This is a genomic window from Porphyromonas sp. COT-108 OH2963, from assembly GCF_000768895.1.
Lineage (GTDB): Bacteria > Bacteroidota > Bacteroidia > Bacteroidales > Porphyromonadaceae > Porphyromonas_A > Porphyromonas_A canoris.
On record NZ_JRAP01000007.1, the window covers coordinates 173,015 to 225,693 of the forward strand.

The 52,679-nt window shown below is 44.7% G+C and carries 43 protein-coding genes (1 of these 43 cut by a window edge); 31 read left to right on the forward strand and 12 right to left on the reverse strand.

The window, feature by feature from the left end:
- The 4 genes in view from dxs to HQ39_RS03565 are tightly spaced (at most 35 nt apart) and all read left to right on the forward strand, a layout consistent with a single transcriptional unit that may run on beyond the window.
- On the forward strand, positions 1–1,775 hold the 3' portion of the coding sequence (dxs, locus tag HQ39_RS03550) for a 1-deoxy-D-xylulose-5-phosphate synthase (protein WP_036863777.1). It extends 148 nt beyond the left edge of the window; 1,775 of the gene's 1,923 nt are visible here — the last part of the coding sequence; its start codon lies beyond the left edge, outside the window; the stop codon is at positions 1,773–1,775.
- A gap of 16 nt (positions 1,776–1,791) precedes the next feature.
- On the forward strand, positions 1,792–3,132 hold the full coding sequence (gene trkA / locus HQ39_RS03555) for a Trk system potassium transporter TrkA (protein ID WP_036863780.1): 1,341 nt from the start codon (positions 1,792–1,794) through the stop codon (positions 3,130–3,132).
- 10 nt (positions 3,133–3,142) lie between these two features.
- Positions 3,143–4,624 (forward strand): TrkH family potassium uptake protein, encoded by a 1,482-nt coding sequence (locus HQ39_RS03560; RefSeq protein WP_036788789.1) that lies wholly within the window; start codon positions 3,143–3,145, stop codon positions 4,622–4,624.
- 35 nt (positions 4,625–4,659) lie between these two features.
- Complete coding sequence (locus HQ39_RS03565) at positions 4,660–5,985, forward strand: UDP-glucose dehydrogenase family protein (RefSeq protein ID WP_036863782.1); 1,326 nt, start codon at positions 4,660–4,662, stop codon at positions 5,983–5,985.
- A gap of 789 nt (positions 5,986–6,774) precedes the next feature.
- Here HQ39_RS03565 and HQ39_RS03575 read toward each other — a convergent pair.
- From HQ39_RS03575 to HQ39_RS03585, 3 genes are read right to left on the reverse strand one after another with little or no spacing between them, the layout of a single operon-like run.
- Positions 6,775–8,448, reverse strand: coding sequence for a formate--tetrahydrofolate ligase (locus tag HQ39_RS03575; RefSeq protein ID WP_036791948.1), 1,674 nt, complete (start codon positions 8,446–8,448; stop codon positions 6,775–6,777).
- Positions 8,449–8,460: 12 nt separating this feature from the next.
- Positions 8,461–9,177 (reverse strand): outer membrane beta-barrel protein, encoded by a 717-nt coding sequence (locus HQ39_RS03580; RefSeq protein ID WP_052079410.1) that lies wholly within the window; start codon positions 9,175–9,177, stop codon positions 8,461–8,463.
- A gap of 5 nt (positions 9,178–9,182) precedes the next feature.
- Positions 9,183–10,907 (reverse strand): LysM peptidoglycan-binding domain-containing protein, encoded by a 1,725-nt coding sequence (locus HQ39_RS03585; protein WP_036863788.1) that lies wholly within the window; start codon positions 10,905–10,907, stop codon positions 9,183–9,185.
- A 173-nt stretch (positions 10,908–11,080) separates the two neighbouring features.
- Between HQ39_RS03585 and HQ39_RS09175 the strand changes: the two genes are divergently transcribed.
- The 23 genes from HQ39_RS09175 to HQ39_RS03700 all read left to right on the forward strand — a co-directional run bounded on the left by HQ39_RS09175 (position 11,081) and on the right by HQ39_RS03700 (position 34,218).
- Complete coding sequence (locus HQ39_RS09175) at positions 11,081–11,665, forward strand: CD225/dispanin family protein (protein ID WP_052079411.1); 585 nt, start codon at positions 11,081–11,083, stop codon at positions 11,663–11,665.
- Between the two features lie 15 nt (positions 11,666–11,680).
- Positions 11,681–12,061 carry a DUF2752 domain-containing protein gene (locus HQ39_RS03595; RefSeq protein ID WP_036846010.1) on the forward strand — a complete coding sequence of 127 codons (381 nt, stop codon included), beginning with the start codon at positions 11,681–11,683 and terminating at the stop codon, positions 12,059–12,061.
- 1,056 nt (positions 12,062–13,117) lie between these two features.
- On the forward strand, positions 13,118–14,572 hold the full coding sequence (locus HQ39_RS03600; RefSeq protein WP_081965371.1) for a TolC family protein: 1,455 nt from the start codon (positions 13,118–13,120) through the stop codon (positions 14,570–14,572).
- A gap of 30 nt (positions 14,573–14,602) precedes the next feature.
- Positions 14,603–15,613, forward strand: a complete 1,011-nt coding sequence (locus HQ39_RS03605) for an efflux RND transporter periplasmic adaptor subunit (protein ID WP_036863794.1) — start codon at positions 14,603–14,605, stop codon at positions 15,611–15,613.
- 24 nt (positions 15,614–15,637) lie between these two features.
- Positions 15,638–18,778 (forward strand): efflux RND transporter permease subunit, encoded by a 3,141-nt coding sequence (locus HQ39_RS03610; RefSeq protein ID WP_036863797.1) that lies wholly within the window; start codon positions 15,638–15,640, stop codon positions 18,776–18,778.
- Positions 18,775–19,068, forward strand: coding sequence for a PG0541 family transporter-associated protein (locus HQ39_RS03615; RefSeq protein ID WP_036791929.1), 294 nt, complete (start codon positions 18,775–18,777; stop codon positions 19,066–19,068). Before HQ39_RS03610 ends, HQ39_RS03615 begins: the two co-directional genes overlap by 4 nt.
- A 9-nt stretch (positions 19,069–19,077) precedes the next feature.
- Entirely contained in the window at positions 19,078–19,392 is a 315-nt protein-coding gene (locus tag HQ39_RS03620) for a DUF4286 family protein (protein WP_036845993.1), read from the forward strand.
- A complete protein-coding gene (gene ruvC / locus HQ39_RS03625; protein ID WP_036863798.1) occupies positions 19,385–19,960 on the forward strand; it encodes a crossover junction endodeoxyribonuclease RuvC in 576 nt (191 codons plus the stop codon). Before HQ39_RS03620 ends, ruvC begins: the two co-directional genes overlap by 8 nt.
- A gap of 13 nt (positions 19,961–19,973) precedes the next feature.
- On the forward strand, positions 19,974–21,401 hold the full coding sequence (gene hemG, locus HQ39_RS03630; RefSeq protein WP_036863800.1) for a protoporphyrinogen oxidase: 1,428 nt from the start codon (positions 19,974–19,976) through the stop codon (positions 21,399–21,401).
- Entirely contained in the window at positions 21,394–21,771 is a 378-nt protein-coding gene (locus tag HQ39_RS03635) for a putative signal transducing protein (RefSeq protein WP_036863803.1), read from the forward strand. The genes hemG and HQ39_RS03635 overlap by 8 nt, the downstream gene beginning before the upstream one ends.
- A 24-nt stretch (positions 21,772–21,795) precedes the next feature.
- The gene (locus HQ39_RS03640) at positions 21,796–21,984 is read left to right on the forward strand and encodes a hypothetical protein (protein WP_036791914.1); all 189 of its coding nucleotides are present in this window, start codon (positions 21,796–21,798) and stop codon (positions 21,982–21,984) included.
- An 865-nt stretch (positions 21,985–22,849) separates the two neighbouring features.
- Complete coding sequence (locus HQ39_RS03645) at positions 22,850–23,848, forward strand: AAA family ATPase (RefSeq protein ID WP_036863905.1); 999 nt, start codon at positions 22,850–22,852, stop codon at positions 23,846–23,848.
- A gap of 55 nt (positions 23,849–23,903) precedes the next feature.
- A complete protein-coding gene (locus HQ39_RS03650) occupies positions 23,904–24,770 on the forward strand; it encodes a DUF58 domain-containing protein (protein ID WP_036863907.1) in 867 nt (288 codons plus the stop codon).
- A gap of 68 nt (positions 24,771–24,838) precedes the next feature.
- Entirely contained in the window at positions 24,839–25,846 is a 1,008-nt protein-coding gene (locus HQ39_RS03655) for a hypothetical protein (RefSeq protein ID WP_036863808.1), read from the forward strand.
- A complete protein-coding gene (locus HQ39_RS03660) occupies positions 25,843–26,826 on the forward strand; it encodes a vWA domain-containing protein (RefSeq protein ID WP_036791906.1) in 984 nt (327 codons plus the stop codon). Before HQ39_RS03655 ends, HQ39_RS03660 begins: the two co-directional genes overlap by 4 nt.
- Positions 26,827–26,840: 14 nt before the next feature.
- The gene (locus HQ39_RS03665; RefSeq protein WP_036863811.1) at positions 26,841–27,884 is read left to right on the forward strand and encodes a vWA domain-containing protein; all 1,044 of its coding nucleotides are present in this window, start codon (positions 26,841–26,843) and stop codon (positions 27,882–27,884) included.
- Positions 27,881–28,603: a tetratricopeptide repeat protein gene (locus HQ39_RS03670; protein ID WP_036863814.1), complete on the forward strand. Its 723-nt coding sequence runs from the start codon at positions 27,881–27,883 to the stop codon at positions 28,601–28,603. The genes HQ39_RS03665 and HQ39_RS03670 overlap by 4 nt, the downstream gene beginning before the upstream one ends.
- Positions 28,604–28,614: 11 nt before the next feature.
- Complete coding sequence (locus HQ39_RS03675; protein ID WP_081965372.1) at positions 28,615–30,462, forward strand: BatD family protein; 1,848 nt, start codon at positions 28,615–28,617, stop codon at positions 30,460–30,462.
- Complete coding sequence (locus tag HQ39_RS03680; protein WP_052079413.1) at positions 30,459–31,268, forward strand: tetratricopeptide repeat protein; 810 nt, start codon at positions 30,459–30,461, stop codon at positions 31,266–31,268. Before HQ39_RS03675 ends, HQ39_RS03680 begins: the two co-directional genes overlap by 4 nt.
- 13 nt (positions 31,269–31,281) lie before the next feature.
- Positions 31,282–31,977, forward strand: coding sequence for a phosphatase PAP2 family protein (locus tag HQ39_RS03685; protein ID WP_036863818.1), 696 nt, complete (start codon positions 31,282–31,284; stop codon positions 31,975–31,977).
- Positions 31,978–31,986: 9 nt separating this feature from the next.
- Positions 31,987–32,781 (forward strand): thymidylate synthase, encoded by a 795-nt coding sequence (locus HQ39_RS03690; RefSeq protein WP_036863820.1) that lies wholly within the window; start codon positions 31,987–31,989, stop codon positions 32,779–32,781.
- Positions 32,778–33,293, forward strand: a complete 516-nt coding sequence (locus HQ39_RS03695; protein ID WP_036863822.1) for a dihydrofolate reductase — start codon at positions 32,778–32,780, stop codon at positions 33,291–33,293. The genes HQ39_RS03690 and HQ39_RS03695 overlap by 4 nt, the downstream gene beginning before the upstream one ends.
- Positions 33,294–33,318: 25 nt before the next feature.
- Positions 33,319–34,218: a hypothetical protein gene (locus HQ39_RS03700; protein ID WP_036863824.1), complete on the forward strand. Its 900-nt coding sequence runs from the start codon at positions 33,319–33,321 to the stop codon at positions 34,216–34,218.
- Positions 34,219–34,790: 572 nt separating this feature from the next.
- On the opposite strand, the gene HQ39_RS03705 is transcribed toward HQ39_RS03700, so the two are convergent.
- From HQ39_RS03705 to HQ39_RS03720, 4 genes are all read right to left on the reverse strand, one after another.
- Positions 34,791–35,309, reverse strand: a complete 519-nt coding sequence (locus HQ39_RS03705; RefSeq protein WP_036791880.1) for a gamma carbonic anhydrase family protein — start codon at positions 35,307–35,309, stop codon at positions 34,791–34,793.
- A 17-nt stretch (positions 35,310–35,326) separates the two neighbouring features.
- Positions 35,327–37,126, reverse strand: a complete 1,800-nt coding sequence (locus tag HQ39_RS03710) for an aminopeptidase P family protein (RefSeq protein ID WP_036863826.1) — start codon at positions 37,124–37,126, stop codon at positions 35,327–35,329.
- 26 nt (positions 37,127–37,152) lie between these two features.
- Positions 37,153–38,700 (reverse strand): DUF4301 family protein, encoded by a 1,548-nt coding sequence (locus tag HQ39_RS03715; protein ID WP_036845931.1) that lies wholly within the window; start codon positions 38,698–38,700, stop codon positions 37,153–37,155.
- A 222-nt stretch (positions 38,701–38,922) separates the two neighbouring features.
- Entirely contained in the window at positions 38,923–40,302 is a 1,380-nt protein-coding gene (locus HQ39_RS03720; RefSeq protein WP_036791873.1) for a tyrosine phenol-lyase, read from the reverse strand.
- Between the two features lie 108 nt (positions 40,303–40,410).
- Between HQ39_RS03720 and megL the strand changes: the two genes are divergently transcribed.
- The 3 genes from megL to HQ39_RS03740 all read left to right on the forward strand — a co-directional run bounded on the left by megL (position 40,411) and on the right by HQ39_RS03740 (position 44,238).
- Positions 40,411–41,607 carry a methionine gamma-lyase gene (gene megL / locus HQ39_RS03725; protein WP_036791870.1) on the forward strand — a complete coding sequence of 399 codons (1,197 nt, stop codon included), beginning with the start codon at positions 40,411–40,413 and terminating at the stop codon, positions 41,605–41,607.
- Between the two features lie 1,275 nt (positions 41,608–42,882).
- Complete coding sequence (locus tag HQ39_RS03735) at positions 42,883–43,581, forward strand: hemerythrin domain-containing protein (protein ID WP_052079414.1); 699 nt, start codon at positions 42,883–42,885, stop codon at positions 43,579–43,581.
- Positions 43,582–43,617: 36 nt separating this feature from the next.
- Positions 43,618–44,238: a response regulator transcription factor gene (locus tag HQ39_RS03740; RefSeq protein ID WP_036863828.1), complete on the forward strand. Its 621-nt coding sequence runs from the start codon at positions 43,618–43,620 to the stop codon at positions 44,236–44,238.
- A gap of 372 nt (positions 44,239–44,610) precedes the next feature.
- Here the strand turns inward: HQ39_RS03740 and HQ39_RS03750 are convergent, their stop codons facing one another.
- Genes HQ39_RS03750 through HQ39_RS03770 form a run of 5 tightly spaced genes read right to left on the reverse strand, consistent with a single transcriptional unit; the run spans position 44,611 to position 51,333 of the window.
- Entirely contained in the window at positions 44,611–46,209 is a 1,599-nt protein-coding gene (locus tag HQ39_RS03750; protein WP_036863830.1) for a ComEC/Rec2 family competence protein, read from the reverse strand.
- 15 nt (positions 46,210–46,224) lie between these two features.
- Positions 46,225–46,881 (reverse strand): ribulose-phosphate 3-epimerase, encoded by a 657-nt coding sequence (gene rpe, locus HQ39_RS03755; protein ID WP_036863832.1) that lies wholly within the window; start codon positions 46,879–46,881, stop codon positions 46,225–46,227.
- A gap of 51 nt (positions 46,882–46,932) precedes the next feature.
- The gene (locus HQ39_RS03760; RefSeq protein WP_036863833.1) at positions 46,933–49,185 is read right to left on the reverse strand and encodes a RelA/SpoT family protein; all 2,253 of its coding nucleotides are present in this window, start codon (positions 49,183–49,185) and stop codon (positions 46,933–46,935) included.
- A gap of 51 nt (positions 49,186–49,236) precedes the next feature.
- On the reverse strand, positions 49,237–50,589 hold the full coding sequence (locus HQ39_RS03765; RefSeq protein WP_036863835.1) for an MATE family efflux transporter: 1,353 nt from the start codon (positions 50,587–50,589) through the stop codon (positions 49,237–49,239).
- 54 nt (positions 50,590–50,643) lie between these two features.
- Positions 50,644–51,333, reverse strand: a complete 690-nt coding sequence (locus HQ39_RS03770) for a peptidylprolyl isomerase (RefSeq protein ID WP_036863911.1) — start codon at positions 51,331–51,333, stop codon at positions 50,644–50,646.
- Positions 51,334–51,577: 244 nt separating this feature from the next.
- Here HQ39_RS03770 and HQ39_RS03775 point away from each other — a divergent pair, with 244 nt between their 5' ends.
- Entirely contained in the window at positions 51,578–52,141 is a 564-nt protein-coding gene (locus tag HQ39_RS03775; protein ID WP_036791849.1) for a methyltransferase family protein, read from the forward strand.
- Positions 52,142–52,679 lie beyond the last annotated feature (538 nt).

A 52,679-nucleotide genomic window follows, 5' to 3' on the forward strand; every position in this document is an offset into this window, starting at 1 on the left:
TTGGAGTGGTAGAGCTAACAGTAGCTCTACATTATGTTTATGACACACCTGAAGACAAACTTATTTGGGATGTTGGGCATCAGGCGTATCCTCATAAAGTTTTGACCGGAAGGAAAGACCGCTTCGAAACATTGCGTAAATGGAACGGATTAAGTGGCTTTCCATCTAGAGCAGAGAGTTCTTATGACGCTTTTATTGCAGGACATGCATCTAATTCTATATCCGCAGCGTTGGGGTTTTCCGTTGCGAACAGGCTTTGTGGTAGAAAAGAGAAAGTGGTAGCAATCATTGGTGATGGTTCTATGACCGGAGGGCTTGCCTTTGAAGGAATCAATAATGCATCAAACTCTCCCAATGATCTTCTTATTATTCTGAATGATAATAATATGTCCATAGATCCCAGTACGGGAGGACTAAACAAAGCTTTGGTAGATCTCATCACTAACAAGACCTACAATAAGCTAAGATATACGGCGTACAAAGGGCTATCAAGTATGAACTTGATGGACAAACAGAAAAAGAAAAAGGTCGTAAGATTTCACAACAGTATAAAATCTCTGTTTTCTGAGCACAGAAATCTTTTTAATGGGTTTGATGTGAGATACTTCGGTCCGGTAGATGGACATGATGTGATTTATCTGGTAAAGGTTCTTAGAGACATAAAGGAGTTTTCCGGTCCAAAGCTTTTACATCTTATCACAACGAAAGGAAAAGGTTACAAGCCTGCGGAAGAAAGTCAGGTTGTATGGCATGCCCCGGGTAAGTTTAATAGTAAAAACGGAGAGCGCCTATCCTCATCAAGTGATCATCCTCAACCACCTAGGTATCAAGATGTTTTTGGAGAAACTCTTGTAGAATTAGCTGAAATGGACGAGCGAGTTGTAGGAGTAACTCCTGCAATGGCAACTGGATGCTCTATGACTTTGTTGCAAAAAAGATTTCCGGAAAGGACCTTCGATGTAGGTATAGCAGAAGGACATGCCGTAACTTTTTCTGCGGGTCTTTCTCTATCCGGACTTATTCCGTTCTGCAATATCTACTCTACTTTTTCTCAACGCGCTTATGATAATATTATTCATGATGTAGCCATGCAAAAAGCCCCTGTAATATTCTGCTTCGATCGTGCAGGATTGGTAGGTGAAGATGGTTGTACTCATCATGGACTTTACGATATTGCTTCGCTTCGTACCATTCCGGGACTTGTTCTCTGTTCTCCCAGAAATGAAATGCAACTCCGGAATATGATGTACACAGCATACAAGCATCCGGAGTTCTGCCCCATTGTAATCCGATACCCAAGGGGAAGCGGACATACGATTGAGTGGAAAACACCATTGGAAGAAATGGAGATAGGAAAAGGAGAGAAGTTGAAAGAAGGTAAGGGCATTGCAGTATTGACCTATGGACCTATCGTATGCAATGCAATAGAAGCAATTGACGAAATGCAAAAAAACGGAGAACCAACTCCGGCATTGTACGACATGAAATTTGTAAAACCTCTGGATGATACAATTCTTCGAGAGATACTTTCTGAAGGATACAAAGCTGTGATTACAATTGAAGATGGATCACGAAAAGGAGGAATAGGAAGTGCGATCTTAGAGTGGTTTTCAGAACATTCGGAACAAAATCAAAATATACCCAAGGTATATATATTAGGTATTGATGATGAGTTTATCCCTCATGGTAGCGTTCCGGAGCAGTATGCTTATAGCCAAATAGACACACAGAGTATTCTAAAAAAGATAAAAGCGGTCTACGCCTCTCTTCTATAAAGTTATTTTCCTACGTATGAAGATATTTATTACCGGAGCCGGAGAAGTAGGATCACACCTTGCAACTCTACTATCGAAAGAAGATCATGACATCACAATCATGGACTCTGATGCTTCTCGTTTGGAGTTTGCATACGACAATAGTTTGGAAGTACTACCGATACAAGGGAGTCCGACGTCCTTGGCAGATCTCAGAAATGCCGGCATTGCAGGAAGTGATCTCTTCATAAGTGTCACCCCCGAAGAGAGTACAAATATCACAGCAGCCATACTTGCCCATAACCTTGGGGCAAAGAAGACCATGGCTCGGATCAATAACCAGGAGTATCTCGAAGATCCCAATGCCGCTTTCTTCAAAAACCTCGGTGTCGATTACATGGTCTATCCGGAATTGCTTGCAGCCCAAGAGATAGTAGATGGAGTACGTTTACCTTGGACAAGACAATATTGGAGTCTTTCGGAGGGAAGAGTTCAGTTGCTTGCAGTAAAAATGATGCCCGGAGCTCCACTATCGGGTATGTATCTTTCGGAACTCGCGAGTACAGAAAAGTACTTCCACGTTGTCGCCATAAAAAGAAAGCAGGAGACTATTATTCCCAGGGGTAACTCCAAAATAGAAGATGGAGATATTATATTCGTAACCTGCGAAAAGGATAATCTCGATAAAGTAAGGATCTTCTGTGGAAAAGAAAGATCAGAAGTAAGAAAGATCATAATGATGGGAGGCAGTAGAATAGCCATCAAAGCTGTGGAGCTGCTACCATCCAACATCAAAGCAAAAATCATAGACACGGACTATGAAAAGTGTAAGCAGATGGCAAAACGCGTTCCATCCAATACCATGATTATCCATGGAGACGGAAGAGATCCTCAACTTTTGCAAGCGGAGGGTATAGAGGATGCCCAATGTTTTGCTGCACTTACCGGTAATTCCGAAACCAATCTTCTGGCAACATTGGCTGCTAAACGGATGGGAGTGTATCGTTCTATTGCCCGGATAGAGAACATCGACTACCTCTCTATTGCAGAACAGATGGAGATAGGGATCCTTATAAATAAGAAGCTAATTGCTGTAGGAAGTATATACAGACATCTCCTCAATGTGGATGTAAATAACGTAAAGTGTCTGGCTATTGCCAATGCCGATGTTGTGGAACTGGTAGCAAAACCGGGGTCCAAGATAACTTCCAAACAGATCAAAGATTTGAAGCTCCCCAACGAAATAAGTCTTGGAGCTCTCATTAGAGATGGGAAAATGCAGCTTGTGGAAGGATCTACCGTAATACAACCCAATGATGTAGTCCTTGCATTCTGTCTTGGGCACTCCTTAATAAAGTTGAGACACTTCTTCTCCTAACAAAGAATCTATGCATCTGTTCGATAACATCAGACGGAAAGTGAACTACCGCTTCGTTGCCCGAATGTTGGGATTTCTCTGTTTATTAGAAATTCCCTTTCTAATCCTCTCTCTATCGGTAGGACTCTTTTACGACAAGTCTATCGTATGGAGTTTTCTCTCAGCCATTGTTGCGATGGCTGCAGTGGGAGGAACTCTTCTTGTTGCAGGCAGGGAGGCAAAACACTACAAGTCCGGGAGAAAAGAAGCGATGCTGACCGTTTCCCTTGCATGGGTTACCCTGTCTCTTTTGGGTATGCTTCCATATATTATCAGTGGGTACATTCCCAATCCGGCGGATGCTTTCTTTGAGACGATGTCCGGATTCACCACGACAGGAGCGACCATATTGGACAATATAGAAGCTCTACCAAAAGGGCTGTTACTTTGGCGCAGCATCACTCAATGGCAGGGAGGTATAGGTATTGTTGTCTTTGCTTTGGCTCTTTTACCTGTCTTCGGAGGATCAGGCTCTTTGGTCTACAACTGCGAGGCAAGCGGAGTTCTCCACGAGAAGTTCATGCCGAGAGCCGGCATCATGGCAAAGAAAGTTACCAACATTTACCTCATCCTGACCTTTGCGTGCGTTCTTCTCTTTTGGATTGGACCGATGGACCTGTTTGACGCTGTCTGCCATGCTCTCACTTGTGTGTGCTCCGGAGGATTTTCCACTCGGACGGACTCTCTGTCGTACTACAACTCCGCCTATACGGATGTCGTGGCGATGTTATTCATGTTTCTTGCCGCGACAAACTTCTCTCTCATCTATTTTGCCTTTACAGGGAAGCCCAAGAAGCTCATACAGGACACGGAGTTCAGATGGTTTCTCTCCATTGTGGTTATTGTAGGGTTTGCCTCTTCGGTCTGGATCTATATGAAAGGAATCATTGACGCTCCTCTGGAAGCTCTCAGGCACGGATTCTTTCAAGTCATCAGCCTCATTTCCACTACGGGCTACTACACGGTAGATTATGACGGCTGGCTCTCGTTCTTTGCTCTGCTCGCGCTCTGTATCATGTTTGTTGCGGGCTGTACCGGCTCCACGAGTGGGGGGCTCAAGGTCGGTCGCTTTCTCATTCTTGTCAAGAACCTACTCAACGAGATACGCAAGCGGACTCATCCCAATGCGGTACTGCCGGTAAGAGCGGACAATATCGTGATTCCGACAAGATTTGTGGGTCAGGTCGGCACATTTTTCTTCGCTTACTCGATGCTGATCTTGCTCTGTATTTTATTTCTCACCGTTGAAGGGATAAAGCTCGACAGTGCTGTCTCCGTAGCCGTTGCGTGTATCTCCAACAGCGGTCCGGCGTTAGAGTCTTTCGGACCTACGGAGAGCTACGCTGCTTTAGGGTCAGTCTCCAAGATCGTGATGTCTTTGATGATGATGATCGGTCGCTTGGAGATTTTCACTGTTTTGGCAGTCTTTCACGGTGGTTTTTGGAAGGACTGAAGTTTTATTCTCATCACATCAGACAACACACATATATGGGATTCAACATAGCTATCGTAGGAACCGGATACGTCGGGCTGGTGACAGCCGCCTGCTTTGCCGAAATGGGAGTCCACGTACACTGCGTGGATATTGACGAAGAGAAGATCTCCAACCTCAAGCAGGGTATCATCCCCATCTACGAGCCGGGGCTGGATGTAATGGTTCAGCGCAACATCGAAGACAAGAGGCTCTTCTTCCACACCTCGTTGGCGTCCTGCATCGAAGAGGTCGATGTCATATTCACGGCTGTGGGCACACCTTCGGGTTCCGACGGCAATGCGGATCTCTCTGCCGTGTATGCGGTGGCGAAGGAGATCGGGCAGCATCTATGCAGATATGCTCTCATCGTGGGGAAGAGCACGGTACCGGTCGGTACGGCAAAGAGGGTGAAAGAGATCATACAGGCGGAGCTGGATCTGCGCCGGGCGGATATTCCTTTCGACGTCGCCTCGAACCCGGAATTTCTCAAAGAGGGCAGCGCGATAAAAGACTTCACAAGCCCGGACAGAGTGATCGTCGGAGTGGATTCGGAGCGAGCCAAAGAGATCATGACACAGCTGTACAGACCCTTTCTGCTGAACAACTTCCGCGTCATTTTCATGGACATCGCCTCCGCGGAGCTTACCAAGTATGCCTCCAACGCAATGCTGGCGACCCGAATCAGCTTCATGAACGAGATGGCAAACTTGTGCGAACTCTTGGGCGCGGACATCGAAGCCGTCCGCCGAGGCATGGGTGCAGACAAGCGCATCGGCACGGCATTTCTATACCCCGGCTGCGGATACGGCGGCAGCTGTTTTCCAAAAGACGTCCGAGCCATCAGGCAGACCGCGCTGGAGCACGGGATGGATCTTACCATACTTAAAGCCGTGGACGATGTGAACAACAGGCAGAAAGAAGTAATCGTGGAGAAGCTGCTCCGCCACTATGGCGACACCCTTCGGGACAAGACCGTTGCGGTCTGGGGGCTATCTTTCAAGCCCGAAACGGACGATATGCGGGAAGCCACTTCCGTCGTCGTCATTGCCCGACTTCTCGCTCTCGGCGTGCGTATCCGTGTGTACGATCCGGTCGCCATTCCCGAAGCCCGAAAGCACTTCGGCAGCCGCGTAGAGTATGCCGAAAGTCTCTACTCCGCCTCCGAAAAAGCGGATGCGATACTACTCCTGACCGAGTGGAAACAGTTCAGAATGCCTCTGTGGCAGCGCATCATTTCGTCCATGAAACCGAATCCCGTTCTAATAGATGGCAGAAACATCTACAACAAAACGGAGCTCGAACAAGCCGGACTCATCTACTACGGCATAGGCAAATCTTAGCAGCCGTGCGCCCTGTGGCGATGCGCCATGCCGAGAGGCAGGGCGCGCCATTGCCATCCGCCCATGCTTCCTCCCCTCGAAAGCCGGTACCACTCCCCTCCCCAAGAGAGACACCCCGTCACCGGAAAGCCATCATGTACTGATAAGAAAGAGATTTTTTGCAGACAGCCTCAGAGACAACGTCTCGGAAGTGAGGTTTGGGGAGCGTTTTCGGGAACGAAACCGGGTCCGAATCTCGAAAGCAAAACAGCAAAAAAAGTACCCTGCAAGGGTCTCAAAACCCGCCACAATTTCCATCTCCGTATCTTGCTCATATAGAGGGAGATAAACCTTCTTCCGTAAAGGTCTGAATTTTTGTACGTACGAAAATTTTTTTTTGTACGTACGAAAATATTTTTTTGTACGTACGAAAATATTTTTTTGTACGTACGGAATTTTTTTTTCGTGCGCACACAAATTTTTTTTCGTGCGCACGGAAATTTTTTTTCATGCGCACACAAATTTTTTTTCGTGCGCACAGAATTTTTTTTTCGTGCGCACACAAATTTTTTTTCGTGCGCACGTAAATTTTTTTTCGTGCGCACAGAAATTTTTTTTCATGCGCACAGAAATTTTTTTTCGTGCGCACAGAAATTTTTTTTCGTGCGCACAGAATTTTTTTTACGTGCGCACGGGAAATTTTTTCCTATACTACACTCTGTAGTTTCGGATCGTACAAAACGCAACAAGCCCGGTATCGAAACCTCCGAAAAGGAGCGATACCGGGCTTGTTTATGAGATGGGGCGTTATCAGCTGAGTCCTTCGATCTGTCCTTTGACGATGTCTATCTGATTGGCCGACGGAGCCTTGGGAAGTCCCGGCATACGCATCACATCACCCATGAGCACGACGATCATCTCTGCTCCCGCGTTGAGCACTACGTCCGTTACCTTGAGGTCGAATCCGGACGGTGCGCCGTAGAGCTTGGCGTTGTCGGTGAACGAGTACTGTGTCTTGGCGATGCAGACCGGGAAATGAGCGTACCCAAGCTCCTCTATGCGCTTGATCATCTTGGTGGCTCTGCCGGAGAACTCTACCATGTTGGCCCTGTAAATCTCGTGGCTGATCTTTTCGACTTTTGTGCGAATGGAGTCTTCCAAATCGTACACATACTTCAAAGGCTTGGACGGAGTCTCCTCCACCATTCTCACAACCTCTTTGGCAAGTGCCACGGCTCCCTCTCCACCTTTGGCAAATGCCTCGTTGATGGCAAAAGAGACACCTTTCTTCTCGCAATAGTCCGCAACGGCTTGGATCTCGTCATCGGTATCCGTCGGGAACCTGTTGATGCAGACACAAACGCTTTGACCAAACTTCAAAAGGTTCTCGACGTGGCGGTCCAGGTTGCAGAATCCTTCCTGAAGAGCGGAGACGTTCTCGGTCTTGAGGTCTGTTTGCGGCACTCCGGCGTGGAGCTTGATCGCTTGGACGGTGGCAACAAGCACGGTCAACGCCGGCTCAAGCTCTCCCACGCGACACTTGATGTCGAAAAACTTTTCACCACCGAGATCCGCTCCGAACCCCGCCTCCGTAACAACATAATCACCATACTGAAGAGCCGTCTTTGTAGCCACAAGAGAGTTGCAGCCATGAGCAATGTTCGCAAAAGGTCCGCCGTGAATGAGGGCAGGGGTCTGCTCGATGGTCTGAACAATGTTCGGGTTAAAAGCATCCTTCAACAGCACCGTTATCGCTCCTGCAATGCCCAGATCCTTTACGGTGAAGGGTGTGCCGTCGTTCAAGTAACCGAGCACGATGTTCTCTATCCTTCTGCGAAGGTCTCTGAGGTCTTTCGCCAAGCAGAGAATAGCCATCACCTCAGAAGCCGGAGTGATGTCGAACCCTGTCTCGGCAGGTATGCCGTTGTTGATGCCGCCAAGACCGGTTACCACCGTTCTCAAGCTGCGGTCGTTCACGTCCAAAACCCTCTTCCAAACCACCTGCTTGAGAGCCTTTTCTGTATTTCTGTTCTGATAGATATAGTTGTCCAAAAGAGCAGAAATCATATTGTTGGCCGAAGTGATCGCATGAAAGTCTCCGGTGAAATGGAGGTTTATCTTTTCCATCGGGAGCACTTGCGCGTACCCACCACCGGCAGCACCACCTTTCATACCGAAACATGGTCCCAACGAAGGCTCGCGAAGTGCAACGAATGCGTTCTTGCCTATCTTATTAAGCCCTTGAGCCAAGCCGATGGATACCGTTGTCTTACCGATACCGGTCTTTGTCGGAGTGATCGCAGAGACAAGGATGAGTTTTCCTTTAGGCTTATCATCGACACTCTTATCCAGAGCGTCCAGATTGATCTTACCCATGTTCCTGCCATAAGATTCTACGGCATACTCCGAGAATCCTGCCCTTTTCGCAACCTCGATTATGGGTGAAAGGGTTGCCTCGCGAGCTATTTGAATGTCTGTTTTCATTTAGTGCTAATATTAAAATTTGAATAAGTAGTATAGTTTCAGCGAATAAGTCTGTTCGGAAGACTTCCCGAAGTAATCCTTCCTTTTATTTCCATATATCTCTCCAAGAGCATAAACGTAGGTCGCTCTAAGACCAAGCACCCACTTTTTGGACTGATACTCCAACCCGGGACCTCCCCCTATTCCCCATGCAAACTTGTTCTCCACCGGCATGCTGTGCTGCTGGGTTACCACAGAATAAGATCCACCTTCCTTGTAGGTGGATTCACTGCTTTCGGAGAGCAGCCATCCGAAATTGGGTCCGGCATCCAGTGTCAGCTTTACCGGGCTGTTAAAGGCATCTATAATAAGATGTGTCATAAAGGGGATATTGATCCAGCGGAGAGTACGGGAGTATTTAAGATTAGGATAATCATCGTTCTGCTCTGTCCATCCTCTGTCCGAGTAAGAAGCCTCAAGCCATATACCTGCTTCGATAGATGTCCATGGAAGCTGCCCCATATCTGCTCGCAGCACAATCCCGGCGTCGTAACCGAAACGTATCTTCTGCTTAACTTCGGGCTGAAAGATCATATACTGTCCATTGGCACCGGCAATCAACCCGGCCATGAACTGCGTCTTGCCACGACTATATCCGAGCATCTGCTTGATCTCAGTGATACTCTGACCTCTGACCGGAAGCATCCAAAGAGAACAGAGTGAGAGGAATAGAAAAAATCTCTTCAGCATATCTTTTACTCTACGGAGAGCTGTCCCTCCCTGTATGTTACGAATAAGACTCCATTGTTAATATGTGCCACACTCTCTTCAGAAGTAGAAAAGCCCAAGTTGCTCTGCACTCCGCGAAGCTGCGGATAAGTAATATATCCGGAATGATCTATCTCTCCGTCACTCTTTCCATAGGCCATAAAGTAACGGGTAATATCATATCCCAAAAGTCCGTATCTCGGATAGACATTCGCCATATTGCGTCCGAACCATGTAAAGTATTCGCGAGAAAGGTGTCTGTATTCGGGGGAGTTCTGATCTACATAAAACATTGAGTAGTAAGAGACAGGCACTCTACGGAACAGCGGCTTCAGCGATGTCTCATACATTTGCCAGTCTGGATAGCCGAATACTTCGATAGAAATCTCTTCATTCTGAACCTTGGCAACAGTTTCCAACAGCTCTTGGAGCACCACCTTGGTAGCAGCAGTAGGTACCACAACTATCTTTCCGCCTTTAGAGAGAGCTATCTCCGTCAGCTTTTCAGGAGATAAAGTCTCTTCCGTGTTCAGGTAAAAGTGTCGAACCTGATTGCGAGTCATCTCTCCGGTCAAAGCATTCAGAAAAGCATCTTTTCTCTCATCGCTTCTGCTCTTGCTGCTGTTGAAGATCAAAACGGGAAGATTGCCGTACTTCTCTACAAACTTTTCCGCAACCAGCCTATGCGTGCTCTCGTGAGGAGGGTTTATTTGAAATAATGAACGATTTTCTTTCGCGCCACTCTCTACCTTTGATGCAAAAGGCAGCACATACTTTGCTCCCTTCTCTTTTGAGAATGCAGACAGTTGGGCGATAGAAGCATCCGAAACTCCGCCAATAACGACATCCACTCGTTTAGTCTCACGAAGGGTGGTAAGAGAACTTTCCATTTCGCTATCGGAACAGTCCACCACATGAAGTTCTACATTTCTCCCTCTATCCTTTTCGTGCTTAAGAGCCAAAAGCAATCCTTCATAAAACTCCACATAACGGCGAGAAGTATCCTCTTTGAAAGGGAGAGCCAAAACCATGCTCGTTACTCCGAAAAGAGTGGGAACAGAGGGAGATATTGTCCTTTCCTCTCCGGAAGTCGGATAAGATGGCAGATGAGGCATACTATCATCGGGAATCAAGATCACCTGACCGGCAATAAGTCCCTTCTTCAAAGTTGGATTGTATCTGTATAGTTCATCTTCCGTCCATCCCGTGATAGAGAGAAGATTATATATTGTCTGCCCCGATTGGACTGTATAGTTCTTCAACTTCCTTGTCTGTACAGGGATTGCCGGAGAGCTATCCGTATCCGAAAAGTTCCGAGAGACGGGAGGAATTTTGAGTACCATGCCTACATGAATGCTTGCATCATCTTTCAGGTTCGGATTGGCTCGCATCAGATCCTCCATCGTAACGCCATAGCTCTTGGCAATGAGTAGGAGGGTCTCACCTTTCTCCACGCTGTGATAGGTGTCTTTTCTTACCGGAGCAACCTTCTTGCCACTCTGAGCCTCCGGTATCAAGAGGGTCTGTCCGGTTACGATCTTCTCTCTTGCTCCCGGATTGAGAGCATAGAGCTGCTCGGTGGAGATGTTGTACTGTTTTGCTATCCTGTAAGCATTTTCCCCGGCCTGCACTATATGTTTACGCGTCTGCTGAGCATAGAGACCGCATACACATACTACTGCCAATGTAAGAACAAATAAAAGTCGTTTCATATTTTCACTTTATCCGTTTAGTCTTAGACGATAAAGAGCCGAATACTCCCCGTAAACTGCTTTCCATAGTCTTAGGGTACAAAGATATAAACTTCGTACACACTATGGTATCAACGAGGAGGAAATAATTGTTATATTTGCTCACATAAACCATCTAAGCTTCTATCATTATTATGTATTACATCGTCGTCAATGAAAAGAAAGTAGGTCCGGTATCTCTGGAAGGGCTCAAAGATTTTTACTTGAGAAATGACACATTGGTCTGGAAAGAAGGACTCGAAAAGTGGACCACGGCAGAGACTCTGCCGGAGTTGGCTCCCTATATCTCCTCATACGGAAAGCCTGCTGCGATGAGAGCAACAGCCACTCCTTCCGAACCAAAACCTTTTTCTGCCATGGGAGTGGAAAAAACTCCGGAAATGCCTTCTTCCAAAGAGAGCAACGCTCCTAAGACGGGTACCGACACCAATCCGCTGTTCGACATAATGCCTCGAACATGGTTGTTGGAGAGCTTCTTCATCACATTTTTCTGCTGTAATATCTTAGGAATAATCGCTCTCACCAAGGCGCTGAGAGTGGAAAGCAACTTCCTTGCAGGCAGACAAACAGAGGCCTTGAGATACTCAAAAGAGGCAAAGAAATGGATACTTGTGGCTCTGTTTACAGGTATAGGACTTTACGCAATCTTTATCCTGCTCTACTTCCTTATATTTGCAGCCATCATCGCAGAAGGAGCCTTTGGAGGAATCAATATTTGATAGAGAGAGCGACAGATGAATAGGAAAAAGATATTCTTGTACCTCTCTCTCATTATCATCAGTATTGTCCTCGTGGGAGTTTATCTCTTCATAGATCCCGAAAGCTCAAGGTTCTTTCCCAAATGCCCTTTTCTTTGGGCATCGGGGTATTCTTGTCCCGGATGCGGTAGTCAAAGAGTGGTGCATGATCTGCTTAACGGAGATATAGTAGGAGCTTTCCGGCACAATGCACTCTTGACACTCTCCATTCCGTTGCTGTTGCTACTGCTTATTGCAGAGATACAACACAAAAGATGGCCCAGGCTCTATGGTATGTTGAATAGCAGTAAGTTCATCTTTGCTCTCATTCTCATAGTGATCCTTTGGTGGATAGGACGAAATATTTTTAATATCTGACAACGACATCTATATGAAGCTTCTTAGGAAGCGACACATTTACAAAAAAGGGGGAAGAGAACTATCAGATTCTCTCCCCCTTTTTCCGTCCATTGGGGAGTGCACTTTTATATAAAAACAGAAGCACCAACCCTCTGCTTTTTTCATTACCGATAAAAATCTTCTTTTCATCAAGAGAGTCCAATAAAGCGATAAACAACTATCAGTCAAAACAATATAAAAATCTCGAATTTGCGAACTTTTTTCCTCTTGGTCGGATTTAGGGGCTATTTTCGCGTTAATTGAAGTGAATTTTAACACCCCTATCTGCAAATAAATCCTAATGCAATTTTGAGCCAAAAAGTAGCAGAAAAGAGGAAGAAATAACTAAAACACTAATAACCATACAAGTAAGCAAAAATTCTAAACACGTTAATTGAATCCGGTAAACGTATTAAATGAAATCAGTAAACGTGTTCATTGAAAAATTAAACACGTTAAGCCGAAACAATATGNAAACACGTTAATTGAATCCGGTAAACGTATTAAATGAAATCAGTAAACGTGTTCATTGAAAAATTAAACACGTTAAGCCGAAACAATATGCTCGTTTAGCGTTTTGAGTGAACCCGTATCAAAAATCGTGTTAATAAACCGGAGCTAATTTAACAACTTGGTCATGCTCTGAAAACGACCTCACCGATCAAAATAGAGAGCAAGAAAAAAGCGAGCATTTTTCGGGATGGAATATATAAAAACAGAGCTGAGAAACTACCTCTTAATTCTCCCCAAATATCTCATAAAAACATTTTATTTTTCCGTGTCCTTTTCAAAAAAAATAAATTGACGGAATGCAAACCCTCCTATCCTTTTTTAGTCTCAAATCCGGATATAGGAAAAAACTCAATATTTACCACCAAACACTATTCTTCATATACCATCGTAACAATATTTAGAGTACCTTTGCAGGTAATGAGGATCTCTTCAGATGAGGACACTATGCGTCTTAGTCCACAGACCCCAAGGAAGTAAAGACAGAGAGTAAGCGGCTGTATTTTTAGCTTACATCAACATTACATGAAAAATATAACGACAATGGCAACCGGAAACCTTAAAAAGAAGTGGATCTTAATCCTACTCTTTTCCGCGATGTGTCTTGCTAAGACATCGGCACAGGAGACAAAATCTGCCTCCGATACAGAAAACGTCACAAGCCCTAAAGTAGCGCTGACGTTGGAGAAGGCCCTTGAGATTGCATTTGAGAAAGGACCTATGGTAAAGATCTCCGAGATGGAGATAGTCAAGAGCAAGTATGACAGCAAATCTGTTTGGGCAACACTCCTTCCCAGAATAGATGCCTCCGGAGACTATGGTTACACCATTAAGAAACAGGTGATGTATTTGGGCGGTAAAGGCAGCATGCCCTCTTTTCCCGGCATGCCGGATCTTTCCAAAGGGATAGAAGTGGGAAGGACACACAACATCAACGGCGGTGTTACGATAGGTATGCCTCTGATAGCGCCTCAACTCTGGAACAGCCTGAAGCTGAACAAGCAAATGGTGGAAAGCGCACTGCTGGAGTCCGAGCTATCGAAAGTATCTCTTACCAACAATGTAACGAAGGCTTTTTACGCTCTCATGCTTGCAGAAGAGAGTTTTAAGGTGATGGAACTGAGTTGGAACTACGCAAAGTCCACCTACGAAGACGCTTCAAAAAAGTATGAAGCCGGCATCATCCCGCTCTACGATAAGATACGAGCGGAGGTTCAGATGGGAAACATCGAGCCAAATCTCGTTAAATCCAGAAACGCTGTATCCTCTGCAAGGTATATGCTCAACATCCTCATGGGTGTGGATATAGAGACTCCCACAACCATCTCTCCGCTTGAAGAGGGATTTTTGGAACGTGAAATGGCAATGGAAGCAGAGGAGATGAAGAAAGGTGTACTCTCCATGATCTCCAACAATATAGATCTTAAGAAAACAGACCAACAGATAAAGATGCTAAAAACACAGGAAAGCCTGGTAAAGTCTGCATATCTACCCTCTCTTTCTCTTGGGGGATATTACAGGGTAAGTGCTATGGACGATACCTTTGTTCTCAAAGATTACCAATGGACTCCATCTTCTGCCGTTTCGCTTTCTCTTAAAATACCGATCTTCAGCGGTGGAGAGCGGTTGATGAAACTCAAAAAAGCAAAACTGACAACGGATCAGGCGATGCTTAGAAGAGAGCTTCAGAAAAACAATCTGCTTTCTGAAGCGATCACCCTAAACCAAAAGCTCGAAGGTGTATTCTCCAATATGCAGAGTGCTCGCAATACTGTAACGATGGCAGAAAAGGGGTATCAGATAGCCAAAAAGAGATACGAGACCGGAGCATCCACTTTGGTAGAGCTGAACGATGCCGAACTTGCTCTGCTGCAAGCTCGTCTGAACTATCAGCAGATCATATACGAATTCTTCTCCCTAAGTGCAGACAAAAAGAAGATGAACGGATACTACTTCCAAACAAGAGATATTGAACAGTAATAATTTAAGCAACGATATACGATAATCGCTATGAAAAAGACAGTTATGTACGGGCTTATGCTCTTTAACATACTATTCCTTGCCTCTTGTGAAGGTAAGAAAGCAGAAGACTCGAACCAGGATCAAAATGGCATAAAAAAGGTAACAGTCGGAGAGGTAGTACCTGATACGGTTCGCGTTACAGAGGCATTCACCGCCAATCTTGAAGCGTATGTTACCAATAAGATAGCTCCTCAAATTCCGAACAGAATATCCAAAATCCTTGTGGAAGTGGGACAAAATGTGTCTCAAGGACAGCTATTGGTAACTCTTGATGAGGCTAACATGACCCAACAGAGGCTTCAACTCGAAAACATGGAGGCAGACTTCAAGCGTATAGATGAGCTTTATGCTGTCGGAGGTATCTCCAAAGCGCAGTGGGAAGCCAAGAAAACAGCTCTCTCCGTTACACGTACGGCATTCAAAAATCTCTCTCAAAATACAATGCTTACAAGTCCCGTTGCCGGTGTTGTTACACAAAGGAACTATGACAATGGAGACATGTTTGCACAGATACCTATTTTGGTCATCGAACAGATCTCTCCGCTCAAGATGCGAATCAATGTGAGCGAGAAACATTTCTCGGAAATACGAAAAGGCATCAAGGTCTCTTTGGAAACAGATGTCTATCCGGAAGAAGAGTTTGGAGGGGTCGTTGCTCTTACATATCCTACGATAGACCCGAAGAGTAGAACATTCGAGACAGAAATCGAAATCAAAAATGCCAACCGGAAACTTCGTCCGGGGATGTACGCCAAAGCGACATTGGACTTCGGTACCAAGCCTGTGCTTTTAGTTTCGGACAAGGCGGTAAATACGCTTGCCGGTACCAACAAAAAGTATGTGTTTATTATAGAAAACGGCACAGCTATTCAGAGAAATGTCCGGCTGGGAAATCTGTATGGCAACCAATATGAAGTATTGGAAGGCTTACAGCATGGAGACAAAGTGGTAACCGCAGGTGCCACTAATCTTAAAGATGGTGATAAAGTAGAGTATTAACTCCTCCCCTAAAAATATAGTTTTATGAGTTTATACAGTAGTGCGGTAAAGAGACCTGTAACTACGGCTCTTATCTTTGTAGCTATAGCTATCTTGGGACTCTTTTCCCTTACAAATCTCTCCATAGACCTCTATCCCAAGATAGAGATCAAGAATGTGATGGTAGTAGCATCCTATCCGGGTGCAGGAGGAGAAGATATAGAAAACAACGTAGCCCGACCTCTCGAAAACTCCCTTAACAGTATCTCGCAACTCAAACACATCAAGTCTTCTTCAAAAGACAATTTTGTGGTGATTACAATGGAGTTTGAAGAAGATGCCGATCTGGATGCCGCTTCCAATGATATACGGGATAAGCTCGATGCGGTAAAGGGCATTCTACCAAAAGAGGTATCCAGTCCGCTGATATTTAAGTTCAGTTCGGATGATATTCCCGTTATGCTCATCTCTGTACAGGCAAAACAGAGTGCTGTAGGTCTCAATAAGATCATAGAAGATAAGGTAACGAACAGACTTGCAAGAGTGAATGGCATAGGTTCTGTCAACTTTGCCGGGGCAAGTCCACGAGAAATACAGGTTTACTGCGACCCATACAAGCTGGAAGCCTATAATATCCCAATCTCGACAATAGCCCAAGCGATTGCCGCAGCGAACAAGAATGTTCCTATCGGAAGCATAGACATTGGTAGCAAAACCAACTCCATACGTGTACAGGGAGAGCTATCCTCTTCCGATGATCTCAGGAATATTGTCATTGGTAACTTCCAAGGGAAAAATGTTTATCTCTATGACGTTGCCAGAGTCGATGATAGCATCAAAGAGAAGTATCAGCAATCCTATGCTAATGGAATAAGCGGAGGTATCGTGATGCTCTATAAACAGAGTGGCGCGAACTCGGTATCCGTATCCAACAAAATCAAAGAGGAGCTCCCCGATATACAAGCTTCTCTTCCGAGTGATGTGAATCTCCAGGTTGTAATGGATACTTCGACCAATATTACGAATACGATCAACAGTTTGATGGAGACTATCATCATCACGTTCCTTGTGGTTATATTGGTTGTACTATTCTTCCTTGGACGTTGGAGAGCCACGTTCATTATTATTCTTACTATTCCTATTTCTCTTGTTGCAAGCTTTATATATCTGTATGCGACGGGCAATACGCTGAATATTGTTTCGATGAGTGCCCTCTCCATAGCCATTGGTATGGTTGTGGATGATGCCATAGTGGTTTTGGAGAATATTACCACTCACATCGAAAAAGGAAGTTTCCCAAAACAGGCATCCATATTTGCGACAAATGAGGTAGCGATATCCGTTGTTGCTTCTACACTGACCATGTTGGCTGTGTTCCTGCCCCTTACTCTTGTACAAGGTATGACGGGGATCATGTTTCGTCAGTTAGGATTTATTGTCAGTATCGTTCTTATCGTCTCCACAGTAGCTGCACTCACCCTGACACCCATGATGAGTTCAAACCTCTTGAGGCGTACACCGAGAGACAGTAAAGCATATACCAAGATATTCAGTATCATCAACAGATTCTTGGATAAGGTTTCTGACATATATGCAAAAACGATTGGATACACCGTTCGTCATCGTACATTGACCATTGTAGTATCGTTCCTTGTATTTCTTGGATCTGTCATGATGATTCCTTTACTAAAAACAGAGTTTTTCCCGGAAGCAGACCAAGGACTTGTTACAGCTACTATTCAGTTTGCTCCTGCTACCAATCCTGAGACGGTAAAAGAGTTTACATCAAAATATACCAACTCTCTAAGGGAAAGATTTAAGGATGATATAAAAATCATCAACTACAATGTCGGTGCACCTGAAGACGATAATGCAAGATCCGCTATGTTCTCTGCCGGAGGAAGCGGAGCCAATTTATGGTTTACAATGACCCCGTATGAGAGCAGAAAGTTATCCAGTTTGGAACTCACGGAGATCATACGTAAAGAACTCTCTCAGTTCCCTGAGATTGTAGAGTCGCAGGTAACCAATGGTATGGGTAACAGCTTCGGAGGAAACGGTGTAGACCTTGAAGTATATGGTTATGACTTCTTGAACACATCTTATTTGGCTAAAACCTTTGCCGAAAAGATGAGAGCTACCGGTGTTGCAAGCCAGGTTACCATATCAAGAAAAGCAGATGTGCCGGAATACAGACTGATTTTCGATGATGAAAAGTTGGCGATGTACGGACTCACCAAAACTACTGCCGCCACTCAGGTTAGAAGTGCAGTGAATGGTATTGTTGCTTCGTACTTCAGGCAAGATGGCGATGAGTACGATATACGAGTGAGATACTCTCCCGAATTTAGAAAGGAACTTAGGTCCATCATGGAGATTATGATCATGACTCCAATGGGTACAGGTATCCGGGTACAAGATTTGGGACGAGTGGAAGAAGTGTCCATGCCGCCATCCATTGAGAGAAAAGACCGGGAGAGATACGTCAGCGTAAGCTGTATGCCTGCCAAAGGATATGCACTGAGCGATCTTGTGGAGACATCGAACCGTATCATGAAAGAGATTGGGGACGTTGAAGGCACCTCATGGAAACTCGCGGGAGCTTTTGAAAATCAGCAAAAGTCTTTCCAGGATCTCTTCTTACTCATGGCGCTCATCATTATTCTGGTTTACATCGTAATGGCTGCACAGTTTGAAAGTCTCATGGATCCGTTTGTCATTATGTTCTCTGTACCATTCGGGTTTACGGGGGTAATATTAGGTCTATATCTTACCAATACGCCTCTCGGAATCATGGCACTCATCGGAGCAATCATGCTCATCGGTATCGTTGTAAAGAATGGTATCGTTCTCATAGACTATACCCGTCTTTGCCGGGAAAGGGGTATGGGTCTCATCCGAAGCGTTATTACAGCCGGAGAGTCTCGTCTTCGTCCGGTACTTATGACTACGGCAACCACAGTGTTGGGTATGATTCCATTAGCGATAGGTATAGGCGAAGGCTCCGAAATGTGGCAGTCCATGGGTATGACAGTGGCTACCGGATTGGCTTTCTCTACTTTGGTTACACTTGTCCTTATTCCTACGATTTACACCATAGTGGGTGGCTATAAGATCAAACGCCAACGCAGAAAAGAGCTTAAGGGTAGAAAAGAATCTCGAATCATAAAAACAGGACAAGCATGAAAGCCGTATTCATATCTTTCAATCAAGCCTACTTTGAATTCATAAAGGATATTTTGGACAAGCTTCATCTGAAAGGATTTACCTATTGGGAGGAAGTCAGAGGGGAGGGATCCCGTACAGGAGAGCCTCATATGGGAACTCATGCGTGGCCGACTCTCAATGGAGCACTGCTTGTCATGGTTAGCGAAACCAAAGTATCTCCTCTGCTCGATGCTCTGCACGCATTAGACAAGAGAGCGGAGCAGCAGGGACTGAGAGCTTTTGTGTGGAATATAGAACAGACCATCTAAGCAGTTCGAATGGATAAATACATTTACAACATCACTTTTCACGTCAGCAAGGCTGTGAGCAAAGAGGTCTTGGAATACATCAAGACTTCTCTCATCCCCATCTGGAACGGCTACTCTCATTGGGACACTCCTCGTCTCATGAGGGTACACACCCCACAAGAAGATGTAGAAGCCTTTGCCCTTCAATACGAAGTAAAGAGTATAGACAGGCTGAGCGAGTTCAATGAACATACGGATAAAGCTCTGCTTCTCCTTTTGGATGCCTATCCTCAAAAAGTGATGCCTTTTTCTGTTTTGATGCAAGAGGAGGTCTGGGATGCCTGAAACGAACAAAGAAAAGATCATCATAGGGATAGATCCCGGAACGGTTGTAATGGGCTACGGCATTCTTTCCGTAAAAAGGAGGAAAGCATCCGTTGTCGCACTTGGAGTACTGATGCTGAGCAAATACGAAAACCAGTATGTGCGTCTCCAAAAGATCTATGAAGGCGTCCTATCGCTCATAGATCGTTACCGCCCCGATGAGCTTTCCATTGAAGCGCCATTCTACGGACAGAATGTTCAGAGTATGTTAAAGTTGGGCAGAGCACAGGGTGTTGCCATTGCTGCATGTATGTCGAAGTCCATTCCGGTGCATGAATACGCTCCTTTACAGATAAAAAGAGCGATCACCGGGAATGGTTCTGCATCCAAAGAGCAGGTAGCAAAGCTCCTCCAGAGCATGCTAAACATTTCGGACGAACAGATGTTGCCCCAGCTCGATGCAACGGACGGACTGGCGGCTGCATACTGCCATTTTCTGAAACTCTCCAATCCACTCACGGTCACTAAAGGCAATTCCGACTGGAAAAGCTACATCAAAAACAATCCCGACAAAGTAAGAGGAGTATAAGAAACAGAAACAAATGACATCACAATACGACGTTATAATTATAGGCGCCGGCATCACAGGACTATCCGCAGGGAATAGTTTGGTAAATGCCGGCGTTTCCTTTACCATACTGGAAAAGGAAGAACGAGTGGGGGGACAGATAGAAACCCTCTCTCAAAACGGATTTACCTTCGAGACGGGCCCCAATACAGGAGCAATAGCCACACCCGAAGTGGCAGAGCTATTTGAAGATCTTATCGGAGAAGTAGATTTAGAGGTCGCCCATACCGGTGTTGCCAACAACCGTTGGATATGGAAAAAAGACAGGTTCCACCCCCTCCCTTCAGGACCTGTATCCGGTTTGCTCACTCCCCTCTTCTCGTTCAAAGATAAGCTTAGAATCTTAGGAGAACCTTTCCGAGCCGCAGGAAACAACCCCGATGAGACGCTTGCCTCCTTGGCAGAAAGAAGGCTGGGAAAATCGTTTGTACAGTATGCCGTAGAGCCATTTGTGGGTGGCGTATATGCGGGAGATGCCAAGACCCTCATCGTGAGGCACGCATTTCCCAAGTTATATAGGCTCGATGCCGAGCACGGAGGGTTCATCCGAGGCTCTATCAAGAAGATGCGCACGCCCAAAAGTGAAAGAGAGAAGAAAGCCACAAGAGAAGTATTTTCTGCCTTAGGCGGATTTCAGAACCTCATATCCGCACTGGAGAGCAAGCTCAACAGAAACGGAGAGATACAGACGGGAGTGGACATTCTGAATATAGCATTCGACAACACGCAAAAGATATGGAGCGTGGAGATTCGGGAGAGAGCATCGGGCATGGAGAAAACGCTCCGGTCAAAATCCATCCTCTCCACCGTACCGGCATATACCCTCCCCTCTCTCATGCCTTGGCTTTCGGATCCTCTCAAGAATGCCTTGCAAAATCTGGTCTATGCTCCTGTGATAGAGGTCTCTGTCGGGTTCGACCATTTTCCCGGACATATCAACACAAAAGCATTTGGCGGACTCATCCCTCCCGTTGAAAACAGAAAGATTTTGGGCATACTCTTTCCCTCATCCACCTTTACAGGACGCACACCGCATCCGGATAGTGCTCTTTTTACTATCTTTATGGGTGGAGTGCGCTTCGGAGAGCAGCTTCTGTCCCAGAGCAACGAGGAGATCACAGAGACTGCACTCGGTGAGCTTTACTGTATGCTTGGCATACCATCTTCGCTAAAGCCTTCTCTCCTCTATGTGTCGAAGCATCCCAAAGCCATTCCACAGTACACGCTGCACATGAATAACCTTCTCCCTTTGGTGAAGGAAGCAGAAGAAAACTTTCCGGGACTACTGTTGGCAGGAGGACTCCGAGATGGTATAGGTTTAGCAAACAGAATTACGCAAGGAAGAAGTATTGGAGACCGCTTAGGCGCGCAATACTCTAAAACAAAACAGACTCATGAGTAAAGATAAATCTAAAGTGGTGGCTATTGCCGATGTAGATACCGAACAGCAAGCCGTCCTGATGCAACAGCAGCTCGAAATGGCAGGCATCCGCTGTATGCTGAGCAACCTTCTGAGCACCACCATACTTGGCAAAAATCAGGGCAATGCCGTTATATCCGTCATGGTTCTGGAAGAAGATGTGGAGCAAGCAAGAGAAGTGCTCATCGAGAGTGGTTATGGACACGAGCTCTATCCCGTCGGAGGGGTTACTCTTGAGCATCTCTCTCCCGAACAGAAGAGAAGCAGAGTAAAGAATGCCCTGTTTTACATCCTCATTGCTCTCATCGGGGTGGTGTTGTATTGGATCTATGTCCTTACAGAAAAGCCTTAAGCCGAACAGCCGCTTGCACCAAAGATGAGACCCAAACGGAAGAAACTCAAACCTCTACACATAGCCGTAGCCATTGCACTATGGGTTGCGATGGTAGGCTATATCCTTATGTATACGAAGAAGATAGATGGTCCTATCGTATTGACGATATTGATGAGCGGAGCATTTATCGGGGTGGCTATCTACAACAACTCGAAGAAAAAATCCCCCTAAAGAGACCGCTTTCCAACCGATAATATAAAGCTAAAAAAGGTCAATCACCTCTGTTCATATTCCGATATGGGCAGAGGTGATTTTCAATACAAAATCAGAGGATTTTTTCTATAAATGGAGCGGCTTCGGTCGGGATGTTTTATATAAAAATGGAGCTGTGAATTTTCCCCTTTCAGGTGGCTCTTGCGCTTCTCTATTTTTGATGATCGGATCAATTATACACCTTAATCACATAGTTTTCAATCTATTAGTGAAAATCTCAAATTCGGAAAAAATTTTTTCTTCGTCCATTTGATGGGCTGTTTTCGAGTTAATTGGTGTAAAATTTAACGGCCATCTCTGTGAATAAATCCTAATGCGATTTTCTGCTCAAAAACGGCAAAAAAGAGAAGAAAACAGATAAAACACTAATTATCAACACTATAAGTAAAAATTCTAAACACGTTAATCGAATCCGGTAAACGTATTAAGTGAAATCGGTAAACGTGTTCATTGAAAAATTAAACACGTTAAGCCGAAAGAATATGCTGGTTTAGCGTTTTCGCTTAATAGCTATCGGAATTTCTGTTAATAAAACAGCCCGAATTTAACAATTCGGTCGTGCTCCGGAAACGACCCCTCCGATCAAAATAGAGAGCGAGAAAAAAGTGAGCATTTTTCGGGATGGAATATATAAAAATACCCTTTTCAAAAGGTTTTACAATAAGACCTATTTTTAAGCTTTCATAATGATTTAATGTTCTATTCCCGAGCAGAAATCATACCGAAAATGTGAATGATTATCACTATATTTGTGCGTTAAAGCCCTCAGATATTCAGAATGGGCTATCACGTAACAGAGAATATAAGAACAGACAATATTGCAATGGAAACAAATACGGTAGACGTACGTGCTCTGACAGAGCTTATAGAGAGAGAATCTTCATTTATCCAAGCCCTAAATAACGGGATGGGCAGAGTGATTGTAGGGCAACGCCACTTGAGAGAAAGCCTCCTGATAGGTCTGCTTGCAGATGGACACATTCTGCTGGAAGGTGTTCCCGGTCTGGCTAAAACGTTAGCCATAAAGACCCTCGCTTCTCTAATGAATGCAGATTACAGCCGTATTCAGTTCACTCCCGACCTTCTTCCTGCCGATGTTATCGGTACTCAGATATACAGCCAACGCAATGAGCAGTTCAGCGTAAAAAAGGGTCCGATATTCGCAAACCTTGTCCTTGCGGACGAGATCAACCGTGCTCCGGCAAAAGTTCAGAGTGCACTTCTGGAAGCGATGCAGGAAAAGCAGGTTACGATAGGCGAAGAGACATTCAAGCTACCCTCTCCATTCCTCGTGATGGCAACGCAAAACCCTATAGACCAAGAGGGTACTTATACTCTTCCGGAAGCGCAGAGCGACCGCTTTATGCTTAAAGTTACCGTAGGCTATCCGGACAAAGAGGAAGAAAAAGAGATTATCAAAAGCCAGATGTTGGCGGAACAAGAGAGCATCTCGCCGGTAGTATCCATTTCGGATATTGCTCATGCAAGAGATATTGTACACCAAGTCTATATGGACGAAAAGATTCGTCAGTACATCGTAGATATTGTACACGCCACCCGCTTCCCTGCTCAAGCAGGCATCAACACCCTTTCCAACATGATGGCCAACGGAGCTTCTCCTCGTGCCAGCATCAATATGGCGTTGGCTTCCCGTGCTTATGCCTTCATCAAGAGGAGAGGATTTGTCATTCCGGAAGATGTACGCGCAGTGTGTCATGATGTTCTTCGCCACCGTATAGCGCTCTCTTACGAAGCGGAAGCAAACAACCTCAAGACAGAAGAGGTGATCAACGAAATATTGGACAAAGTTCAAGTCCCTTAACCTCGCCGTTCTATCGGTTAGATTCCCATAGAAAACCAGAGATATGTCCGAACATATTCAATTGGAAGATCTCTTACGCCGTATCCATCGCATAGAGATAAAGACAAAAAGACTATCTAGCAACATCTTTGCGGGAGAGTATCATACCGCCTTCAAAGGACGCGGTATGGTCTTTAGCGAAGTACGAGAATACAGAGAAGGAGACGAGATAAGGGATATAGACTGGAACGTTACAGCCAGATACTCCAGACCGTTCGTCAAAGTGTTTGAAGAGGAGAGAGAGCTGACTCTGATGCTGATGGTGGATGTCTCCAACAGCGGACTCTTCGGAACCCATGGCAGAACAAAACGGGAGCTGATAGCCGAAGTGGCAGCAACATTGGCGTTCTCCTCCATACAAAACAATGATAAAGTGGGCGTGCTGTTCTTTTCGGACAGGATAGAGAAGTTTATCCCTCCCGGAAAAGGACGGAAACATGTCCTCCATATACTTAGTGAGATACTGACACTAAAGCCGGAAGGCAAAGGGACAAACATAGAGCACGCACTCTCTTACATCCGAAACATGATGAAGAAGCAGTGTTCCGTCTTTTTGCTGTCTGACCTCATAGATGAAAATCCTTACGAAACAGCCCTCTCTCTTATAGCAAGAAAGCATGACTTGCGAGTGATCAGGGTATATGACCGACACGAGGCGAATCTGCCCGATGTGGGTTTGGTTCGGGTGGAAGATGCGGAGACCGGAAAGATGAGAACGATAGACACATCCAACCGAAAGACCCGCGAAAGCTTTGCACGCAGATGGAAAGAGCAGACCATCGGTATAGAGACGATGCTCAACAAGTATGACATCGGACATGTAACCATGCTCACGGATGCAGACTATGTTCCGGGACTGCTACAACTGTTTGCAAAAAGATAACATAAAGCGATACGATGAACGTTTGCAAGACAAAAGATACTTTTAGACCCTGTACAAAACCGCTACTTATGCTTCTTGTACTGCTTCTCTTCTCTGTAAAAGCAGTAGCCCAAGAGCCTCTCCGTGGTACGGATAGCCGTGTGAGAGTGGTTACAAGTATAGATCCTGCCTCCATTTTGGTTGGAGAGCAGAGTGTGCTGACCATCAAAGTATATACACCCAAGGGTGCCAAAGTCAATATCAATCTGCCCGAAAATGCGCTTTTGAATGGTGTCGAGGTGCTCTCTGCCCCTGTTCTGAAAGACTCCTCAATGATCAGCGACGATATTGCAGAACGCATTTACACTGTTCCCGTTACGGCTTTCGACTCTGCCACTTACGAGGTAAAGCCTGTGGATGTGTTGGTGGACAACCAAGTCTATTCGCAAGAAGAGGCTCCCCTGCTTCAGGCTACAAACATTCCGGTAGATGTCAGCAAGCCGGATCAGTTCTTTGGCATAAAAGAGAATTGGAAAGTTCCTTTCGTGTGGAAAGACTATCTCTGGATTCTCTATCTGCTTGCAAGCTCTCTTCTATTCATTGCCGCAGTGGTTCTTCTGGTAATATACATTGCTCGAAAAAGAAAGACGGCAGTAGCTCTTCCTCCTGATATCCCCGTTACAGACCCTTATACAGAAGCGAAATCCACACTGGAAGAGCTGAGAAAAGCGGAGCTGTGGAGACAAGGTAGCGTAAAAGAGCACTACACGATACTCTCCGACACCATCAGACGCTACCTTGAAAGGACATTGGGACTATCCACAATGGATAAGACTTCTGCGGAGATCGTAGAGCAGATGTCCCTTCGCAAAGAGGTAAAGCACGAACATGTGGGAGAGCTTAGAGCATTGCTTTCCGAAGCAGATCTCGTGAAGTTTGCAAAGTATAAACCGAGCGAGTCCGAAAATATAGGATCTGTCAATGCCTCCAATAAGTTTATAGACGATCTACATGAGGAGCATAAGGCTTATATTGAAGAGCTAGCTCGTGCAGAGAAAGAAGATATGTCCAAAACAGAAAACAGATCTGAATCATGACCTTTGCACATCCTCTATACTTCATACTCCTGTTGGCTGTCCCGGCTCTCGTGGCTCTCTATATCTACAGAGAGCGTGTAAGACCCGCGACATTTACCCTCTCTTCTTTGCGTAATCTGAAGAAGATAAAGCCTGGACTAAGGGTATCTCTCCGCCATCTGCCGATGATCTGCCTGATGTTGGCTTATACCTCTGGTGTGATAGCACTGGCAAGACCCCGATTGTTCAACTCCAGCACGACCAGTAGTACCGAAGGGATCCATATCATGATGGCTATGGACATCTCTACAAGTATGTTGGCGGAAGACTTGCAACCCAACAGGTTTGAAGCGGCAAAAGAAGTCGCCGCACACTTTATCAATAACAGACCCAATGATAATATCGGTCTGGTGGCTTTTGCAGCCGAAAGTTATGTGCAGTGTCCCATGACTACGGATCATGCCACCCTGCTGAACCTGCTCAATGCTCTTGAAATGGGTATCATTGATGACGGTACTGCGATAGGAGATGGACTGGCAACGGCAGTGGGAAGGCTGAAAGACTTGGATGTGGAATCCAAAGTGGTGATCATGCTAACGGATGGAGCCAACAACAGGGGGGCTTTATCGCCAAGGACTGCAACGGAAATGGCAGAAGCTCTTGGGGTAAGAGTCTATACGATAGGCGTGGGCAGCAAAGGCACTGCTCCCTATCCGGTTCAGACAATGTTCGGTCTCCAATACCAAAATATTGAGGTAGATATAGATGAACCGGCACTTCGACACATTGCAGAAAACACCGGAGGAAAATACTTTAGAGCCACCGACAACGAGGAGCTTAAGGGTATATATGATGAGATAGACAAGCTGGAAAAAGTCAAAATCAAGGTCGACACCATAAAAGTACAGCGAGAGCTGTTTATGCCTTTCGTATTGGGTGCTTTGTTCTTCCTCGTATTTGCTCTACTGGGACGTATAACCATCTTTAGAGTAGTACCATAAACCATTTTAGAGATATGAGATTTTTACATCCCGAAATATTGTGGCTGCTTGTTCCGATAATAGTATTGGGACTCTTCTCTCTCTATCGCATCGTTACTCTGAGAAAGAATATCAAACGGTTTGGAGAGTATGAGTTGGTTCGTCGACTAATGCCGGATCTTTCTCTCAGAAGGCGAATGAACAAAGACTTTATGCTTCTTTCGGTGGCAACGCTCCTTGTTCTTGCAGCTGCTCGTCCTCAAATGGGAACCAAAGAAGAGACTATAGAAAAACGAGGCATAGAGGTAATGATCTGTTTGGACCTCTCCAACTCCATGCTCTCACAAGATGTTGCTCCGTCAAGACTCTCTATTGCAAAAAATATTGTTTCCAGATTAACGGATAAGTTGACTGAAGACAAGCTCGGACTAATCTTCTTTACCTCTTCGGCTTATGTTCAGCTTCCTATTACAAATGATATAGTCTCCGGGAAGATGTTTTTGCAACACGCTTCTCCGGAAATTATGCCAGATCAGGGAACAGACATAGCCAATGCTCTGAGACTCGCTTCTCGCAGTTTTTCTACATCCGAAGATGAAAAGATCGGACGCACGGTAATAGTAATCTCCGATGTAGAAGACCATTCTCAAAAAGCGGTGGATATGGCAAAAGAGCTGGCTCAGAAAGGAATTGCAGTCAATATCATTGGAGTGGGATCCGATAATGGTGGTCCGATTTCAATTCCGGGAGAAGGATATGTACAGGACGCAGAAGGGCAGATGGTAATAAGCAAGGTTAATGACGAACTGGGAAAAGAATTGGCATCAGCAGGAAACGGACTTTATGTTCGTGCAACAAATGTATCCGGAGCGGTATCTGTCTTGACAAAAGCTTTGGAAAAGATGCAAAAGGCAGACTTTAAACAGATAATCTACTCTACTTATGATGAAAAGTTTGCTTGGTTTCTTCTTCCGGCTCTTCTTCTTCTAATCGTGGAATCTATCTATCTCAACCGTAAGAATAGATGGATAAAAAGAGTGAATCTCTTCGATTCTGCAAAAAATGAGACTAAGAAATGAGAAAGATAATACTATACATATTTGCATCCACAGTACTGGTATTCGGCTTTTCCAACACAACTTTTGCTCAAAGAAAAGTGAGACAAGAGGTTAGAAAAGGGAATAAAGCCTTCCAAAAAGAGAGCTATAACGATGCGGAGATAGCTTATCGAAAAGCTCTCTCTATAGCTCCTACCGACTCCACTGCCATGTACAATCTGGCTGCTACCCTACTCCAAACAGAAAGAGGAGAGGAAGCTTTCGATCTGTATAAAAGGTTAACGGAAGTGGTAAAAAGAGGCAACAGTTCTGCCGATGTACACCACAATATAGGTGTAATGCTCATGGCGCAGAAAAAGTATGCAGAAGCAATAGAGCTTTACAAGGAAAGTCTAAGGGCAAGACCGACAGACAATGACACACGATACAATCTCATCCTAGCACAAAAGCTCTTGCAACAAGAGAATAAGGGCGGAGGAGAAAATCAGGATAAGAATCAGGAACAACAGGATAAGAAGGAGCAAAATCAGAATAAGGAGAAACCCAATGAGGATCAGCAGGAGAACGACAAGAAAGATCGCGCTCAAGAAAAACCCTCAGAGGCTCAGGAGAAGATGTCTAAAGATAATGCCGAAAAAATCCTGAAAGCTTTCCTTGAAGATGAGAAGAAAACTCAAGAGAAGGTAAACAAAGCTCAAAGTCAGCACGCAAACAGAAAGCGAGCAGATAAAAACTGGTAAGCATTTGACTCATGAACAGATATTATACCCGAATGCTACAATGGGGTCTTACCATTGTTCTTTTATTGACAACGACCATAGCTGTATCACAGAATGGAACTTCCGGTAAAAGCCTAAAGCTTTCCGTTGATGTCGAGTCCGCACCACGTGTTGGAGAGCCATTCAAAGTCTCTTTTACGATTGATGCAAAAGCAAGAGGAATAAAGTTGGGAAGCTTAGATCCTTCCTTGAAAATCATATTAGGTCCATCCATTGCATCGGGAGAGAGACAGGTTATATCCAATGGCAAAAGAGAGTCGTCCTCTTTCTCTTCGTTCTCATACATGATTATGGCAGAAAAAGAAGGGACATTTAAGATCCCGGCAGCCTCTGTCAAGGTCGGTTCTGCTACTTATAACTCGGCGGTTCAAACATTCAAAGTCTTTCCGGCAGATACTAAAAAAGGCTCGGAAACAACAGCTGCAGACGGATCGACAAAGCATATAGACTTGAATAAGGGAGTGTTTTTCAAGCTTATCTTATCCAAGACAACCATGTATGAACAAGAGGGTTTCCTTGCCTCTTTCAAGATATATTCCCTGTATGATTTCAGCTTTAACGATGTAAAGTTTCCGGAATTCGATGGTTTTCTTTCCCAATCTATCGAAAGTCCCGGACAGATTCAGCTCACGCCCGAACAGTGTAATGGACGACTTTATCTCACCGGTATCATAAAACAGTTCTTCCTAACTCCTCAAAGATCAGGGGAACTTATTATTCCGGTTGGGAAATTCGACTTGACCGTATCCGTTCCCGTCCAAAGAGCTCAAGATGATATGGATGCAATATTCGGGAATTATCTGGGATCTTATCAGAATATCGAGAAAACTTTTAGCTCTCAAGCAACACGAATAAAGGTCAAACCTCTTCCGATACCCGTTCCGGAAGGATTCAATGGAGCCATAGGACAGTTCAGCATGGACGCGTCCGCTCCTCTGTCTGTAATTAAATCGGGAGAAAGTTATAAGATTGTCGTAAAAGTTTCTGGGAAAGGCAACCTGAAGTTGATGGATATACCCAAACCTGTATTCCCTACAGACTTTGAAGTGTACGACCCTCAAGAAAATCAGGATATCACGATCTCCGAATCGGGTGCTTCGGGACAGAGAGAAGTCTCATACTTTGCCGTTCCTCGCTCTCAAGGCGATTATACCATACCGGCAATACGTTTGGTTTACTTCGATCCGGCTCAAGGTCAGTACAAGACAATCTCCTCCAAGCCTTTCAAGCTTCATGTCGATAAAGGGGATGGTACTCAGGTAGCATCTGTATCCAATTTCACACAGAACGAAGATGCTTCAGTACTCAGCACAGATATCCATTATATCAAGAAGTTACCTTCCAAAGCCCACGTATTACCCTCGCGAAACAGGGCGGGTTACATCCTCTCCTATATAGCCATATCCCTATTGACGATAGCGATATTCTTTATCCTCCGATCGAAGAACAACGAAAAGACAGACAATGTAGCTTATCGCAGTAAAAGAGCAGGCAGTGTAGCGAGAAAATGGCTAAAGCAAGCGGAAGAAAGTCTAAAGAGAGGAGATTCCGACGAATATTATGAGACACTGCTTAGAGGTATGGTAGATTACCTTGGAAGTAAGCTAAATATCCCCATGTCCACATGGAGCAAAGAGACTGCGGAGGAGAAACTTTTAAGTTTTGGAGCATCAAAAGAACTCCAACAAGAGACTGTCAGCCTGCTTTCTCAGCTTGAGTTCAGTCGCTATGCACAAGATCAGTCTATCTCTCAACGGGAAGAACTGTACAGACAGTGCGTTTCACTTATCGGACAAATTGAAGAAATAAAAAAGAGATGAAGCATACCTATATATTTCATGTTCGTTCAATACTGCTTGTGATCCTGCTCTGTCTTCCAACATTCGGAGCAAAGGCGCAGCAAGAAATGCTTATTGATGAAGCAAATACCGCATATTCACAGACCGACTTTGATAAAGCGATAGAGATTTATACCCAAATCATCGAATCCGAAGCAACGCCTACCGCAGAGTTGTATTACAATCTTGGTTGTGCTTATTTCAAGAGCGGAGATATTGGGAGAGCTATTCTGAACTTTGAGCGAACGCTAAGACTAAAACCCGGAGATAAGGATGCTCTGCACAATCTCAAGATTGCTCAAAGCCGCACATTGGACAAAATCGTGGACACGGAAACTCCTTTTGTGTACAAGATCCTTGACAGTATAGCTCTCTCGGCACAGATCTCCACGTGGATGATACTGGCTCTTCTCTTCTTTTTGGGAGTCTGCATCTTGGGGATCCTCTTCTTTTTCAAGAATGGTTCGCCTCTGCAAAAGAGACTGTTCTTTTACGGAGCAATTCTCTCCCTGGCTCTCACTCTTGTTTTTAACCTTCTTGCATGGCGAGCATCGGTGGTAATCTACGATGAAACCAAAGCCATCATCACGACAGAAGTGGTTACTCTCAAAAGTTCACCGGACAATGCTTCGGAAAATCTCTCCATCATTCACAACGGCATCAAGGTAACCCGACTTCAAGAGCTTAACGGCTACACGGAAGTTTCGCTTCCGGATGGCACAAGAGGCTGGCTGAAAAGCTCGGATATAGAACAGATATTACCTTCCAACCTTATACAAAGCAACTAAACACTCGGCTACAATGATAGAACAATTGGTTCCATTAGAACAGGATCTCTTTCTTTGGTTAAACAGTCTGCACACTCCATATTTGGATGGAGTGATGTACATGATATCCGATAAATTTCCATGGATTTTTATTGGTGTCGTCTATCTTTTTCTTGTGTGTTACAAACAAAATTACAAAGAGGTACTGCTGCTCATTTTGGCACTGTCTATGCTTATTCTCATAGGAGATCAGCTCTCTTCTCATATTATTAAGCCTTGGGTGGGACGTCTTCGCCCCTCTCATCATCCGCTGACGGCAGATCTGGTACACACAGTACTCGACTATCGAGGCGGTAGATATGGTTTTATCTCCGGGCATAGCACCAACTTTCTATCCTTTGCCTGCTTTACCGCACTGCTTTGGCGCAACCGTTTTTACAGCATCATAGCCATTCTTACCGGGCTTACCGTTGCCTATTCAAGGATCTATCTCGGCGTACACTTTATTACGGATGTCATTCCGGGCATAGCAGCCGGTGTTGCCATCGCATTTCTCGTTTATGCCATATACATCTTCCTGAGAAAACGAGTAATGAAGCTCTCCTCCCAAGAGGCAAAGATCCCCTACATTCAGCCGTCCGGCATGACCAAAGTATTCGGATATATGTTGCTGTTATTCTACATCGGGCTTTGGACAGTCTCTCCCATATTATTTCCCCTTTACTATTAGTATCATGCCATGAAACCTTATCTCAATCTGCTACAAGAGGTACTTGATACCGGAACTCGAAAAGAAGACAGAACCGGAACCGGCACTATCAGTTCCTTTGGACATCAGATGAAGTTTGATCTGAAAGAGGGATTTCCCCTTGTTACCACAAAGAAGCTGCACCTCAAGTCTATCATACACGAGCTGCTTTGGTTTATCAAAGGAGACACCAATGTAAAATATCTGCAAGACAATGATGTTCGCATCTGGAATGAGTGGGCTGATAAAAATGGAGATCTCGGACCAATCTATGGCAAGCAGTGGCGCAAATGGAGAGATTATAATGGTGGAGAGATAGACCAACTTGCAGAAGCCGTACGAGATATTAAAGAGAATCCTCAAAGCAGACGCATCATCGTATCATCTTGGAATGTTGCCGATCTTCCCGATATGAAGTTGCCTCCCTGCCATGCCTTCTTCCAGTTTTACGTTTCCGGCAACGAACTGAGCTTGCAGCTCTATCAACGGAGTGCAGATCTGTTCTTGGGTGTTCCTTTCAACATCGCCTCCTATGCACTTCTTCTCTGTATGGTCGCACAAGTTACGGGGCTGACACCTCACTACTTCGTACACACATTGGGAGATGCACACATCTATCTGAACCATTTGGAGCAGGTAAAGCTTCAGCTCTCCAGAGATCCTTATCCTCTTCCTACCCTTCGTCTCAATCCGGAAATAAAAGAGTTGGATCGGTTTACTTTTGAAGACATATCAATAGAACACTACATCTCACATCCCACAATAAAAGGAGACGTTGCAGTATGAAGAATGAACACTCCCCTCTCGTATCGATGATTGTAGCCATGGGGCTGAACAGAGAGATAGGACAACAAGGAGATATGCCTTGGGGACGCTCTCTCCGTGCCGACCTTGCCTTCTTCAAGCAGACAACGTTAGGGCATCCTATCATCATGGGACGAAAAACTTTTGAAAGTTTGCCCAATGGAGCATTACCCGGAAGAAGGAATATCATACTCACTCGCTCCAAAGATTATACAGCTCCATCTTGTGAGATAGTACACTCGATAGAAGAAGCAATATCTGTTTGCAAGGACGAAAAGGAGCTGTTCTTCATCGGAGGTGCAGACATATTCAAGCAAGCTTTTCCTCTGACCGATACACTGTACATCACAGAAGTGGATGCCACTTTCGACCAAGCAGATACTTTTATGCCCCCTCTATCGGACGAATGGAGGGAAGTATCTGCTGTTCATCATCCGAAAGACGATAAAAATCACTACAATATCACGTTCCGTAAATTCTTACGCAAGCAATAACTACACAACGGACTCATTACCCAAAATGGCACAACACACTACAAGACATTGGTGGAAGTCTATCATCTCTTTCCTGATGGTTCTTTTTACCATGCCGCTTGGTCATGCTCTCATGGCCATAATGGAACACCTGCTTGTTCCACCGTATCTGCACTATGCCTCTTTTTCTTTAGGGTTTGTCGGGCTTCTTATGGTAATCTTTGGAGTATTCGCAACCGGAGATACAAGACAAACTTTATGGGGCTTCTTTGGAGGACTACTCTTCTGGACCGGATGGGTAGAGTTCATATTCGTTTACTATGCCCAACGCTTTGGCGTACAAGCCGAGATCGTGGATGGAGAGGTGGTTACCAGACCCGAATACCTCATTCTTCCTGCCACTTTTGGGCTATGGGCCATGTTCATGGTGCTTTACCTGTTCAGCGTAAAGACGGGATGCAACTTCATCAATTGGTGGCAAAGAGTCCTTTTCAGAGGGAAGAAAAACGACATTGTTGTACGTCCCATGACCAGACATACCTCTATCGTAACCTTCATGGAGCTCAATATGATGCTCTGGTCATGCTATCTGCTGCTCATGTTCTGCTATGATGATCACTTTTTAGGAGAGTATCATCCCGTCACTTGGATCGTGTTTGCCGTATGTCTTATAGGCTCTCTATTCATGTTCAAAAAGCAGCTGAAGTTTGGATCCTGGGGTGCCAATATTCGCTTCTCGATAGCCACGGTCATCGTTTTTTGGACTGCCGTAGAAATTCTCGGACGGGTAGAGTTTTTCAAAGAATTTTGGACAGATCCATTCTCCCACCGCATGGAGATGATTCTTATCCTGCTACTCTTTGTTGGATTGGCGGTATATCTATGGATCAAGAGCGTAGCAAAAAAGAAAGAAACACTCCGGTCTCAAGAAGAGAGTAGCAGTTAGAACACTGCGCTCTCAATACCGAATCAAATAAGAAATGGTCTCGTCCCGATAACATTACAATAGTTATCGGGACGAGGCTTTTCTATAAAATGATGTTTAGAGGGCTAAAGCACATTCGGCTTCCATATTCTTGGACTTCACAGGTTTGGGATAAAACAAAAAACAGACAAGCGCATGGCTACCGATTTTTTGTGAGAATACTTTTTCCGAACCCTTATAAAAACTCCTCCGAACCCTTTCATATCTTTTCCTGAACAGATTAAGAAAAGGAGCGCAAGGCTTGATGATTACAAATCAAGTGTTGATTTGTACAAGTCGAACCATGAAAACAAGAGATCAAGCCGTGCTTTGAACTCTTGAATAGCTTCACGCTCTTTTCTTAATACGTTCAAATATTTTTCTGAATGGCTTCACTTTGAAAATTCTCTTCTTTTGAGACGAAAAGAGATAAAATGGAAGGAACGGAAACAGCCAATTACCGGATCATTCAGACTCCGATAATTGGCTGTTGAGATTATACAGACGAAGCCATTACGGCTTTCTATAAGCTGATATTAAGGAGTTACCTCTGCTTACTGCTCGCCATACCAAGAGGCATACATCTGATAGTTTGCAGCGATCTTCTTATTCATTTCGGTGGCTTGCTCTATTGCCACCTCTTTGATAAACTTAGCCGGCGAACCTGCATACAACGCTCCGGGAGGGATCTGAGTGCCACTAAGCACTACGCTGCCTGCGGCAACAATTGCTCCGGATCCGACCACGGCATGATCCATAACGATAGCTCCCATTCCGATAAGGGCACCCTCTTCGATGGTTGCTCCGTGAATGATTGCATTATGACCTATGGAGACGTTGTCTTTTATTATGCTCACAGATTTCTGGTAGAGCGTATGCACCACCGCGCCATCCTGGATATTGACATTGTTGCCTATTCTGATACTGTTTACATCACCGCGTAAAACAGTCCCGAACCATATACTGCATCCCTCTCCCATCTCTACATCTCCCACAACCACCGCATTGGTGGCAAGAAAACAACTCTCCGGAATCTTAGGGGTAAAGCCTCTGACGGTCTGTACTATTGCCATACTCTTCTATGTTTTACTCAAGCAGAGAGCGGAGCAGTCTTGGCTTTTAGCCATGCCGACTCTTCTGCGGTCAGTGAAGGACTAACCTCTGCATAAACCTGTGATTGGTAATCGTTGTACCACTTGATCTCTTCGAGAGTCATAAGAGATACATCTACCAGATTGTTGTCCAAGTAGCACATTGTGAGCGTATCGAACGCGTAGAATGAGCCAAACTCGGTCTCTTTGTATGGAACACAGAGGATAAGGTTCTCTATACGTATTCCGTACTCTCCTGCAATGTAGAGTCCCGGCTCGTTGCTGGTGAAGCAGCCAAGCTCAAGAAGGGCAGGATTTTCGTCCATACGGATATTTTGAGGGCCTTCATGAACGTTGAGGAAGTGTCCCACGCCGTGTCCCGTTCCGTGTCCGTAGTTTTGACACACATCCCATAGAGCTTTACGCGCCAAGATGTCCAGCTGCGAACCTCTTGTTCCTTGAGGGAAGATAGCTCTTGCGATAGCGATGTGCCCTTTCAGTACACGGGTATAGTCTGCTTTCTGACGAGCCGTAGGGTTGCCATCCAAAGAGACTGTTCGGGTAATATCCGTAGTTCCGTCGCGATACTGACCGCCGGAGTCCAGCAGCAAGATACCTTTCTTCTCTACTCTCTTACAGCTATCTTTCTGTGCGCTGTAATGCACAATGGCTCCATTGCCGTTATATCCGCAAATGGTGGAGAAGCTATCGCTCACATAAAGATCTCCCTGCGCTCTGAACTCTGCCAGCTTAACTCCAATTTCATATTCCGAAGGCGTTCCCCCTGCATTCAACACTTTTTCCAGCCAGATAAAGAAACGAGTGAGAGCTACCCCGTCTCGCTGCATCGCCTTACGGTATCCTTCCACTTCCACTGCGTTTTTGATCGCTTTCAGACGAGTGATGGCAGAGGTCTTTATCACTCTTGGTGTGTGCGCCGGGATGGATTTGAACAAAGCGTAATTCGTTCTTGCATTATCGAGCAGTACCACCTCTTCTGCCGTAAGACCGGTAACATCCTTGTAGATGTCATTGTATGTACGCACCATTACACCGGCTTCGGATAGAGAGGCTTGCAGTTCGGCAGGTATCTTACCCTCCATTGTATAGATGTACGCAGCCTTTGGTGTAACAAGACCGTAAGCTATACCCACCGGGTTGTAAAGCACATCAGTGCCTCTTACATTGAAAAGCCAGGCAATCTCATCAAGCATGGTGATAATACAAGAATTGGCTCCATCTGCAAGAAGAGTCTTTCTAAGCAGAGAAAGTTTATCTGCAACGGACATTCCTGCGTACTTTAGAGGCTGCTCGTAGAAAGGAAACATCGGGAGAGTGGCAGGCTCTTCGTGCAAAGGTGCTATAAGATCTTTATCCCACACGACCTCTATACCATAAGGAGCAAGAGCGTTTTGCGTACCCAATGCTTCTGCTGCCGACATGGATTTTCCGAAAAATCCCACTCTGCGGATAGTGGCTTTATGATCTCTGATATATTCAGGAATGGTTGGCGTAGCAGGCATTCCCATCTTGTAAAGCTCAATGGTGGTTCCTTTCAACTGCTCCGAGCCTTGCAAAAAGTAGCGAGAGTCTGTCCACAATCCTGCATGATCTGCGGTAACCATCACTGTTCCGGCAGAACCGTTAAAGGAAGAGATCCACTCTCTATCCTTCCAACATTGTGGGGGATATTCGCTCAAGTGATGATCCGAACTCGGAATGATGTAGGCATCTATTCCTTCCTTTTTCATGCTCTCTCTTAAACGAGAAAGTCTGTTTATAATGATTTGCTTGTCCATGTTTATTGAATTTATTTGGTATTTGTCTATCTGTGTGAGTCTCTAAGGAGATCATTGATGGTCTTTACCGGATTGAATGTTTCGGCAGGCACTTCCACAAATGCGGTGTTCCAGCCTGCCATTGCGCCATTCCAAAGTCCGGGAAGTTCGAGAGCCTTTAATCTCTCTCCACCTTTGCTCTTTTCCGCAATAAATCCGGTGTTTTCATCTATAAACGCAGTAAGGTCAAAGAATTTTCCCTGATAATCTTTTATGCTGCAAACTATATCTACGGGATTGAAGTGCGTACCCGATAAAAGAAGCTCTCGTCCCTCTTCTGTGGAAGTGTCTATCTGTGTTCCTTCCAAGATCTGAAGGGATGTGGTTCCATCCTCATGCTCGATAATATAAGGCCCGCCACCGGGTTCCCCCTCATTTTTTACCATTCCGCATATACGAATGGGACGGTTGAGTTTCTCGCGGATGATTCTTACCGCATCTTCCGGATGCAGTCCCTCAATATTTATATCCACCGAGAAGTAGCGATAAAGCAGATCTCTTGCCTGCTCGATGGTATCACGAGAGATGCGTCCTTTGGTCAAACTCTCCATCAGACGATAAACCTTGTTGCGAAGAAAGACCAGGAAGCCTCCCAATACTTTCTTATAAATCACCGTCTCACACTTATGATGATCGGGCACTACATTATCTATATTCTTGATAAAGATAATATCCGCATCTATTTCGTTCAGATTCTGAATGAGAGCACCGTGTCCACCCGGACGGAAAACGAGCCTACCCGTTTTTGGATCCCTTAAAGGCTGGTTGTTCATATCCACTGCAATGGTGTCCGTTTCCTTTTTCTGGATGCTGTATGAGATATTGTAGTTTACGGAATAGTGCTCCTCCATGAGAGTTTTCTTCTGATTCATCAGCTCATTGAACGGTGCTATATGTTCGGGAGAAAGAGTAAAATGCAGATGTACATCGCCTTGAAGATCCTTTGCATACATTGCTCCCTCTGCAAGATGCTCTTCTGCCGCTGTTCTGTTTCCATCCTTATACTTATGAAAAAGGAGAAGAGCCTTCGGAAGATTTCCGTAATTGAGCCCTTTTTCTTCTATCAGATAAGATATGACTTTACGATACTCTCCCTGTGCCAACATTCTTGTACAGGTCTTAAACTCGCTTTTCAGACAAACACTATTGAGTGCATCGAAAAATGCAAAGAGATGAATCTGATCCAGAACCGACTTCACAGAATCCGGTAACTCTTCCATGCTGCACTCTTGAGAGTTTGAAAGCACCTCGTACAGCTCTTTGAACATCCGGGATGCGGCTCCGGAAGCAGGAATGAACTTTATAATCTTCTTCCCGGAAGAAGATTGTGCCTTGCTCCACTCCTCTAAATACTTAACCTGTTCCTCTTTTGACAGTCGTGTAATGCCGTCTCCTACCGTGGCGGATCGTAATACCTTGAGATAAGGAAAGCCATTTGTAAGACGTTTGATCTGCTTCTCTATTTCTTTAAGAGAGAGTCCTTGCTCTTCGATCTGAAGCAAGTCTTCTTGCGTTAAGTAATCAGGGATTTGCATAGGTCGTTTCTACTGTTTTTACACTCCTACAAATATAGACAGAACCAAGAAGAAAACCTAATTATAAACCGGTTCTTAACAGAGCTTATCGGGCATTATCCTCTGCTTATTCTTACTTTACCAGAGAGCATAATGCAAAGAGACCGCTTGAGCATGATGCTCAGGCGGTCTCTTCTATGATTAAGTATGTTGCGTTGTTGCAACTCTTCGGGTTCTCCGGTCTTATTTTTCCTCGAAACGAGCAGTAAAGAAGCGGAGTTGCTTCGGTTCATAAACGAAACGCAGACCCTTGATGTCCTCTTTGTGTTTGAAGAGTTTGATCACTGCATCCGCTACAAGATCCATATGCTTATAAGTGTAAACACGACGAGGAATAGTAAGACGAACAGTTTCGAGCTTAGGTCTGTGATTTTCTCCGGTCTTAACATCTCTACCGGCAGACACGATACCACGTTCCATTGCACGTACACCACCTTCCACGTAAAGGTTGGCAGCAAGACTTTGTGCAGGGAAATCGTCTTGTGTCAAATGCGGACAGAAGCGTCTTGCATCCAAGAATACAGCATGACCTCCAATAGGTTGTATCACAGGAATACCTGCTTCAATAAGACGCTGACCAAGATAACGCACTTGCAATACACGGTGTTGGATATACTCGAACTGCATACTTTCGCGAAGACCGATAGCCATAGCTTCCATGTCGCGTCCTGCCATCCCCCCGTAAGAAGGCATACCCTCGTAAACAACAACCAATTCTTTTGCACTTTGGAAAAGCTCTTCGTCGTTCATACAAAGGAATCCACCGATGTTCACAAGACAGTCTTTCTTACCACTCATGGTACAACCATCTGCGTAGCTAAACATTTCGTGAACAATCTCTTTGATGCTTTTATCTGCAAAGCCCTCTTCTTGTTCTTTGATGAAATAAGCATTTTCAACGCAGCGAGTAGCATCGTAGAACACCTTGATGCCATGCTTTTGTGTAAGTTCTCTCACTGCTCTCATGTTCTTCATGGAAACAGGCTGTCCACCTGCCAAGTTCACCGTTACAGCTAAACAAACATAAGCAATGTTTTCAGCGCCTTTTTCCTGAATAAGCTTCTCTAACTTCTCCAAGCAGATATCTCCCTTGAATGGGATTTCAAGACCGGCATCGTGAGCTTCATCTCTGATGATATCAACGAAGATACCGCCATTTCTTTCTTGGTGATAGCGAGTGGTGGTAAAGTACATATTACCCGGCACATATTGTCCCGGCTTAATAGCGATCTGGCTCAACAAGTTTTCCGCACCTCTGCCTTGGTGAGTAGGCACAACATGCTTGAAACCAAAAAGCTCTTGTACGGTAGCCTCCAAGTGATGGAAGTTTTTACTACCGGCATAAGCCTCATCACCGATCATCATACCTGCCCATTGCTTATCGCTCATTGCGTTTGTTCCACTGTCGGTAAGCAGGTCGATGTAAACATCTTCACTGTTGATAAGGAAAGTATTGTACCCTGCTTCACGGATTACACGTTCACGTTCTTCACGTGTATTCATTTTCACGGTTTCTACCGCTTTTATTCTAAATGGCTCCGCAGGAAAGTTTTTTAAATCCATAATAAATGATTTGAAATAGTTAATAATGAATCTGGACAAATATACACAAAGATTTCATATCTTAGCAGTCTCTTACAGAGAAAATCACTTAATACTTACAGAAGAAATATGAACCACGAAAAAATCGAAAAAGCAGGCTTTGCAACAAAAGCTATTCACGGAGGATCAGAAAAAAATGCCTACGGAGCACTTGCAACACCGATCTTTCAAACCTCAACATTTGTATTCGACTCGGCAGAACAAGGAGGAGCTCGCTTTGCCTTGGAAGAACCGGGATATATTTACTCTCGATTAGGAAACCCATCCTGCACCAAAGTGGAGAAGAAACTTGCTCTGCTCGAAGGCGCAGAGGCAGCAATGTCCACCGCATCAGGTATAGGAGCAGTAACTTCTGCTATTTGGATACTGGTACAGACCGGAGATCACATTGTGGCACACAGGACTCTTTATGGCTGTACACATGCTTACTTCACTCACGGTCTGTCCAGATACGGAATAGAAGTAACTTATGTGGACATGAGAGACCCGCAAGAGGTTGCCAAAGCAATGCGCCCGAATACCAAAGTGGTATATCTTGAAAGCCCTGCAAACCCTAATATGGATATGATAGACATTGCCGCCGTGGCAGAGATAGCCCACCGCCAAGAAGGCGTACAGGTGATGGTGGATAACACTTACTGTACCCCTTACATCTGTCGTCCATTGGAACATGGTGCGGACATCATTATCCACTCTGCCACCAAGTATCTTAACGGACACGGAGATGTCATAGCCGGATTTGTTGTCGGAAAAGAGGAGTACATCAATCAGGTACGACTATTGGGAGTAAAAGACCTTACCGGAGCATCGCTAAGCCCGTTTGATGCTTTCCTTATAGACAGAGGTATGAAGACTCTTCCGATACGAGTGGAAAAGCATAGTGCAAACGCACAAAAGGTTGCCGAGTTCCTCGAAAAGCATCCACAGGTTTCATCCATCTCATATCCGGGACTCGAAAGTTTCCCTCAAAGAGATCTGGTAAAGAAATATATGTCTCTTCCGGGAGGCATGATCTCGTTTGAACTCAAAGGAGGAATGGATGCCGGAAAGAAACTTATCAATGCAATGCAGATGTGCAAAGTGGCAGTGAGTCTTGGAGATGCGGAAACGCTTATCCAACACCCTGCCAGCATGACCCACTCTCCATACACACCGGAAGAGAGAGCCATGGCAAATATTTCGGACGGACTGGTAAGACTCTCCGTTGGTCTTGAAGATGCAGAAGATATCATAGCCGATCTCAAGCAAGGATTGGATGCGCTTTAACAGGTGATAACAGCCACATCGCGAAGACACTATGATAAGGGGAAAAACGCTCCCCGATGAAAATCATAACTCAATGGGAACTCCTTCCTCCATGCAAGCTCACAGCAACACTCCTTGCTGTGAGCTTGTTGTTTGTGGATCCTCTTCTTCTTTGATGGATTTTATCTCAAAAAACCGACGGATTGGCAAGCAATGACGAAGATATAAAAAGAAGCCTCTTTCCATAATCGTATCTTCCGAAAACGAGAAAGAAAATATGCCGTTCAGAGCGAAATTTTTATATAAATCCGAATCAGGGAAATCAGGCTCTCCTTTCCCCTCTCGTCTCCTCTCTTCTCCTATCAAAAAGAAGAAGAATGAAGATAAAACACACCATATCAACAGATTATAAAACCAGCCCAATCTGAGAAAAAATTTTTCTTCAGTCCGTTTGATAGGGCTTTTTCGCGTTAATAAGCGTAAATTTTAACACCCACCTCTGTAAACAAATCCTAATGCAATTTTATGCTTAAAAACAGCCAAAAAGGGGATAAAACAGCTAAAACACTAATAACCAGGCAAGTAATCAAAAATTCTAAACACGTTAATCGAATCCGGTAAACGTGTTTAATGAAATCACTAAACGTGTTCATTGAAAAATTAAACACGTTTAGCCGACAAAATATGCTCGTTTACTGTTTGGGCTTAACGAGTATCGGAATTTGTGTTAATAAAACAGCCTGAATTTAACAGTTCGGTCGTGCTCTGAAAACGCCCCCTCCGATCAAAATAGAGAGCGCAAAAATGGACACATTTCTGCGGTATGGAATATATAAAAACAGCTCCACAAAAGGGAGCTGAAAACTGAAACGAGAAAATATAAATAGCAACACTTTTTCTTTATACCTTTGTCGGATAAAAGGCGTCGGGAGCCTTTTTCCCAAAAGACTCCCGACAAAAATTTGTATTTATCACTTTTAGTATGGTTCCTTTGTGTCAGGAAATATGCTCGCGATTGTGGGAGTGCTCCATCATCGGAATCTCCACTTGTCCTCACGAAGGGACATATTTAGTTAGTTCAGCCTATGTTTGGCAAAGCGATTATTGTATTACTATTACGCTGACAAAGTTATCTCCTATGATAAAATATGCAAATACCTAATAATATTGATTTTGAATAAAATCCGTACCTAAAAACTATCATTGCTAATCTCGACCATATATTGTAATTTTGATACGAAATAGTTAGACGAAATATTTTTCGCAGTATAAAAGATATAAATACAGACATATAGAATGAAGACAATATATAATGGTCGCAGTAAAATGGCAGATCTGATCAGCGAAAACTACAATATGCTTCTGCTGATGAACAGGTTTGGCATCCCTTTGGGTGTGGGAGAAAAAAGCATCGCAGAGGTCTGCAGGGAAAACAGCGTGGATCTGGAGACATTCCTCTACGTGGTACACTACCTCTCTTCTCGTACAACGGGAGACAATATGGATTTGCATAGAAGAATATCCATACCGCAGCTTATTGTTTATCTGCGCAATTCACACGACTACTTCCTGCATTACCGCCTTCCGGAGCTAAGGAGCAAGCTGCTGAATGCCCTCGAAGAAGCTCCCCAAGATGTCGTGTATGTCATTATCAAATTCTTCGATGAATACGAGGACGAAGTACGTAAACACATGAGTTATGAAGACAAATATGTATTCCCTTATGCAACGAAGCTGATAAATGGAGAGAAAGATAGCAAGTACAATATAGATATATTCCGCAAGAAACACGACCAGATAGAGCTTAAGATCAAAGAGCTGAAAAATATTCTTATCAAATACTACCCGACACAGAGCGGGTACAAACTTCACAGCGTACTATACGATATTTTTGCATGTCAGATAGAACTTTATGACCACAACCATGTAGAAGATCATGTCTTTATACCTGCAGTGGCGAAGCTAGAAGAAGAGATGTCGGATAGTTTAGTATAAATCTATATTTTTGAACATAAAATCGAAACTCCTGACATGCAAAAGAAAATAGTTATAGCCATCCCATATCCTCTTCTTCGCATAGGCTTGGAGAATACTATAAAACGGGTAGAGATACTAGCTAAATCGCACTACTTTGTTCTTCACAGCCCGGAAACTTTGGGGGAAGTCCTTTTGGCAGAAAAGCCCGATTTGGTTTTGGTCTCTTCCTCTATCGTCGGAGGGATTATGGTACAAACACTTAAAGAGCAAACCTCTTGCCCCCACACTCATTTCGTAGTGGTAGGAGGGCTTCCGGGAGAATCTATTGAAGCCAAATATTATGATGCATCCATCCTTTTCACCGACACGGAAGAGGAGATAGAGAAGAAGATCTCTCGCCTGTTTGAACAGGAAGAAAAGGAGAAGAAGAGCAATGAAGAGCAACAAGTACTCACCCCAAGAGAGAAAGATATTGTGATATGCGTCGTGAAAGGACTTACCAATAAGGAGATAGCCGATGAGCTTTTCCTTTCAACCCATACGGTCATCACTCACAGGCGTAACATTGCGAAAAAACTACAGATACACTCCCCTGCCGGTCTCACAATCTATGCGATAGTGAACAAGCTTGTGGAGCTTAAAGATATCAAGCAAAACATCGACCCGAACTCATAATATCCTCTCTCCGGAATGTATTTTTTGATCTTCGGAGGGTGGATTATGGTTCTGGAATATCTGTTTACAGGAATATTGGCTTGCGTATCCATGAATCGGTATTGCTTGGGATCGCAGTGCTTGAGAATAGTCTCTCATATCTTGTTTCCGTACTCTTACAAGGTAGTTTCAAAGGACAACTTCTCTTTTTTTAGCCGTCTAGGCAATGTTTTTGGAGTTGCTTAGCGTGGGTCGGATCATATAGGCAATTCACATTACATTTGGTATTTTTCTCTTTTGTACAATCATAGGCATACCGCTTAGCAAAAAAACATTTTGCTCTTATCGAGTTATCGCTTGTTCCTTTTGGGAAAACCTTTGTAACGGCATCGTTCACTTCGCGTATCTGAACCGCTTTTGCAACAGGCTGAAAAGGATAAAGAGTGTCGAGTAATAGAGTAAAAGGGCAGGTATTCCAATCATGAGCTCTCCATCAAGTCCGGGAATAGAAGCAAAGTAAGAGGTTACAGCCGTTAGGGTTTCCAACACCCGGTTCAAACCTAATCCTATAATGGGAGATAGAATAGGGAGAAAGAGCAGAGAAAGCACGAGGAATAAGCCCAATACAATAGCGATGGTGGCAAGCAGCGTTACCGGAATATTGCTCCAAAGAAAGACAAGACTCCAACGATTGGTAAAGTATGCCAGCCATGCCCAAATACCCAAATGAGCTGTGATAGAAATCCACAGGATATTGAATAAATAGACCAATACGGGGTGTTCGGGCTTCAAAATCTTTTTGCAAAAAGGATAAAAGTGAAGTATGCCCCAGACAGCAAAGACACTAAGAAGAAATCCCATATTGAAAATATAGTAAGGGGCTACCATGAGAATTGCAACAACAGTCCCCGTCCATATTTGTACGGCATCGGCTCTCCTGTTCAAACTCTTATAAAGAAGCAGAAAAGCAATCATCACGAAAGCCCTTACCGTGGATGGAGAAGCCCCCGTAAGAAGTGTGTAGGAGAGCAGAAGCGGTAAAGCTATAAGATAACGATATGACCGGTGATGGTATTGGGGCAATAAATGTTTGAGCAGCCAGAGCAGACAAGAGGCAATAACGCCAAGATGAAATCCGCTTATAGCCAAGACGTGTGCCACTCCCGATGCTTCAAATGAACGGCGCACATCGTCATAGTCTTGATTTTTATACCCTAAGCATAATGCGTAGAAGAGAGAGCGTGACGATGGAGATAGTATCTCGCCAAGAGCCTTTTCCGTTCGGGAGATGATTTTCTCTCTGTAATTTTCAAGCCTATCCTTGATGCTCTCTCCGGCTTTTTCTTTTCCGGCAGCAACGATTTCAGACTTATCTAACCATGCGTACCGGAAATAGCCTTCCCCTTTGAGGTAGGTGTAGAAAGAGTTATTCTCCGGTGCATTCTTGCCAAAAAGATCGTGAGGAGAAGATAAAAGGGTTACGGCATCCCCTTTTATATATAAAGGTAAATCTGCCGAAGAGCTGCCTCTAACCGTTGCGTAGACTTTTCGAGGAAGAAAAATATTTTCCGAAAATGGCATCAAGGAGAGAGTGATTGCCCCTTTCCGGTTCAGCGTTCTTTCTGTGATGATATACTTACGACTCTGATCCCATCCCGACGGACTATTGATACGATAACCATAGAGTATGCCAAATGCCATCATAAGCACTGTCCACAGCAGTGCAACAATCCAAGGGGAAGCATACTTGAAAGCAAAAAGAAGATCCGGAGAGCGTTCTTCCCTATCCCAAGGAAAAGTACTCTCCGGATCTTTTTCTCTTCTACCCGATATTGAGCTAATATAAATCCCTGCCGTCAGTGCCACAAATGCAATGGCGGCTACAACCGGCAAAGAGACTCTTGAAGCGTAAAAGTAGACCCAAACGAGCGCAACAACCAGAGCCGATAGCAGGAAATACGCCGGTCTGGAAGCATATCTTGTCGGAGTCATCTGCTGTTCCGATACTTAGCAAGAGAGCAGTGTCTCTATTCTCTCCTCAGGATTCTCTGCCGCAAAGACATAATTCCCGGCAACTAAAACATCCACTCCACAAGAGATGAGTTGTGCTCCGGTCTTTTCATTGACTCCACCATCCACTTGGATAAGAGTATTCAGTTCTTGCGCATCTATCATCTCACGAAGCTCTTTGACCTTATCGTAAGTCCTTTCTATAAATTTCTGTCCTCCAAATCCCGGATTTACGGACATCAAAAGTACCATATCCGCTTCTCGGAGAATATCTTTCAGCAAAGCCACAGGTGTATGCGGATTCAGAGCAATACCCGCTTTCATCCCCTGTTCTTTGATTGCAGTAAGGGTTCGATGCAGATGCGAACAAGTCTCATAATGTACGGTGAGCATATCTGCTCCGGCACTCTTAAACACCGAAATGTATGGAGTGGGATCCACTATCATTAAGTGTACATCGAGAAACTTTGATGTCATACTCCTTACGGCTTTTACCACCGGGACTCCAAAGGAAATATTAGGAACAAAGACACCATCCATAATGTCCAAGTGCAACCATTCCGCTTTGCTTCTATTAAGCATGGCAACAACATCTGCCAGATGAAGAAAGTCCGCAGAAAGCAAAGAAGGAGATATTATACGTTTGCGATTCATAATATGTTTAGCATTTAGGTTTTTATCATCAATTATAAACAGATGGGAGATCTAATGCTTATCTCCATCTATTCGGATCACACGGATCACATCATTATGTTCTTTGAGTGTAACCATAAGGTCTTCCAATTGCGCCACATCCGAAACACGGATGGTCATCTGCCCTTCTGCCATTTCTCTATTGGCACGGAAGTTAATATCCCAAAGTTCGATACCTTTATCCTTGAGGGTTGTAAGGATGTTGAGCACAAAGAAATCTATATTGACGCCATATATACCCAAAGTTACTCTGAAAGGCGAATGCACATGCGCTCCCCACTCTACATTGACAATACGATTGCCGTGAGAAGCTTTTTGATTTATTGCCACCTGACAATATCTCTTGTGTATCACCACCTGATTGTGTTCATTCAGGATACCATGTACCTCTTCTCCCATTATGGGTCTGCAACATGAAGGGCGGATATAATTTCTGTACCCTTCCTGAGAAGTAAGGGTATAGGTCTCTTTAATTTTGCTAAGATCCATCGCCGGAGTAGTACGAAGAACCACCAATGGGTCGTGCGGATCCACAACTTCATCATTCTGATGTGCAACAATGCCATCCAATAGTTCGGTTGTAAGCTTTACCACTCCATGCGCTATATCTATAAGCATATCTTCAAAAGAGAGATAACCGGGAAGAGGAGATGCCTTGCACTTCTCCACAAGAGCTTTATCCTGATTGTTCTTCTCACAAAACTCTTGCAGAATTTCCCGTCCTTTCTTAATGTCGTTCTCTCTCTGCTTATTCAAGTATCGGATAATATGACGCTTCACGGAGGGATTGGTTACAAACTTCAACCAAGTCTCCTTGGGACGTGTCTTGGATGTGGTTATTACTTCAACCTGATCTCCATTGGAGAGACGATAGTCCAATCCCACCATTTCATGATTCACTTTTGCACCTATACAATGATCACCAAGCTCCGTATGTATAAGGTATGCGAAGTCAAGCACAGTAGAACCACGTGCGATACCTATCTGATCTCCTTTAGGAGTAAAGACCAGCATCTTTTCATTTGACATATGAAACATCATGTTCTCATAGTCGTCAGATGCGCTCGGTCCGGGATTGCTGAGAAGTTCTTTGACATTATTCAGTATCCGTTCCTCTACTTCGTCCACCTTGAAAGCTTCTGCCTTATAACGCCAATGGGCTGCAAGTCCTTTCTCAGCCATCTGGTGCATTTGTCTGGAGCGGATCTGTACCTCTATCCACTCGCCCGAAGGTCCCATTATGGTGATATGAAGTGCTCTGTAACCATTCTCTTTAGGACGTGTTACCCAGTCTCGGATACGATCATCTTTGAGTCTGAAATGAGAAGCTAACACCTGATATATTCTGAATATATCGGTATACTCTGTCTCCGGAGAGGTAGGAGTAAAAATGATACGTATGGCAAAAATATCGTAGATCTCGGAGAAAGGAACCTGCTTACTCTTCATCTTTCTCCAAATCGAGTAAACAGACTTGATGCGATAGTGCATCTCATAGTTTAGACCTATATTATTGAGGTCTTTCTTGAGAATGTTCTCACAAAGTAAGAAGAGGTCTTCCCTGCTCTGCTTGGTATTTTCGATATTTCGCTTTATCTCCGCATACTCTTCCGGGTGATCGTATTTCAGGGAGAGATCTTCAAACTCGGTTTTGATGTCGTACATTCCCAGACGTTCTGCCAAAGGAGAGTAAAACAGCCGTGTCTCTGCTGCAATTTTCGCCTGCTTCACTGCCGGCATACTGCTGAGCGTACGCATATTGTGAAGACGGTCAGCTATCTTGACCAAAATCACACGAATATCTTTATTGGCTGTAAGCAACAATCTGCGTATGTTCTCAAGCTGTGCCGAAGTATCCTGCGTAACCACATCGACGGATTTTGCCAATATCTCACCGGAAAGTTTGGTAAGACCATCCACGATTACCGCAATGGTAGGACCAAACATATCTTCAATATCTTTGATAGTGTACTCTGTATCTTCCACCACATCATGCAAAAGAGCAGCAGAGATACTCGTAGAGCCAAGACCTATTTCATTACAACAGATATCTGCAACGGCAATAGGATGTAAGATATAAGGTTCTCCGCTTTTTCGTTTAGCCCCGGCGTGTGCATCCTTAGCCAGCTGGAATGCCTTGACGATAACATCTGTACGTTTACGGTGATTACTATTCCGGTAATCTTGTATCAGCTTATCGAATGCTTTCTGGATAAGAATCTGACCTTCTTCTTCACTTATGATTTTTGTATCCTTTTTGGTCATGGCTCTGTACTCTATAGTTGTTAATAGAACAATAACAAATATAGCAATTCTTTAAGAATATACATCTTGTGTCAGCTTCCTGAAACGACGATGCAGCAACAATCCCAAAGCCGAGAGACTGACAGGGAAAGCCATCCAAACACCCAAGACTCCCAGTTCCAACTTTATGCCCAAAACGTACACTAAAGAGAGGGCAAGAAAAATATGGCAAAAGAGAGCGCAGACAGCCATATACTTAACATCTCTTATCCCCCTAAGAGCATTGGCATAGAGGATCTGCGTAAGGTCTCCAAACTGATAGACAATAACGGGAAATATGAGTAGTGAAACCGTAGAGACAATATCTATACTGTCTGTAAAGAGATAGCCGATATAGTTCCTTGTCAGGAGTAGGACAACCACCGTAACAAGAGCAAGAAAGATGAGCATATTGCGTCCGCCTTGAACCACTCGCCTCATCTCCGAGACGAGTCCTTCACCATAGTATTTACTCATGAGTATGGTTACGGCAGCCGAAAGACCATAAAAGATCATAAATCCGAGCGTAGAGATCACACTCATGATCTGATGCGCAGCCAAAGCGTTCGCACCCATCCATCCCACCATCACTACGGCAAGAGAGAAAGAAGCAGTCTCCATTCCCATCTGAGCCGCTGTGGAGATACCCAATCCGAACAAAGACTTCACATGCACGCGCTTCACCTGTCCTCTCTCCTTAGGTAATGATTCATAGAGCTTCACGAATGAACGCCCCTTGTAACAGACTACTCCGAGAGCAACAAGACAAAACAACCTCGCAATAAATGTCGCCAGACCTGCACCTGTAAGCCCAAGCTCCGGAAAGCCCAGCTTACCGTATATCAGCAGATAGTTCAGTACAATATTCAGTCCGTTGGACAAAAGCATTATGACCATAGGGGCAGACGGATTACCTGCTCCCTCCGCATACTGCTTGTAACCATTGAAAAGCATCAGCACCGGAATGGATGCCAGCTGTATAATATAGTATGGTACAATAAGCGGAATAAGCTCCTCCGGTTGGTTGAGAAGATCTATCCTCAGCAGCAGAAAGCCCATAACCAAAACCAGAAAGAGGGCAATGATAAGGTTGGCAAGCAGTGAGCTCTTCAACAGAGAGAGATGCTCGCCGTCTTTTCCGGTTACGGAGGTGGCGATCAGAGGAGAAAGCCCGTAAGAGAAACCCAGCCCGAAGATAAAGGCAAGGTTCATGAAGTTGTTTACGAAAGAGGCAGAAGCAAGCTCCGGAGTACCATAATGCCCGACCATCATATTATCTATGAAGCCGACAAGAATAAGACCGACCTGACCCAAAATGATAGGAAGGCCGAGCTTCAGGAGTGGTTTGTAATACGGATTTTGGAACCGACGACGGGAAAAAGACATCTGAATCTCTTGCAAATAACAGATACGACAACAGAACAAAAAAGAAGTAATCTCTTACTTCTTCTTTTTCTTCAATATCACCACCTTCTTGATGTAAACGGGCGACACCGGCTGATCTGCTCCGTCCGTCGAGACAGACTGTATCTTTTCTACCGTATTCATTCCCTTCACCACCTCTCCGAAGACCGTGTAATTTCCATCCAGATGCGGAGTGCCCCCCATCATTTTGTAGGCTTCTTTGATCTCATCTGTAAACGTTACGCCTTTGCTTGCTTCGTACCTTTTGAGATCCGAATCCAGATAACACTTACCCGTCACGATGTAAAACTGAAAAGAGGATGACTTCTTCTCCGGATTGACATCATCTCCGGTGCGAGCCGCCGCCAACGCTCCATATTTATGGAAATACTTCGGATACACTATCTCAGCCGGGAGAAGCTCCGAGTGTTTCTCTTCCAATCGTGTGGCGGAGAGGGAGTCTCCTTTGAGCACATTGCCGCCGGCTTGCACCATGAACTGCTTGATCACACGATGGAAAATGACCTTATCGTATGCCTTTTCCCGCACGAGACGGATGAAGTTGTCCCTATGCAAAGGCGTCTCATCGTACAGACGCACCTCCACACTTCCCTTATTGGTTACGATCTTCACATAAGTGGCTGTATCTTGCGGTGCATCAGTGGCAAAAGCGAGACCGGATAGCGATAAAAACGCAACAATGGCGCAAAGTATTTTTCGAGACATAATCTTAATCTTTTTAATCGAGACATCGCGACCTTCCGTGTGGGGGTGCTTTATCTCCAAAACCAAACTTCGTCGCAAAGATACCAAAACAGACTCAATAAGAGCCTCTTCCCTGCCGTTGCGGGAAGAAAAATCTTCTCGAATATCGGGAGAAAAGCAATAAAAATCACCATTTCTTGCGATTGTGAGCCGTCGTCGGATTCGATACATTTGCAGATATTTCACACAACCGACATTCACAATCATGGACCTCTCCTTCTTCACAACACTAAAGCCCGGCTGGCTCAACACATGGATTCTCTCACTGGGAGCGCTGCTCGTACAGTTCGTATGGATGGCACTTTTCCGCGAAGGAGGCAGGCGGGCGGTGGACACCTCCTGGTACACAGCCAAAGACAAAATCAACGCCTCCGTCAGCACCTCATTGCAGATCCTCCTGATCCTGCTCTCGATCTTCGTCCCCTTCAAGTGGGGCACGGCATGGTTCACGGTCGGCATCATCGTCTTCTCCGTCTCCTTGCTCGCCTCGATATACGCCTATCACAGCTACGCCGCAGGCGAACCGGGAAAAACCATCAGGGGCGGACTCTACCGCCGGTCTCGCAACCCGATGTACTTCTTCTTCTTTCTTTCGATGTTCGGGCTCTGCATCGCCTCGGCATCTTTATGGATGCTGCTCGTGATGGTACCGTTTGCCATCTCGACCCACCTGACCGTCTTGGGAGAAGAGCGTTACTGTGCAGAGACTTACGGCGAAGAATACCTCCGATACAAAGCAAATACGCCGCGATACTTCCTATTCTTCTGACAGCAGACGCAGGCACGTCCCCGGTCATTTCCGTATAACAAAGATCCCGATGCAGGCACTCTTCGCATCGGGATCTTTTTGCTTTTCGGAAGACACCTCCGCCGAGATGGAGAAAAAAATGATTCGGAGAAGGAGAAAAAGCAGTAGAAAAAACCTTTTTTATTACCGTGCAAAAAGTAAGAAATAATCGGGGAAAAACGCATATCCTAATTACCAATTCTATATTTCACGGCGAGAAACCAATATTTCACGGCGAGAAACCAATATTTCACGGCGAGAAACCAATATTTCGCGGCGAGAAATATAGAATTGATAAATAAGAACAGAACTTTTACTCGGCTGCTTTTCAGTTTCAGGTCATTGGGAACAGAACTTTTACTCGGCTGCTTTTCAGCCTCCGATCATCGGGAACAGAACTTTTACTCGGCTGCTTTTCAGTTTCAGGTCATTGGAAACAGAACTTTTACTCGGCTGCTTTTCAGCCTCCGATCATCGGGAACAGAACTTTTACTCGGCTGCTTTTCAGCCTCCGATCATC

Excerpts from the sequence above, each read along its gene's own strand:
- trkA (WP_036863780.1), top strand. The coding sequence starts at position 1,792 with ATGAAGATATTTATTACCGGAGCCGGAGAAGTAGGATCACACCTTGCA.
- HQ39_RS03560 (WP_036788789.1), top strand. The coding sequence starts at position 3,143 with ATGCATCTGTTCGATAACATCAGACGGAAAGTGAACTACCGCTTCGTT.
- HQ39_RS03565 (WP_036863782.1), top strand. The coding sequence starts at position 4,660 with ATGGGATTCAACATAGCTATCGTAGGAACCGGATACGTCGGGCTGGTG.
- HQ39_RS03575 (WP_036791948.1), bottom strand. The coding sequence starts at position 8,448 with ATGAAAACAGACATTCAAATAGCTCGCGAGGCAACCCTTTCACCCATA.
- HQ39_RS03580 (WP_052079410.1), bottom strand. The coding sequence starts at position 9,177 with ATGCTGAAGAGATTTTTTCTATTCCTCTCACTCTGTTCTCTTTGGATG.
- HQ39_RS03585 (WP_036863788.1), bottom strand. The coding sequence starts at position 10,907 with ATGAAACGACTTTTATTTGTTCTTACATTGGCAGTAGTATGTGTATGC.
- HQ39_RS09175 (WP_052079411.1), top strand. The coding sequence starts at position 11,081 with ATGTATTACATCGTCGTCAATGAAAAGAAAGTAGGTCCGGTATCTCTG.
- HQ39_RS03595 (WP_036846010.1), top strand. The coding sequence starts at position 11,681 with ATGAATAGGAAAAAGATATTCTTGTACCTCTCTCTCATTATCATCAGT.
- HQ39_RS03600 (WP_081965371.1), top strand. The coding sequence starts at position 13,118 with ATGAAAAATATAACGACAATGGCAACCGGAAACCTTAAAAAGAAGTGG.
- HQ39_RS03605 (WP_036863794.1), top strand. The coding sequence starts at position 14,603 with ATGAAAAAGACAGTTATGTACGGGCTTATGCTCTTTAACATACTATTC.
- HQ39_RS03610 (WP_036863797.1), top strand. The coding sequence starts at position 15,638 with ATGAGTTTATACAGTAGTGCGGTAAAGAGACCTGTAACTACGGCTCTT.
- HQ39_RS03615 (WP_036791929.1), top strand. The coding sequence starts at position 18,775 with ATGAAAGCCGTATTCATATCTTTCAATCAAGCCTACTTTGAATTCATA.
- HQ39_RS03620 (WP_036845993.1), top strand. The coding sequence starts at position 19,078 with ATGGATAAATACATTTACAACATCACTTTTCACGTCAGCAAGGCTGTG.
- ruvC (WP_036863798.1), top strand. The coding sequence starts at position 19,385 with ATGCCTGAAACGAACAAAGAAAAGATCATCATAGGGATAGATCCCGGA.
- hemG (WP_036863800.1), top strand. The coding sequence starts at position 19,974 with ATGACATCACAATACGACGTTATAATTATAGGCGCCGGCATCACAGGA.
- HQ39_RS03635 (WP_036863803.1), top strand. The coding sequence starts at position 21,394 with ATGAGTAAAGATAAATCTAAAGTGGTGGCTATTGCCGATGTAGATACC.
- HQ39_RS03640 (WP_036791914.1), top strand. The coding sequence starts at position 21,796 with ATGAGACCCAAACGGAAGAAACTCAAACCTCTACACATAGCCGTAGCC.
- HQ39_RS03645 (WP_036863905.1), top strand. The coding sequence starts at position 22,850 with ATGGAAACAAATACGGTAGACGTACGTGCTCTGACAGAGCTTATAGAG.
- HQ39_RS03655 (WP_036863808.1), top strand. The coding sequence starts at position 24,839 with ATGCTTCTTGTACTGCTTCTCTTCTCTGTAAAAGCAGTAGCCCAAGAG.
- HQ39_RS03660 (WP_036791906.1), top strand. The coding sequence starts at position 25,843 with ATGACCTTTGCACATCCTCTATACTTCATACTCCTGTTGGCTGTCCCG.
- HQ39_RS03665 (WP_036863811.1), top strand. The coding sequence starts at position 26,841 with ATGAGATTTTTACATCCCGAAATATTGTGGCTGCTTGTTCCGATAATA.
- HQ39_RS03670 (WP_036863814.1), top strand. The coding sequence starts at position 27,881 with ATGAGAAAGATAATACTATACATATTTGCATCCACAGTACTGGTATTC.
- HQ39_RS03675 (WP_081965372.1), top strand. The coding sequence starts at position 28,615 with ATGAACAGATATTATACCCGAATGCTACAATGGGGTCTTACCATTGTT.
- HQ39_RS03680 (WP_052079413.1), top strand. The coding sequence starts at position 30,459 with ATGAAGCATACCTATATATTTCATGTTCGTTCAATACTGCTTGTGATC.
- HQ39_RS03685 (WP_036863818.1), top strand. The coding sequence starts at position 31,282 with ATGATAGAACAATTGGTTCCATTAGAACAGGATCTCTTTCTTTGGTTA.
- HQ39_RS03690 (WP_036863820.1), top strand. The coding sequence starts at position 31,987 with ATGAAACCTTATCTCAATCTGCTACAAGAGGTACTTGATACCGGAACT.
- HQ39_RS03695 (WP_036863822.1), top strand. The coding sequence starts at position 32,778 with ATGAAGAATGAACACTCCCCTCTCGTATCGATGATTGTAGCCATGGGG.
- HQ39_RS03700 (WP_036863824.1), top strand. The coding sequence starts at position 33,319 with ATGGCACAACACACTACAAGACATTGGTGGAAGTCTATCATCTCTTTC.
- HQ39_RS03705 (WP_036791880.1), bottom strand. The coding sequence starts at position 35,309 with ATGGCAATAGTACAGACCGTCAGAGGCTTTACCCCTAAGATTCCGGAG.
- HQ39_RS03710 (WP_036863826.1), bottom strand. The coding sequence starts at position 37,126 with ATGGACAAGCAAATCATTATAAACAGACTTTCTCGTTTAAGAGAGAGC.
- HQ39_RS03715 (WP_036845931.1), bottom strand. The coding sequence starts at position 38,700 with ATGCAAATCCCTGATTACTTAACGCAAGAAGACTTGCTTCAGATCGAA.
- HQ39_RS03720 (WP_036791873.1), bottom strand. The coding sequence starts at position 40,302 with ATGGATTTAAAAAACTTTCCTGCGGAGCCATTTAGAATAAAAGCGGTA.
- megL (WP_036791870.1), top strand. The coding sequence starts at position 40,411 with ATGAACCACGAAAAAATCGAAAAAGCAGGCTTTGCAACAAAAGCTATT.
- HQ39_RS03735 (WP_052079414.1), top strand. The coding sequence starts at position 42,883 with ATGAAGACAATATATAATGGTCGCAGTAAAATGGCAGATCTGATCAGC.
- HQ39_RS03740 (WP_036863828.1), top strand. The coding sequence starts at position 43,618 with ATGCAAAAGAAAATAGTTATAGCCATCCCATATCCTCTTCTTCGCATA.
- HQ39_RS03750 (WP_036863830.1), bottom strand. The coding sequence starts at position 46,209 with ATGACTCCGACAAGATATGCTTCCAGACCGGCGTATTTCCTGCTATCG.
- rpe (WP_036863832.1), bottom strand. The coding sequence starts at position 46,881 with ATGAATCGCAAACGTATAATATCTCCTTCTTTGCTTTCTGCGGACTTT.
- HQ39_RS03760 (WP_036863833.1), bottom strand. The coding sequence starts at position 49,185 with ATGACCAAAAAGGATACAAAAATCATAAGTGAAGAAGAAGGTCAGATT.
- HQ39_RS03765 (WP_036863835.1), bottom strand. The coding sequence starts at position 50,589 with ATGTCTTTTTCCCGTCGTCGGTTCCAAAATCCGTATTACAAACCACTC.
- HQ39_RS03770 (WP_036863911.1), bottom strand. The coding sequence starts at position 51,333 with ATGTCTCGAAAAATACTTTGCGCCATTGTTGCGTTTTTATCGCTATCC.
- HQ39_RS03775 (WP_036791849.1), top strand. The coding sequence starts at position 51,578 with ATGGACCTCTCCTTCTTCACAACACTAAAGCCCGGCTGGCTCAACACA.